57 protein-coding genes, 1 tRNA gene and 1 other annotated feature (1 of these 59 cut by a window edge) are annotated in these 56,478 nt (G+C 52.0%); of the genes, 43 read left to right on the plus strand and 15 right to left on the minus strand.

Annotation, left to right across the window (positions count from 1 at the left end):
* Positions 1–62 precede the first annotated feature (62 nt).
* On the minus strand, positions 63–932 hold the full coding sequence (locus tag DFG60_RS05145) for a YitT family protein (protein ID WP_114570787.1): 870 nt from the start codon (positions 930–932) through the stop codon (positions 63–65).
* 189 nt (positions 933–1,121) lie between these two features.
* Here DFG60_RS05145 and DFG60_RS05150 point away from each other — a divergent pair, with 189 nt between their 5' ends.
* Both DFG60_RS05150 and DFG60_RS05155 read left to right on the plus strand, forming a co-directional pair.
* Positions 1,122–1,727, plus strand: a complete 606-nt coding sequence (locus tag DFG60_RS05150; protein WP_114570670.1) for a hypothetical protein — start codon at positions 1,122–1,124, stop codon at positions 1,725–1,727.
* A 182-nt stretch (positions 1,728–1,909) separates the two neighbouring features.
* Positions 1,910–2,749, plus strand: a complete 840-nt coding sequence (locus DFG60_RS05155; RefSeq protein WP_114570671.1) for a formate/nitrite transporter family protein — start codon at positions 1,910–1,912, stop codon at positions 2,747–2,749.
* Positions 2,750–2,805: 56 nt separating this feature from the next.
* Here the strand turns inward: DFG60_RS05155 and DFG60_RS05160 are convergent, their stop codons facing one another.
* Complete coding sequence (locus tag DFG60_RS05160) at positions 2,806–3,225, minus strand: YkvA family protein (protein WP_114570672.1); 420 nt, start codon at positions 3,223–3,225, stop codon at positions 2,806–2,808.
* Positions 3,226–3,326: 101 nt separating this feature from the next.
* Here DFG60_RS05160 and DFG60_RS05165 point away from each other — a divergent pair, with 101 nt between their 5' ends.
* Complete coding sequence (locus DFG60_RS05165; RefSeq protein ID WP_114570673.1) at positions 3,327–4,550, plus strand: aminopeptidase; 1,224 nt, start codon at positions 3,327–3,329, stop codon at positions 4,548–4,550.
* A 113-nt stretch (positions 4,551–4,663) separates the two neighbouring features.
* Here the strand turns inward: DFG60_RS05165 and murB are convergent, their stop codons facing one another.
* The gene (gene murB, locus DFG60_RS05170) at positions 4,664–5,581 is read right to left on the minus strand and encodes a UDP-N-acetylmuramate dehydrogenase (RefSeq protein WP_114570674.1); all 918 of its coding nucleotides are present in this window, start codon (positions 5,579–5,581) and stop codon (positions 4,664–4,666) included.
* A 258-nt stretch (positions 5,582–5,839) separates the two neighbouring features.
* Between murB and DFG60_RS05175 the strand changes: the two genes are divergently transcribed.
* From DFG60_RS05175 to DFG60_RS05190, 4 genes are all read left to right on the plus strand, one after another.
* A complete protein-coding gene (locus tag DFG60_RS05175) occupies positions 5,840–6,358 on the plus strand; it encodes a GNAT family N-acetyltransferase (protein WP_232818632.1) in 519 nt (172 codons plus the stop codon).
* Positions 6,359–6,391: 33 nt separating this feature from the next.
* The gene (locus DFG60_RS05180; RefSeq protein WP_114570675.1) at positions 6,392–6,844 is read left to right on the plus strand and encodes a GNAT family N-acetyltransferase; all 453 of its coding nucleotides are present in this window, start codon (positions 6,392–6,394) and stop codon (positions 6,842–6,844) included.
* A gap of 80 nt (positions 6,845–6,924) precedes the next feature.
* On the plus strand, positions 6,925–7,281 hold the full coding sequence (locus DFG60_RS05185) for a hypothetical protein (protein ID WP_114570676.1): 357 nt from the start codon (positions 6,925–6,927) through the stop codon (positions 7,279–7,281).
* 151 nt (positions 7,282–7,432) lie between these two features.
* Positions 7,433–8,380, plus strand: coding sequence for a hypothetical protein (locus DFG60_RS05190; protein ID WP_114570677.1), 948 nt, complete (start codon positions 7,433–7,435; stop codon positions 8,378–8,380).
* Here DFG60_RS05190 and DFG60_RS05195 read toward each other — a convergent pair.
* Entirely contained in the window at positions 8,365–9,213 is an 849-nt protein-coding gene (locus tag DFG60_RS05195; protein WP_232818634.1) for a GNAT family protein, read from the minus strand. The two genes, DFG60_RS05190 and DFG60_RS05195, sit on opposite strands and share 16 nt — an antisense overlap.
* Before the next feature lie 120 nt (positions 9,214–9,333).
* On the opposite strand from DFG60_RS05195, the gene DFG60_RS05200 reads away from it, so the two are divergent.
* Positions 9,334–9,609, plus strand: a complete 276-nt coding sequence (locus tag DFG60_RS05200) for a hypothetical protein (protein WP_232818635.1) — start codon at positions 9,334–9,336, stop codon at positions 9,607–9,609.
* A 67-nt stretch (positions 9,610–9,676) separates the two neighbouring features.
* Here the strand turns inward: DFG60_RS05200 and DFG60_RS05205 are convergent, their stop codons facing one another.
* Positions 9,677–10,591, minus strand: coding sequence for a hypothetical protein (locus tag DFG60_RS05205; RefSeq protein WP_114570679.1), 915 nt, complete (start codon positions 10,589–10,591; stop codon positions 9,677–9,679).
* A 141-nt stretch (positions 10,592–10,732) separates the two neighbouring features.
* On the opposite strand from DFG60_RS05205, the gene nfsA reads away from it, so the two are divergent.
* From nfsA to DFG60_RS05230, 5 genes are all read left to right on the plus strand, one after another.
* Complete coding sequence (nfsA, locus tag DFG60_RS05210; protein ID WP_114570680.1) at positions 10,733–11,479, plus strand: oxygen-insensitive NADPH nitroreductase; 747 nt, start codon at positions 10,733–10,735, stop codon at positions 11,477–11,479.
* A gap of 19 nt (positions 11,480–11,498) precedes the next feature.
* A complete protein-coding gene (locus DFG60_RS05215; protein ID WP_114570681.1) occupies positions 11,499–12,674 on the plus strand; it encodes an LCP family protein in 1,176 nt (391 codons plus the stop codon).
* A gap of 198 nt (positions 12,675–12,872) precedes the next feature.
* The gene (locus tag DFG60_RS05220) at positions 12,873–13,583 is read left to right on the plus strand and encodes an NAD(P)H-binding protein (RefSeq protein WP_114570682.1); all 711 of its coding nucleotides are present in this window, start codon (positions 12,873–12,875) and stop codon (positions 13,581–13,583) included.
* Positions 13,584–13,680: 97 nt separating this feature from the next.
* Positions 13,681–14,223 carry a TlpA family protein disulfide reductase gene (locus DFG60_RS05225; protein WP_114570683.1) on the plus strand — a complete coding sequence of 181 codons (543 nt, stop codon included), beginning with the start codon at positions 13,681–13,683 and terminating at the stop codon, positions 14,221–14,223.
* An 11-nt stretch (positions 14,224–14,234) separates the two neighbouring features.
* Positions 14,235–14,687 (plus strand): hypothetical protein, encoded by a 453-nt coding sequence (locus DFG60_RS05230; RefSeq protein ID WP_114570684.1) that lies wholly within the window; start codon positions 14,235–14,237, stop codon positions 14,685–14,687.
* A 36-nt stretch (positions 14,688–14,723) separates the two neighbouring features.
* Here the strand turns inward: DFG60_RS05230 and DFG60_RS05235 are convergent, their stop codons facing one another.
* The gene (locus DFG60_RS05235) at positions 14,724–14,933 is read right to left on the minus strand and encodes a DUF3006 domain-containing protein (RefSeq protein WP_114570685.1); all 210 of its coding nucleotides are present in this window, start codon (positions 14,931–14,933) and stop codon (positions 14,724–14,726) included.
* A 438-nt stretch (positions 14,934–15,371) separates the two neighbouring features.
* Positions 15,372–16,745, minus strand: a complete 1,374-nt coding sequence (gene nhaC, locus DFG60_RS05240) for a Na+/H+ antiporter NhaC (RefSeq protein ID WP_114570686.1) — start codon at positions 16,743–16,745, stop codon at positions 15,372–15,374.
* A 666-nt stretch (positions 16,746–17,411) separates the two neighbouring features.
* Between nhaC and DFG60_RS05245 the strand changes: the two genes are divergently transcribed.
* The 10 genes from DFG60_RS05245 (at position 17,412) to argF (ending at position 29,356) form a co-directional block, all read left to right on the plus strand.
* Complete coding sequence (locus DFG60_RS05245) at positions 17,412–18,242, plus strand: peptidase U32 family protein (protein WP_114570687.1); 831 nt, start codon at positions 17,412–17,414, stop codon at positions 18,240–18,242.
* Positions 18,239–19,411, plus strand: a complete 1,173-nt coding sequence (locus tag DFG60_RS05250) for a peptidase U32 family protein (RefSeq protein WP_114570688.1) — start codon at positions 18,239–18,241, stop codon at positions 19,409–19,411. Before DFG60_RS05245 ends, DFG60_RS05250 begins: the two co-directional genes overlap by 4 nt.
* Before the next feature lie 76 nt (positions 19,412–19,487).
* On the plus strand, positions 19,488–20,066 hold the full coding sequence (locus DFG60_RS05255; protein WP_114570689.1) for a TetR/AcrR family transcriptional regulator: 579 nt from the start codon (positions 19,488–19,490) through the stop codon (positions 20,064–20,066).
* Between the two features lie 131 nt (positions 20,067–20,197).
* A complete protein-coding gene (argC, locus tag DFG60_RS05260) occupies positions 20,198–21,223 on the plus strand; it encodes an N-acetyl-gamma-glutamyl-phosphate reductase (RefSeq protein WP_114570690.1) in 1,026 nt (341 codons plus the stop codon).
* Positions 21,224–21,266: 43 nt separating this feature from the next.
* On the plus strand, positions 21,267–22,457 hold the full coding sequence (argJ, locus tag DFG60_RS05265; protein ID WP_114570790.1) for a bifunctional glutamate N-acetyltransferase/amino-acid acetyltransferase ArgJ: 1,191 nt from the start codon (positions 21,267–21,269) through the stop codon (positions 22,455–22,457).
* Positions 22,454–23,230, plus strand: a complete 777-nt coding sequence (argB, locus tag DFG60_RS05270; RefSeq protein ID WP_114570691.1) for an acetylglutamate kinase — start codon at positions 22,454–22,456, stop codon at positions 23,228–23,230. Before argJ ends, argB begins: the two co-directional genes overlap by 4 nt.
* A complete protein-coding gene (locus DFG60_RS05275) occupies positions 23,196–24,344 on the plus strand; it encodes an acetylornithine transaminase (RefSeq protein WP_114570692.1) in 1,149 nt (382 codons plus the stop codon). Before argB ends, DFG60_RS05275 begins: the two co-directional genes overlap by 35 nt.
* Complete coding sequence (locus DFG60_RS05280) at positions 24,341–25,390, plus strand: carbamoyl phosphate synthase small subunit (protein WP_114570693.1); 1,050 nt, start codon at positions 24,341–24,343, stop codon at positions 25,388–25,390. Before DFG60_RS05275 ends, DFG60_RS05280 begins: the two co-directional genes overlap by 4 nt.
* Positions 25,380–28,427: a carbamoyl-phosphate synthase (glutamine-hydrolyzing) large subunit gene (gene carB / locus DFG60_RS05285; protein ID WP_114570694.1), complete on the plus strand. Its 3,048-nt coding sequence runs from the start codon at positions 25,380–25,382 to the stop codon at positions 28,425–28,427. The genes DFG60_RS05280 and carB overlap by 11 nt, the downstream gene beginning before the upstream one ends.
* Positions 28,424–29,356, plus strand: coding sequence for an ornithine carbamoyltransferase (gene argF, locus DFG60_RS05290; RefSeq protein ID WP_114570695.1), 933 nt, complete (start codon positions 28,424–28,426; stop codon positions 29,354–29,356). The genes carB and argF overlap by 4 nt, the downstream gene beginning before the upstream one ends.
* 61 nt (positions 29,357–29,417) lie before the next feature.
* Here argF and DFG60_RS05295 read toward each other — a convergent pair whose 3' ends face one another.
* Positions 29,418–30,227 (minus strand): MBL fold metallo-hydrolase, encoded by an 810-nt coding sequence (locus tag DFG60_RS05295; protein WP_114570696.1) that lies wholly within the window; start codon positions 30,225–30,227, stop codon positions 29,418–29,420.
* Positions 30,228–30,379: 152 nt separating this feature from the next.
* A tRNA-Gly gene (locus DFG60_RS05300) sits at positions 30,380–30,453 on the minus strand.
* A gap of 195 nt (positions 30,454–30,648) precedes the next feature.
* Between DFG60_RS05300 and DFG60_RS05305 the strand changes: the two genes are divergently transcribed.
* Together DFG60_RS05305 and DFG60_RS05310 are read left to right on the plus strand one after the other, a co-directional pair.
* Complete coding sequence (locus tag DFG60_RS05305; protein ID WP_114570791.1) at positions 30,649–31,161, plus strand: imm11 family protein; 513 nt, start codon at positions 30,649–30,651, stop codon at positions 31,159–31,161.
* Positions 31,158–31,574, plus strand: a complete 417-nt coding sequence (locus DFG60_RS05310) for a hypothetical protein (protein ID WP_114570697.1) — start codon at positions 31,158–31,160, stop codon at positions 31,572–31,574. Before DFG60_RS05305 ends, DFG60_RS05310 begins: the two co-directional genes overlap by 4 nt.
* 40 nt (positions 31,575–31,614) lie before the next feature.
* Here the strand turns inward: DFG60_RS05310 and DFG60_RS05315 are convergent, their stop codons facing one another.
* The 3 genes from DFG60_RS05315 to DFG60_RS05325 are packed head-to-tail and all read right to left on the minus strand — an operon-like array spanning position 31,615 to position 34,698.
* Entirely contained in the window at positions 31,615–32,052 is a 438-nt protein-coding gene (locus DFG60_RS05315) for a DUF523 domain-containing protein (RefSeq protein WP_114570698.1), read from the minus strand.
* Positions 32,049–33,002 carry an alpha/beta fold hydrolase gene (locus DFG60_RS05320; RefSeq protein ID WP_114570699.1) on the minus strand — a complete coding sequence of 318 codons (954 nt, stop codon included), beginning with the start codon at positions 33,000–33,002 and terminating at the stop codon, positions 32,049–32,051. The genes DFG60_RS05315 and DFG60_RS05320 overlap by 4 nt, the downstream gene beginning before the upstream one ends.
* A gap of 19 nt (positions 33,003–33,021) precedes the next feature.
* Positions 33,022–34,698 carry a formate--tetrahydrofolate ligase gene (locus tag DFG60_RS05325; RefSeq protein WP_198661549.1) on the minus strand — a complete coding sequence of 559 codons (1,677 nt, stop codon included), beginning with the start codon at positions 34,696–34,698 and terminating at the stop codon, positions 33,022–33,024.
* Positions 34,699–34,862: 164 nt separating this feature from the next.
* On the opposite strand from DFG60_RS05325, the gene DFG60_RS05330 reads away from it, so the two are divergent.
* The 6 genes from DFG60_RS05330 (at position 34,863) to DFG60_RS05355 (ending at position 39,922) form a co-directional block, all read left to right on the plus strand.
* Entirely contained in the window at positions 34,863–35,753 is an 891-nt protein-coding gene (locus DFG60_RS05330) for a carbohydrate ABC transporter permease (RefSeq protein WP_114570701.1), read from the plus strand.
* Positions 35,750–36,637 (plus strand): carbohydrate ABC transporter permease, encoded by an 888-nt coding sequence (locus tag DFG60_RS05335; RefSeq protein WP_114570702.1) that lies wholly within the window; start codon positions 35,750–35,752, stop codon positions 36,635–36,637. Before DFG60_RS05330 ends, DFG60_RS05335 begins: the two co-directional genes overlap by 4 nt.
* A 269-nt stretch (positions 36,638–36,906) precedes the next feature.
* On the plus strand, positions 36,907–37,452 hold the full coding sequence (locus DFG60_RS05340; protein ID WP_114570703.1) for a GNAT family N-acetyltransferase: 546 nt from the start codon (positions 36,907–36,909) through the stop codon (positions 37,450–37,452).
* 219 nt (positions 37,453–37,671) lie between these two features.
* Positions 37,672–37,926 (plus strand) — a binding site (T-box leader).
* A 62-nt stretch (positions 37,927–37,988) separates the two neighbouring features.
* Positions 37,989–38,963, plus strand: a complete 975-nt coding sequence (gene asnA / locus DFG60_RS05345; protein ID WP_114570792.1) for an aspartate--ammonia ligase — start codon at positions 37,989–37,991, stop codon at positions 38,961–38,963.
* A gap of 136 nt (positions 38,964–39,099) precedes the next feature.
* Positions 39,100–39,321, plus strand: a complete 222-nt coding sequence (locus DFG60_RS05350; RefSeq protein WP_114570704.1) for a hypothetical protein — start codon at positions 39,100–39,102, stop codon at positions 39,319–39,321.
* A 10-nt stretch (positions 39,322–39,331) separates the two neighbouring features.
* Complete coding sequence (locus DFG60_RS05355; RefSeq protein ID WP_114570705.1) at positions 39,332–39,922, plus strand: DedA family protein; 591 nt, start codon at positions 39,332–39,334, stop codon at positions 39,920–39,922.
* 59 nt (positions 39,923–39,981) lie between these two features.
* Here the strand turns inward: DFG60_RS05355 and DFG60_RS05360 are convergent, their stop codons facing one another.
* Positions 39,982–41,451, minus strand: a complete 1,470-nt coding sequence (locus DFG60_RS05360) for a potassium/proton antiporter (protein ID WP_114570706.1) — start codon at positions 41,449–41,451, stop codon at positions 39,982–39,984.
* A 188-nt stretch (positions 41,452–41,639) separates the two neighbouring features.
* Here DFG60_RS05360 and DFG60_RS05365 point away from each other — a divergent pair, with 188 nt between their 5' ends.
* Positions 41,640–42,926, plus strand: a complete 1,287-nt coding sequence (locus DFG60_RS05365; RefSeq protein WP_114570707.1) for an ABC transporter substrate-binding protein — start codon at positions 41,640–41,642, stop codon at positions 42,924–42,926.
* A 63-nt stretch (positions 42,927–42,989) separates the two neighbouring features.
* On the opposite strand, the gene DFG60_RS05370 is transcribed toward DFG60_RS05365, so the two are convergent.
* Complete coding sequence (locus DFG60_RS05370; RefSeq protein WP_114570708.1) at positions 42,990–44,285, minus strand: NCS2 family permease; 1,296 nt, start codon at positions 44,283–44,285, stop codon at positions 42,990–42,992.
* 201 nt (positions 44,286–44,486) lie between these two features.
* Between DFG60_RS05370 and DFG60_RS05375 the strand changes: the two genes are divergently transcribed.
* The 7 genes from DFG60_RS05375 (at position 44,487) to DFG60_RS05405 (ending at position 52,263) form a co-directional block, all read left to right on the plus strand.
* Positions 44,487–46,244 carry a sensor histidine kinase gene (locus tag DFG60_RS05375; protein WP_114570709.1) on the plus strand — a complete coding sequence of 586 codons (1,758 nt, stop codon included), beginning with the start codon at positions 44,487–44,489 and terminating at the stop codon, positions 46,242–46,244.
* The gene (locus tag DFG60_RS05380; protein ID WP_114570710.1) at positions 46,241–46,945 is read left to right on the plus strand and encodes a response regulator transcription factor; all 705 of its coding nucleotides are present in this window, start codon (positions 46,241–46,243) and stop codon (positions 46,943–46,945) included. Before DFG60_RS05375 ends, DFG60_RS05380 begins: the two co-directional genes overlap by 4 nt.
* A 14-nt stretch (positions 46,946–46,959) precedes the next feature.
* Positions 46,960–47,667, plus strand: a complete 708-nt coding sequence (gene deoD, locus DFG60_RS05385; RefSeq protein WP_114570711.1) for a purine-nucleoside phosphorylase — start codon at positions 46,960–46,962, stop codon at positions 47,665–47,667.
* Positions 47,668–47,767: 100 nt separating this feature from the next.
* Complete coding sequence (locus DFG60_RS05390; RefSeq protein WP_114570712.1) at positions 47,768–49,156, plus strand: aldehyde dehydrogenase; 1,389 nt, start codon at positions 47,768–47,770, stop codon at positions 49,154–49,156.
* Positions 49,157–49,177: 21 nt separating this feature from the next.
* Positions 49,178–50,353 (plus strand): CDP-glycerol glycerophosphotransferase family protein, encoded by a 1,176-nt coding sequence (locus tag DFG60_RS05395; protein ID WP_114570713.1) that lies wholly within the window; start codon positions 49,178–49,180, stop codon positions 50,351–50,353.
* 353 nt (positions 50,354–50,706) lie between these two features.
* Positions 50,707–51,096, plus strand: coding sequence for a glycerol-3-phosphate cytidylyltransferase (gene tagD / locus DFG60_RS05400; RefSeq protein ID WP_114570793.1), 390 nt, complete (start codon positions 50,707–50,709; stop codon positions 51,094–51,096).
* Positions 51,097–51,207: 111 nt separating this feature from the next.
* Entirely contained in the window at positions 51,208–52,263 is a 1,056-nt protein-coding gene (locus tag DFG60_RS05405; protein ID WP_232818636.1) for a CDP-glycerol glycerophosphotransferase family protein, read from the plus strand.
* A gap of 230 nt (positions 52,264–52,493) precedes the next feature.
* Here DFG60_RS05405 and DFG60_RS05410 read toward each other — a convergent pair whose 3' ends face one another.
* Entirely contained in the window at positions 52,494–53,648 is a 1,155-nt protein-coding gene (locus tag DFG60_RS05410) for a CDP-glycerol glycerophosphotransferase family protein (protein ID WP_114570715.1), read from the minus strand.
* Between the two features lie 307 nt (positions 53,649–53,955).
* On the opposite strand from DFG60_RS05410, the gene DFG60_RS05415 reads away from it, so the two are divergent.
* The 4 genes from DFG60_RS05415 to DFG60_RS05430 all read left to right on the plus strand — a co-directional run.
* On the plus strand, positions 53,956–54,663 hold the full coding sequence (locus DFG60_RS05415) for a Crp/Fnr family transcriptional regulator (protein WP_114570716.1): 708 nt from the start codon (positions 53,956–53,958) through the stop codon (positions 54,661–54,663).
* A gap of 166 nt (positions 54,664–54,829) precedes the next feature.
* Positions 54,830–54,943, plus strand: coding sequence for a cytochrome C oxidase subunit II (locus DFG60_RS05420; protein WP_114570717.1), 114 nt, complete (start codon positions 54,830–54,832; stop codon positions 54,941–54,943).
* 12 nt (positions 54,944–54,955) lie between these two features.
* On the plus strand, positions 54,956–55,432 hold the full coding sequence (locus DFG60_RS05425; protein WP_114570718.1) for a cytochrome c oxidase subunit II: 477 nt from the start codon (positions 54,956–54,958) through the stop codon (positions 55,430–55,432).
* Positions 55,429–56,478: the 5' portion of a b(o/a)3-type cytochrome-c oxidase subunit 1 gene (locus tag DFG60_RS05430; protein ID WP_114570719.1), read on the plus strand. The gene runs 642 nt beyond the window's last position; the window shows 1,050 of its 1,692 coding nt (coding positions 1–1,050); the start codon lies at positions 55,429–55,431; its stop codon lies beyond the right edge, outside the window. The genes DFG60_RS05425 and DFG60_RS05430 overlap by 4 nt, the downstream gene beginning before the upstream one ends.

Below are 56,478 nucleotides of genomic sequence, written 5' to 3' on the forward strand. Positions count from 1 at the left end.
CTTCTCTATCGGCATATCGAGGCCAAATATGAAGAAAAAGGACGGGAAATGTCCCGTCCTTTTCAAAGAGTATACGAATGTTCCTTATAGTTCCCAAAAACCGTATGAATTTCCGAGAAGGTGACGAACGCTCCCGGTTCAACCGATTTCACGAGTTCCTGAAGCCGGACGATTTCGTTGTTCTGAACGACGACGTAGACCATCTTCTTCGTCCGGTTCGAGAATCCGCCACGTGCGTCAAGAATCGTGACACCGCGCCCCAGTTCTTCCGTTATGGCGGCATTGATTTCATCCGCCTTTTCACAGATGATGAAGCACTGTTTTGAAGCTGAATAGAAGCTGTAGACCGTATGCATCGTTTTCGTTCTGACGAAACTCATGATCAGAGCGTACATGACGTGTTTCAAATCAAACACATACCAGACGAGCACATAGACGATGATGTCCTGCATCAGAAAGATACGCGGAAGTGGCCAATTACGAAAACGGCTGAATAGAAATTTGCCGAGGATGTCGAATCCGCCGGTCGAAGCACCTCCGAAGAAAATGAGTGCCATCGCGAGCCCGGAAACGAGACCAGCGAAAATCGAGGCGACCAGAGGGTCATTCAGCGATTCGGGCGTAACGAATTCCGGGATGACATCGATCAGAAAAGAGGAGGAGACGACGATCAATCCGGACAGGAGCATGAATCGTTTCCCAAGAAAACGAAGACCGAGCAGGAAAAGCGGGATGTTCAAGATCAGTTGGGTTGCCCCGATCGGCGTACCGATCAATTCTTTCGTGATCAACGTGATACCCATGATTCCACCGGAACCGATATCGTTCGGTGAGAGGAGGAGGCTGATGTAGACGGAATAAAGAAGTGTTCCGATGATGAGGAAGCCGATTTTTTCTGTACGTCGTTTCGTGCTGCCTTTTGCAGCGTTCATTGTAGTTGCCATGGTTTTCAGGTGAGCGTAGCCCGTTCCTCCTTTGTCTGTTCTGTCTGAAAGGATACGCTGAAATCGTCGGAAATTCAAGCCCGTCTGCAGGCGGATGGCGGACGTAGAGGAAAGTGGGTTACCATTGAGGTGGAAAAGGGATGAGTTCGGACGAGAGCGGGAAAAGGAGGATGAGGGATGAGACAGACGATATGGATCGCGATCGCACTCGCGGCAGGCATGGCATTTGCGTTCTTATTCCTGACCCTTGATGATTCAACGAGAAAACATGAAAAACGGTATGAAGGGACGACAGTCGTCAGAGCTGTCGGTACACCGCTTTCGAACGAAGCTGCGGTCCAGGAGTTCATCAGAGACTTACCGGAAGGGGAGAGCGTCCGTTCGATCGAGACGGATCTCTCGACGATCGATATCTCCTATGAGGTGAACGGGCAGGAGCGCGTGTCATGGACTGGAGCCGATACTTCGGAAATCAATTTGGAGTCGGCTGAATTCGAGGAAGGACGCTTTGTCGACGTAATCATTCATCATACCCTCGCTCTGTTTCTGACGATACCTGATTTGCAGGAATTGACGATCCGATACGAAGATCCATACACGATCATTACCTATCGGATGGACCGGACGACACTCGAAGAATATTTGCCCCGCTCGATTGAACGAGCGACGTCAAGCTCAAGAAGATGGAATGATGTCGTGGTCGAGGGATTTCTTTTCAATCAGGAAAAAAGAGCGGATTCCATGGAACGATTCAAGGATAATATCGTCATCACGCCTAGGTAGAAAAATCGATTTTTCCTCGGTTCTATACGTTTTCACAGACTAGACACAATGATATCGTTTACAAGGCCATTTCTGAAAAAAATGATGCGAAATCAGTATTGAGATTAAGCTAATATGGCAGTATGATACTAAGTGAACAAGGAATGTGAATGTTTGAACAAGGGGAAAGAGAGGTTTCTACAATGAATGAAGTAGAGGCACTGGAAGGGTTACGTAATAAGGCTGTCAAGTCTACCAAAACAATGAAATACCGGCCGATGGAATACTTGGTCCGGGCTATGCTTGCTGGAGTTTTCATCGGATTTGCTATCATATTCACTTTGAAATCAATCAACGGTCTGTTCTTGAATGAGTCACCGATGACATCTCTAGTCGGCGGATGGACGTTCGGGGTCGCACTCGTTTTGATCGTATATGGCGGGGCAGAACTTTTTACTGGGAACACGATGTATTTCACGACCTCGACGATGCGTGGTTTCACGTCACGCGCTGAGACGCTCAAGGTATGGACGCTCTGCTTCATCGGTAACGGGCTTGGCGGCCTGCTATTCGCACTGTTGCTCGCACAGACAGGAATCATCCAGGAGCTTGGTCAGAACAACTGGTTGTTCGCTGTTTCCGAAACGAAAATCCACCACACGACATGGGAAATCTTTACCCGGGCAATCTTCTGTAACTGGATGGTATGTCTTGCGATCTTCATCCCGAAAAATATGAAGAATGAGTTCGGGCAAATCATCACGATGATGATGCTCGTAGCGGTATTCTTCGCATCAGGATTCGATCACGTCATCGCGAACATGGCACTCTTCTCGCTCGCACTGGTCGTTCCGCATCCTGAGACGATTTCACTCGCTGGTGCGGTTCATAATCTCGTCCCTGCACTCTTCGGGAACATCATCGGTGGTGCAATCTTCATGGGCATGGTCTATACATGGCTCAACAAAGGAAAGCTCGAAGTTGAAGAAGGCGAAGAAAAGAGCACGACGAAAATCGCCTTTCTTAAAAAGCAGAAAGCCTGATCACACTGACTAAGAAAAAACTGCGCTCGATTCCATCAGGAGTCGAGCGCAGTTTTTCATTCAAGATGCTGGAACCGGTCTACGTCTGCTGCAAGCGACTCATAGACCTCTTCGACGATCTGAGCGTCGTCGAACAGACCGAGAACGTTGTCGTCGGGAAGTGCATCGACAGGTGAGGTGAAATAAAGGATAGCTGTCAACAGCAATCGCTCCTGTTCCGGTTGCATGATGAAACGGTCCTGTGAGACGGCCCGCAGCATCTCGAGCAGCTGTTTCAGTTGGAAGTAAAGGACAAGTTCCTCTTCACGCTCGATGTCCGTGATTCCTTCCGAAGCGACGTCTTTAGTCAGACGGGCAAGCCCGAGTTCGCCTTGGACGAGTAAATCGATTTGTGCGCCCCGGTGCCCGACGAGCTCGAGAGCTTGGCGATGAAAATACTTATAGGCTGATCTAGAATCTCCTGGTGTAAAATCCATGATTGTTTACCACTCCTTCTCTCATTAGTTTCGCCTTAATTCTTGCAAAATTGCAACTATTTCGTGAGAATAAAGATAAAGATCTGAAAGGGGACTACATAATGCCAACACAAGAACAACTGAAGAAGTACGCGGAACTGGCCGTACGTACGGGAATAAATCTCCAACCTGGCCAGCAACTCGAAATCAGAGCCGGAATCGATAACGCACCACTCGTGCGTGAGGTCACGAAAGTCGCTTATGAAGCCGGTGCTTCGAACGTCTACGTCCAGTGGTCGGATGATGAGATGACGAAAATTCGTTTTCATCACGCTCCTGATGAGGCGTTCGATAAGTTCCCGGATTGGTTGAGAGAGCGTTTTGATCAGCTTGCGGCTGAAAAGACGGCTTTCCTTTCGATCGTCAGCGAAGATCCGGACTTGCTGAACGGGGTAGACTCCTCACGCATCGCACGTTCAAACAAATCAGCAGGTCTAGCGCTGGCGAACTGGCGGAAATATGTCATGAGTGACAATGTCAGCTGGTGCGTCACTGCAGCACCGTCAGAATCTTGGGCGAAGAAAGTTTTCCCGGGTGCTGAAAACGCGGTAGACCTGCTATGGGATGCTATTTTCAAAGCGACCCGTATCGATCTTACCGATCCTGTATCGGCTTGGGTAGAACACGATAAGAATCTTCGTGAAAAAGCCAGTTTCCTGACGAGCAAAAAATACAAGAAGCTGCATTATTCGGCACCAGGGACGGAAATGACGATTGAGCTTCCTGAGCGTCATCTATGGATCGGCGGCGGCGGTCCGAACACGGACGGTGTTGATTTCATCGCCAACCTTCCGACGGAAGAAGTATTCACGCTGCCGAAGAAGGACGGGGTGAACGGTCACGTCTCGAGCACGAAGCCGCTCAGCTACAGCGGGAACTTGATCGATGAATTCACTCTCTGGTTCGAGAACGGAAAAATCGTCAAGGCCGAGGCGAAGACTGGCCAAAAAGCGCTGGATGAATTGATTTCGCTCGACGAGGGGGCGCGTTACCTCGGAGAAGTGGCACTCGTGCCACACCACTCACCGATCTCGGATTCGGGCATCCTGTTCTACAATACCCTCTTCGACGAAAACGCATCCTGCCACTTGGCAATCGGGCGTGCCTATTCGACTTGTCTTGAGAACGGGCCTAAGCTTTCGGCTGAAGAACTCGCTGAACAAGGGGCAAACGATTCGATGACACACGTCGATTTCATGATTGGTTCTGAAAAGATGAATATCGACGGGGAACTCGAGGATGGCACGCGTGAAGCCGTCATGCGTGACGGAAACTGGGCGATCTGATCACTCTCCGTGCTACGATTTCGTCTGCTCGCTAAAATTGAAGGGGCCGTATTCCAGAACGTGGAATGCAGCCCCTTTTCTTATTCGAAAGATACAGACACGGAGTCCGCATGTTAAACTTCTAATTCTTCACCGATGATCTTCACTTCAGTCTCGAGGAGTACACCGAACTTCTCCTGAACTGTCTCCTGTACGTGACGAATCAGCGAGATATAGTCGCTAGCCGTCGCTTCACCGATGTTGACGATGAAACCGGCATGCTTCATCGAGACCTCAGCATCACCGATCCGCGTCCCTTGAAGACCACTGTCTTGGATGAGTTTACCTGCGAAGTACCCTTCAGGACGCTTGAAGACGCTGCCGCAAGAAGGATATTCGAGTGGCTGTTTCGTCTCACGCTTGTCAGTCAAATCATCCATAACGGATTTGATCGTCTCGTTGTCCCCTTCAGTCAGGCTGAAACGTCCTTCGAGGATGATGTACTCTTTGCTATGGAAACAGCTTGTACGGTATCCGAGCTCAAGCTCGTTTTGCTGAATATTCAACAGTTCGCCCTTGCGCGTCAAGACAGTGGCGCTGTGTAGGCAATCCTTCACCTCGCCGCCATAGGCACCGGCGTTCATGATCAGCGCTCCGCCGACTGTTCCCGGGATTCCACAAGCGAATTCGAGTCCGCTTAGGGAATGCGAGAGGGCGACGCGGGATGCCTCGATGATAGCTGCTCCGCTCTGCGCGACGAGTTCATGCCCTTCGACGTGGATGTCGGTCAACTTCTCGAAAGACAAGACGATTCCCCGAATCCCTCCGTCCCGAACGACGAGATTCGATCCGTTCCCGAGGAGCGTAAGCGGAATGTCGTTCTCGTATGCGTAACGGACGACAAAAGCGGTTTCCTCGTAGGATGAAGGGATGACGAAGAGGTCGGCCTTTCCGCCCATCTTCGTGTACGTGTGGTTTTTCAATGGTTCGTCTATGAAGACGGCTTCGCGTGAGATGCCATCATAAAGTCCGATCACTAGCTGTTCAGTCATGTCTACTCATTCCTTTTCATAAATTACGTCGTGTCGTATGGATAAGCCAATAAGTTATATTCTACATGATTTAGGGATGTTTTGTGCATGCTGTTCCTAAAATACATAGTTACCCGGGAAATTGCAAGGGGCACCGCCTCATGACATTGTTCAGAAATGACCATCTGGAATTTGAAAAGAAAGAGGACGAGAGAGCATGAAATCGTAAAAAAGGGGGAAAATAATAGCAAAAGGCCGTGTTATCAAGGGGGGATGAAAATGATTGAAAGTGAACGTCTCGAGATGGTACGTTTCATTGATGAGGATTTCTTGTTCTATAAGTCACTCGTTCAGAACGAACGAATCATGCGCTACATCAATGGAGGTATACCGCTCGAGGATGATGAAGCAAAAGTGTGGTTCGAGCGCCAATTCGATCGATATGATGATGAACGGCAGACCGGCTTCCTGCTATTGAAGCTTAAGGGGACAGGAGAGCCGATCGGATTTGCAGGACTGATCATGCAGGAAGTGGACGGAATAGAGGAACTCGAGGTCGGGTATTGGTTGAATCCGACGTACTGGAAGGTGGGGTATGCAAGAGAAGCTGCACGGCGCTTGATGCGCGAAGCGTATGATCGAGGGAACGACCGACTGATCTCAATCATTCACCCGGATAACATGCCGTCGCAACGCGTGGCGCGCGTGAACGGGATGAAGTGGGAGAAGGAGACGGTCTTCAAAGGAATCCCCGTATCGATCTACTCCTGCCGGCTATCCATCATCTGCAGAGGTTAAGCGAACATTAATCATAAGAGAGGAAGTCATCGTGTGGAAATCGTTTTGAAAAAATTTTCTGAACTGACTAATTTTGAGTTGTATGAGTTGCTTAAGTTGCGGACCGACGTGTTCGTCGTCGAACAACACTGTCCTTACCCGGAGCTGGACGGAACAGATCTCGACGCGGTCCATGGAATGGCCATCCTTGATGGAGAACTGATTGGCTGTTTCCGTGTGTTGCCGGAAACCATGAAACGACCTGTCGCCATCGGACGTGTCGCCGTCCGGCAAAATCACCGGGCGAAGGGCATTGCTCGCCGTCTGATGGAGGAAGCTGTCTCCTATACGGAGAAGACGGGGGAAGAAGAAGTCTATTTGCAGGCGCAGGCACACTTGGTTGATTTCTATGGATCTTTCGGTTTCAAGGAAGAGTCCGACATCTATCTCGAGGATGGAATTCCTCACGTCGACATGCGTCTTAAAAAATCTGTGACAAAGCGATGAATTACGCACACCCTTCTTCAGCTTCCTGTCCGTCGAGCCGATGATAGAAGGAACGGTCTCGACGGAAGGGAAGTTTGCGTATGAAACGTTTCTTGATGTCCATCATTCTCATCGTGATCGGTATCTTGTCTTTCTCAATCGGAATTTCCTATGCCCAGTTGCAGTCGAAACAAGCCGAATCTGAGCAAGAGATGGTACGCATCCTGAAGGCACGCGGTGTCGAAGAGACGGACGTACTGGAGGTCAGGGCAGCGTTCTCTCTTGCGCACAGAGAAGAAATCGAAGTGCGCTTACGGGAAGAACCATCGGTGACCTACCGTTTCGCCAAACCAGACCAGACGATCCGCTATATTGGCGCGGACGGTGTGAGCTTCAACGAAAACGGCAAGCATGACGCACGATTCAGGACGGACGAAGTGGAATTGACTCAAAAGTGAGTCGTCCGAAATGAGAAGTAAGGACCTTCGAAAAGAACAATGAGCCTCTTTCTTCGTAATGCTTTGCGAAGAGAGAGGCTCATTTTTTCTTCTGTTCCTTCCTTTTTTTCGATACACTAGAAAAAGAGATTTGGACCAGGAGGTCATGAGAATGCTGAAAAGATTTCAGAAGAATGAAGCGGTAGCACCTTTGATGCGTGCGTTCGTCGAGCTGGATGAGGAAGCCTATGGAAACTTTGCCGGACGATTGTCAGACGATGAGAAGCGGGCATTGAACTTGATCGGCCGGGCGATTGAACAGAGATCGCTTGAACATCTTGTGCTTGCGATAAGTACGAACCAGCCAATCGTTCACGTAGAAAAGCTCATCCAAGGATTGGCAGGATGGAAGGAAAATCTGGTTGCGCTTGAGAGGCTCGTTGAAGGCGGACTTGACCTGAATGAAATCGTCGTCCTCGAAGGCTTCCGATCGCCGCTCCGTCAGCCGATGCACGTACCAGTCGGATTATATACAGCTGTTGAAGATCAGTTGTTTGAACAGGCACTCCTAAAGGGATTTGATCTTGGATATGTCACTGAGATTCAGCGGGGGGACCGATTCGGTGAAACCGTTCAGTTGGACGTACTCGACCTGATGTTAATCCTTAACACGGAAAGACCGATCGATTCGCGCATTGTAGGAAAGCTCGCTTCCTGTAAGTCACTCGTCGGATTCACTATGTTGCTTCAGAATGGAACTTCCGCTCTTGCGGAAGCAGTCGCTCAATCGGAAGCCTATCGAGTGGATGAATCATATGAAAAGCACTATCCCCTGTTTTATGCCGGCGTCGGGAGACAGGAGAGCCTGTATCGGACCCTGATGAGGCACGCCGGAAAATCTGTCCGGAAAGAGGAAATCATCAAGGATGCACTGCTCGTCTTCCACAACTATCTGCCTGGCCTCGCCTTGTCTGAAGGGAAGGCATATTTCGATTCCCTGGTCGCTTTCGGAGAAGCTCTTCAAGACGAATTGGCAGTTGACTTCTCGATCGTCGATAAGGAACTGGTGCTTGAGGAATATGGTGAGGTGTTCAGCCGGTTGGTTCAGCGGGAGATCTGAGGGCGAAATGTATACCAACTGGATGTGTGCTGGATGTCAGAGACGAACTGCTGGTCATAGAGTGCGAGTGCGTTCCGGTTAGTTGATAAGCACGAGGTGGAGAAACTTCTGGATTGAAGATGGTGAATTTTGTGGAAGAAGGAATCCAGGATACGTGGACCGTAACCGTGACCTTCGTAAGCGGGGGCGCGTGTGATTTCATCCAGTACGATGGATCCGAACTCCCTGCGCCAAATCAATGTACCGATCGGCAAAGCGCCGTCGTAGACCAGGCAAGGAAATGATTTGAGCTCGCTCATCCGAATGAAGTCGTGTAAGGTCAATTGATAGGACTTGTCGATTTGACGCATCGCGTCATTTCGAAGCGACAAGAAAAGGTGGCGTTCACGGTCGGAGACGCTTTTGAATGTCAAGGTAGGTGGACGATCCTCGACGGTTCCGATAATCCGAAACTCTTCTGAGGTGGAAGTATATCCGATCGAGGCCCAGACGGAGATGAATCCATTGTCGCGCGGCGGTGAAATATGAACGTGGATGGCGTCGGGGTGCAGAGATAGCGCTTTTCGGTGGACGTGAAGTGCCAGTTTTTTGAAGGCTGCCATTTTAGAATAGGATGAATTGAGGAGGTGCACCTCGGTCCTGTTCTCCTTATTGCGACAGGCAAGTCCAATCGTTGCTACTGGAATGTCATTTTCGAGAAGTGTCCAGTGATGCCTGCCGTATTGACAGGCAGGGCCGCTGATTTCGCGCAGGACGGATCGTGTAGGCGGTAATAGCCGGTGTACGAGCTGTTGCTGGTGGGGCGTCAAACGATCATAGGAAACTATGGACAATAGAAACAACTACCTTTCACTTTTAATTGATTCCATTATATGACATTTTAAGTTGTTCGAAACTACTGTTTTTATCGAAGGATGAGAATTGAATTTTAAGAAAAGAAAGAAGGGAAATCGTTGCAAAGACGAATGTGGACATTACTAATAACGTTGGCACTGTTCAGCCCTCTCCTCTTACTGTCCGTTGGCGCGGAAACGACGAACACGAGCCCCGGGACTGGCACGGACGGGACGACCGTCTATGGGAACTACGGGGCCATGGATGAAATCATCGTCGACACCGTCGAACCTACCTTCGACGGATTCGATTCACCGAACGACATGGCATTCCTGTTTGCCGGTATAGCACTTCTCGCGACTCTTGGACTCGGGGTCATCAATACATCTGATTGAACAGGACAAGAAAAGGGCGCCTCTCCCGCGAGAACGACAGCGGGTGAGGCGCCCTTCTTATATTTTCTTAGAAATGGATGTGCTTCTTGCGGCCGACACGTTCGATTCTTTCGTGTTCCTCATGAAGCCCCGCTTCATCGAGCATGTTCAAGTAGTAACGAAACGGCGTGGAGCGGTGCGAGAAGTAAGGGATATATTCTGCGAACAACATTGATTCTGCTTTCTCGAGTTCGCGCAGTTCAATCAGGGCGCGAAGTTCAGCGAAGCGGATATCCTGATAGTCGGCGAGTGCATCCCCATCACGCCGAAGCTGTGGCCGAAGTTTCGACGCATGGTCGTTCAGTCCCTCGACAAAGGCTTCGCGGAGCGGTGCATTCGTGCAGTGCTTGAATACGGCGAGCAACAGGTCACTCCGTTCCGTGTCGACATCGATCGGTACCTTCAGTGCGGTGTAGATGGATCTTTGCATCCACGACTTCGGCTCCTTCTCATCCATTTTGTAGAAACCGACCAATTCGCTGAACATATCAGATTGAGTCACCTTCAGCAATCGGAACGGATCGTTCGTCAGGAAGAGGGGTTCCTCGCCTGCTGCCACTGAGAGCAGGAAGAAAAACTCCTCGAACGCCACGCGTGCTTCATTCTTTTTCGTGGCGTAGAAACGTAGGTGTTTCAGGAGTCGCTTTGCGGAGACATACCAATTCTTCTGTTCACGCAGAGGGACCTCATCATTCACATCAAGAAAAGCATGGTCATAGGCGAGCTGGATGAAGCGTTCCGTCTGCTGGATCGTCTGTTCGACCGTCGGATGTTCTTGTGCACGCTGATGTTCCTTATATTTTGCGAACTGTGTCAGCATCGCATCGAAATCCTTCTCTTCGATCGTCGACTTCGGAAGCTCGCGATACATCTCGACGATGATGTCGCGGAGGGTAGTGTCGCCGTATTGTTCTAGCAGCAGTCTCAATTTTCGAATACGCATAAGAATCCCTCCTTGAAAAAACGCAAACTTCAATACTATAGTCTTCCCGAAATATTCATAAACAGAACGTATCGAGAGAGGAAAGATGACAATCTTCCGTCCAAAACGTTACGATGGATAAAAAACTGGGGTGGGATATGTATGAATGAAACAATCCAGACGATCTTGAATCACAGGAGCATTCGTAAGTTCAAATCGGATCCATTAGACGATGAGACAGTACGTCTCCTCGTCGAGGCTGCGCAGGCTGCCTCGACATCTTCCTATCAGCAAGCTTACGCAATCATCGGAGTCGACGACGCAGCACTGAAGCGGTCGTTGATGGAAGTCGCGAGTCAACAATCTTATGTCGCAGAAAACGGATATTTCTTCGTCTTTTGCATCGACTACCATAAGCATGCTGTCGCTGCTGCTTGGCAAGGGTCGAATCTCGATGCGACGATCGAATCGACGGAAGCGCTCATCGTCGGAACAGTCGACGCGAGCCTTGCGGCGCAAAATCTGGTCGTAGCAGCGGAGTCGCTTGGATATGGTGCGGTCTATATCGGATCGCTTCGAAATGACGCAAAAAAGGTGAGTGAGCTGCTTGCTCTCCCGAATCAGACCGTTCCGCTCTTCGGTGTGGCTATCGGTCTACCGGACCATTCTCCCGGCAAAAAGCCCCGTCTTCCGATGGAGGCGGTCTTTCACCGGAATCGTTATACTGAGGATGATAAGCTGCTCAGATTTCTGCAAGAATACGAAGAAAAAACGGCAGCATATTATACGGAACGCACGGACGGACAACGGAGCGAAGGATGGGTTTCGCAGATCGTTCGGACGATGCTTGAACCGAAACGGAAGTATCTACGCGATTTTTTGAGAGATAGAAAATTTTTGAAGGACTGAAATACGGAGGATAAGAAATATGACTGAATCTCGCAATGGCCGTTCCCGTCTCGAACGGAAGCGGCAGGAAGCAATGACACAGGCAGAACGGGAACAGACTACGCCGCTGGAGGACTGGAGGAGACGTGATGAGATGGGTGCCTCTGGACCTGAGACGCGCCCGTCCGGTGAGCGATTCATTGACCATCAATCGAGCGGGCCAGTAAAACAAAAGAAAACGAAAAAAAGAACCCTTCCATCGCTGCCGAGTTTCAGGTTGAGGAAACGGTCGGCTTCAGTCAAGCAGCGCCCGCGTCAGGCAGAGAAACAGCAGAGCGGGCGCGACTCCGGTAGGCGGGGGACGGAACGTCCGAAACGTAAATGGAGAGGTAAGATGTTCGGGTTGCTGCTCCTTTTGCTCGCCGCGATCGTGCTGTTCACCTCACAGCCGTTTACGTTCATGATGATCGGCAGCGATGCGCGGCCTGGTGAATCGCTCAGGGGATCACGTGCGGATTCGCTGTCGACGATGCAGTTCGTCCCGCTCTCGCGAACGATTCAGCTGACATCGATCCCGAGGGATACGTACACGCCGATTCCATGTGAAGACGGCCAGAAGGATAAGATCACGCATTCTTTCGCCTACGGTGGCGAGGATTGTTCGGAAGGGGCTGCAGAGACGCTTCTCGATACGGAGGTCGACAGCAAGATCGTCATCTCGTTCGATTCATTCATCGGACTGATCGATACGATCGGCGGAATTGACCTCGTTTCGACAGGAACATTCAGCGAACAGGATGCAAGCGGCAAGGCGAATCAGTATTCCTTCCAAAAAGGGAAGGAATACCATATGGATGGTGCGATGGCTCTCGCTTACTCACGTCATCGAAAGACCGACACGGACGGAGCGCGTGCGAACCGCCAATCCGAGATAATCGAAGCGACGGCGAAGGAATTGCTCAAGCCGACCGGCTGGACGAGCATCCCTGCGGCTCACCGCTACATGAAGGAAGAGATGAATCTCGAAATATCGGTCCGACAAATGGCGACGGCTGCGCTTTCGCTTGCACTTCTGTCTGAGCGGGAGCACCTTGAGATCAAGGGTGCGGATGACTACATCGGCGGCGTCTACTATTATGTTCCGAACGAACCGACCCTTAAAGAAGTACGGGCGAATCTCGACACGACCTTTTACGGTACCTTAAAAAATCAGTAATTGGACAAAAGGGGTTTGCACCCTCTTGATAGGTGGAAATTAATATCATGTAGCTCTTCAGGGACTATGCGCCCTGGCGACGTTCGCGGCTGACGGTGCCCGAGCAAGGCTGTCATCCGGGAGGCTTCTGCTTTAAGAATGAAGAAGTGGTGCGCAGTTCACATGAGATGACTATCATATCGAGGAGGGACCTTACTCATGAAAGTATTAGTAGTCGGTGCATCAGGAACGATCGGTTCGCGTGTCGTCAAATCGCTCGCGAAAGAGAACCATGTGACCGTCATCGTGCGATATGAGCATTTGGTAGAACGGTTCGAGAAGATGGGCGTCAAAGCTTTGTTCGTCGACATCGAACACGAACTCGATAAGAAAATCGATGAAGGGGTCGCAGGTCAGGATGCCGTCATATGTGCCGCTACGGCAGGTGTCCATGGCGAGACGACGGAAATCGAATTGCTCGATCGGACAGTCGCACTCAAGACGATTGATGCAGCGAAGAAGGCTAGGGTCCGTCATTTCGTACTTCTGAGCGCCTACGGAGCAGATCGGCCGGAACAATTCAAGAAGGACGTTTATCCATTTTACGCAGCGAAAAATGCCGCTGATGAACAACTTGAACATAGCGGACTTAACTATACGATCATTTGCCCGGTGACGATCACGGATGGTCCGGGACGAGGATTGATCGAAGCGGATGAGGATTTGAAGGATACGGAAGGCGCAACGATTTCAGAAACCGATGTCGCATCCGTGCTGGTCGCGACCGTAGGCAACCGAGATCTGTTCAACCGCCGTCTGGAGGTCAAGGAAGGGAAGACGTCCTTGAACGACGCGCTCGACATGGAGCCGATTTCGATGAGTGGTAAGGGTGACCGGGAAGTGAAACGGCAACTTCCGCGCTTCAATTGATAGAAGACCATGTGAAGGCTGTTCTTCGAGAGGAGGACAGCCTTTTTGCTGTGTCGATCTCTGGTCCCTTTGGTACACTAAGGTTGAGGTGAAGAAATTGAAGAGATGGTTGACGTTGCTTGCGATGGCGCTTGCCCTCACAGGTATTATCTATAAAGGATATTCGGCTGTCCGGCTCGAAAAAGAGCAGGAGGCAAAGATGGAAGCACAAGCGAAAGGCGGTTTGAAGGTCGGGGACAAGGCTCCCGACTTGATGCTCGAACAGAACGGACAAGACGTTCGATTGACAGGACTCTCAAGCAAAGGGATGGTGATCAACTTCTGGGCGAGCTGGTGTCCGCCTTGTGTTGAAGAAATTCCTGAATTGAACGTGTTTTCTGAACGGTCGAATATTCCGGTATACGGTATCAACGTGACGACCTCTGAGCGTCGCGGCAAGGAGGATGTCTCGTCTTTTCTAAAGAAACATCCGGTAGACTACCCGATCTTGTACGACATCGAAGGTGCATCCGAGAAAGCCTATCGCTTGCTGGCGATGCCTGCGACCTATGTCATTGACGGTGATGGAAGAATCGTCGAGGCGCATGTCGGCCCGGTCACGAGTGACATGCTAGAGGAGATGGTCAAGAAAATCGACTGAGGAGGGATTCGATGCGGCTGCGGTGTGTAAACTGCTCATACGAGGAACACTTCGAGACGGGTGCTTCAAAGGAGTGGGGTGAATTTCCGACGATGCTCACTTATGGGATGGCCCAGTATGAGATTGGATTGCCATTCATGTTCGTCCCGCGGTTTCAGGAACCTGCTGTAAGCAGGCAACGGTTGGACGATGAGAACCGGGCACGGCTCATCCATGCTTTTCATGCGAATATCGATACGATTTCCGATCGATGGGTTCCTCATCAATATGAGCTCTATCAATGCCCGACGTGCGACGGACTGACAAGCCGTTTCTGGTGCGCGATTTGGACGGACGAAGGGGCGCTGCAGCCCGAGCATCACTGCAGAAAAGATGGTTCGCTGCTCGTTCAGCGTTCAATCGGAGATTTAAGTCAAATCATCTGTCCTTCCTGTCATGAACGGACATTACGCGCATTCAACTAAAAAATCCGGTCGCATCAGTTTGCGTGACCGGATTTTTTAGCCCATTTGACGGAATGAAAAATTATTGAAAGGTGTTTCGGAAACGGAATTGGCGTCTAATGAGTAATTTGTACCATCAAATAGAATAGCGTCACCAAGACGTGCTTCTGCTGGGAGGTAACGACGCGGTATGAAGCTCGATCCGTTCTCCCAAAGTAAAACGGCGTATTTGCCATCTAATCGTTCAAGTGTACCTCTTTTAATCATATGAACTCCTCCTACAATCACATTGAAGGCATCCTCTGGAAGAAGGTGCGTTTTTTATCTCTGTCTATCCTTTAATTAATAATCTCTCTTATGGTTGGTATATTCCCACATGAAGCACAGCTTACACTTTTTTGTGTGGTAAAACAAAGCCTATTTTAGCGTAAATCCTTAATGATTGATTGAATTGTGTACAAAAGTAGGTAAATCGTGAAGGAAATGTGACAAAAATATGACATAGTCTTTTGTAGCGTATAAGAGAATTGGCTGATGATTCGATAGTCACGATTTACTTCCTTTTTTCACTATCGGTCTCTTTGCAGGGAAATTCAAGTGCAATGTTCCGGAAATCTCGACACGAAATACCTATAAAGCCCGGTCCCTTCATTCCCGAGGATAAGGAATGAAGGAATCGGGCTTTTTGATTCTCATACTGCTGGATCATGCGGCCTGTTTGACTTCCTGTTCCTTCGTCGGACGCGTGTAGGCAAGGATGAAGGTAAAGAGCGGCGACAGGAGCAGGAAGAAGGCGAACGGCGCGTAGGACGTTACCGGAACGCCGAGCGTCGAGGCGAAGAATGCTCCGGATACACCCCAAGGCACAAGTGGATTGATCAGCGTACCGCCGTCCTCAAGCGCACGTGACAGGTAGCGCCGATCGATTCGCCGTTCGGCGAAGATCGACTTGAAGGCCTGTCCCGGAAGCAGAATCGAAAGGTACTGCTCACCGACGACGAAGTTTACTCCGATCGATGATAGGGCGGCGGAGCTGATGATACTTCCATCCCGGTGCAACTTGGAAACTGTCCGTTCGATCAGCACATCGATCACACCGAGCCCCCGAAGGATGCCGCCGAAGGCGAGCGCGAGCATGACGAGTGAGACGGACCACATCATCGATTGAAGACCGCCGCGGTTGACGATCGATGCGACTGTTTCGTTCGACGTCTCAAGCGAAAGTCCGTTTTGAATGACAGACATCCAGTTGCCGATATTCCAGTTCCCTTGTACGATTCCCGTCAACGCTAGGCCGCTCAAGACACCGAGGACCAGCGTCGGGATGACGGCTGTCTTACGGAAAGCGAGAACCATCACGAGCAGAGGCGACAGAAGCGTCCATGGAGAAAGTGAGAACAGGCGAGCTAACTCGTTCTGCGTGCTGACGACAAGTGAGCGATCGACGTCTCCGCTTCCTTGTCCGAAGAGGAAGAAGATGATGAACGTCAAGGTGATGGCGGGAATTGTCGTTCCCATCATGAAACGGATATGACTGAATACGGATAAATTCAAGATGCCTGGCGCAAAGTTAGTCGTGTCCGAAAGCGGCGACATCTTGTCACCGAAACATGCTCCGCTGATGATTGCACCTGCTGCAAGGGCAGGATTGACACCGAGAGCGATCGAGATTCCCATCAGCGCTACACCGACCGTACCGACTGTCGTGAACGAACTGCCCGTGAAAGTCGAGACGAGCATCGCAATTAGCAACGCGCTCGGAGCGAACCATTGTGCAGATAACGTTTCGAGCCCGAAGAAGAGAAGCGTCGGGACAGCACCGCTCATCATCCAAACAGCGATCGTCATGCCGACGAGCAGCATGATCAAAATTGGTTTTATTGCTTCGCGGATGCCTTGGATCATCGATTCCTCAAGGTGTTCGAATGTAATTCCCCGAAGCATCGCGTAAGCTGCGACGACCACAAGGCTTGAAAGGATAGCAAGATGGGGTTCTGCTTTTGCGCCGAACAGGACGGCGAGCAAGATGAGTGCACTGACAATTAGAAGAGATGCGGATTCGCGAAAAGACATACGCATGCTTCCACCTCCGTTTCGTGTGTTTGCTTTTATGCTTGTTTGCTTTTATGCATAAAAGTGTTGATGTGAGACATCATAACGAAAATACATCAGCTCGTCAATCCTAAATCATCTTTCTTTTTATGGAGAACTTTCCTTTTGGGAGGTTCCTCGGAAATGGCTGAATCCTGTCGCGGCTAGAGCTGTCAGCATGTTCAGGCAAAAGAGAGGAAGTGGGTGTGTTATATCCAGGGTATCTCTTTTTGCCTGTCGATTAGCTCATAGGGGGATTTCGCCAGGTGATTCCAGTAAAGTCAAGTCGGTTTGGCTTACTTTTCCTGAAATGTGACGATTTTTCGAAGAAAACGCTTTCTTTTTCTCGTTTTTTCTTGCACAATAAGAAATAAGATATGTCTATAATGTGAACGGGGGAATGAAGCGGTGTTTACAGCAATTCTGTGTGGGGTCATCGCCGTCATGGGAGCAGGAGTGGTCGGGGTCGATCGGCTCGTATCAGGACGCGTCGAAAAAAACTGACGAATAAATCAGCAAGCGGTAACCGGATATTTCCGGGTGCCGCTTTTTTTGTAATCTGAACACTCTGTGACATCTCTTCCGACATGGCGGGCGGTGTGCTACACTGGACGACGGAAATATTGTGAAATATAGCACAAGGAGTGGAGGAAGATGGAAGTTCGATATTCGGTGACTCCGTTTGATGAAAAGCAGGCTCAGCGCCTACTGGAGGCTGGGGCGAGTGATCTCGTACTCGGTATTGAACGTTTGACGCTCAGAAGCCCGGGCTATTTTTCGAGGGAAGAGATGAGAAACATCACTGCTCAGGCACATGGAGCGGAAGCGACAGTGACAGTCAGATGCAACGCTTTGCTCGACGAGGGGGGAGTCGGTCTCTTTCGAAAAGAGTTGTCGTTCCTCGAGGAGATCGGTGTCGACCGGTTGCTTCTGCTCGATGTGGGGGCAATACATATTTGGAGGACATCGGGTTGTCGCATCCCGTTCTATGTCGATGGAGAAACCGTCCTCACCTCAGCTGAGCAGTGTCGTTTCTTTACGCGAATCGGGGCGCAAGGAGCCATCCTGTCACGCGAGCTGACAGAAAAAGAAATCAGCAGGATCAAAGAAGGGTGTGATGCGAACATCATGGTCCAGGCGTTTGGCCATACGTGCCTGCATCACTCCAAACGAAAGCTGCTGACGATCCATGGGACGAAATCGAAGGAAAGAATACGCGAAGCGAAGACGGGCAAGTCCTATCCGGTAGAGGAGAACGCCATGGGGACGCATGTATATTCAGCGGAAGTCCTGCTGCTTGATGACCGTCGGTTCGAAGAACTCGGGATCGAAGAGTTGCTGCTCGACGGAAATGCGATGGACCGGGAGGAATACGAGTATCTCATATGTAAAATATTGCGTCACGAACTGCTCGCTGAAGACCTGCGAACGTCAGGAATGGATTTTGGCACTGGATTCTTCGGTAGAGAGGAGACCGTCCGATGAACATGAAACCGGAACTGCTCGCACCTGCCGGGGATCTCGACAGGTTGAAGGTAGCTATCACTTATGGGGCGGATGCCGTCTTCATCGGAGGGCAACAGTATGGACTGCGCTCGCGCGCCGGCAACTTCACGCGCAGCGAGATGGAGGAGGCGGTCTCCTTTGCGGCCATGCACGGAGCCAAGGTATATGTAGCGGCTAACATGATCGCTCATCCAGGTGATGCGGAAGGGGCTGCCGACTTCTTCCGGATGCTCGAAGAAATCGGTATCTCCGCAGCCATCATTTCCGATCCCGGGCTGATTGAGATCGCCAGGGAATCCGCGCCGGACCTGCCGATTCATCTCTCGACGCAGGCGTCGACGACGAACAGCGAGGCGCTCGCCTTCTGGAAGGAAGAAGGGATCGAGCGAGTCGTGCTCGCAAGGGAAGTCAGCCTACAAGAGATCAAGCAGATGAAGGATAAAGTCGACATCGAACTCGAGACGTTCATCCAAGGAGCGATGTGCATGTCATACTCCGGACGATGCACGTTGTCGAATCATATGGCGGAGCGTGATGCGAACCGCGGTGGCTGCGCCCAGTCCTGCCGCTGGGATTACACGCTTGAGGAGCAAAATCGGAAATTCGTCATGGGAGCAGCAGACATGATGATGCTACGCCACATCCCGGAGCTGATAGAGAGCGGCATCGACAGCTTCAAGATAGAGGGGAGAATGAAGTCCGCCTACTACGTCGCAACGGTCGTGCGCATCTACAGACAAGTGATCGACCGCTTCCTCGAAGAGGGGGAACGATTCCGCTTTGATCCGGCTTGGGAAGCGGAACTGCGGGATGCGATGACGCGTGAGACGTCGACCGGTTTCTACTTCGGGGAACCGGCGATCGCGGATCTGCAACGAAAGCGCCGCGCACGGAAAACGTTCCTCGGACGGGTCGTCGGTACGGACGGAACGGCGGGACGGGTGAGAGTCGAGCCGCGGAATGCTTTTTCCGTCGGCGACGAGGTCCATTGTTTCGGTCCCGCGATGGAAAGCGTGGTACTCTGCGTTCGTTCGATCACGACGCTCGAGGGGGAGCGAATCGAGCGGGCTGCAACCCCGATGCGTCACGTATACGTCGAGCTCGATCATCCTCTCGGGGAAGACTGGTTCTTGACGAGCAAAGGTTAAGGCGAACGCGACCGATTTTCCAACTTTTGTGGTACGATGACCTTATAGAAGTCATAGGGAAAGAGGGGAACTTCGCATGAGCAGTGAAAAGGAGCGCGGGATTCTTGAGGCGGCTAAACAGTCGTTCGCGACCTTCGGATATAAGGCGACGACGATCGATCAAATCACCCGGCTCGCCGGGGTGGGAAAAGGGACGCTGTATCTGTTTTTCAAAAATAAAGAAGAGCTGTTCCAGTCGATCCTCGATCAGGAAATAACTCAGCTGAAGTCGATCGCGAAGGAAGCGCTCGCCGCAGAAGAGTCGCTCGAGCAAAGACTGTACCGCGCCTTGCTGCGGATTTTCGATTATCGTCAGGACCATCAATTTTTGCTCAAGATGACGCAAGAAGTACGTGAGATGGGGACGCCGGCCGCGAAGGAGGCGACACGTCAAATCGAGGATGCGATCGTCTCGTTCATAAAAGGGGAGATCGAGCAAGGAATCAAAAGTGGTGAGATCAAAAACTGTCCGCCTGAATTGACCGCGTTCGTCATGCTCGAGCTATACGTAACACTCGTCTTTCGCTGGGCGGAACAACATGAAGCGCTCGAGCGGGAACAGGTCGCTGAATTCTTCGATCTTTACTTGATGTCAGGATTGAAGCAAACGCAATAACAGGAAGAAAGACTTCTTTTCCTTTTGGAGAAGAGGTCTTTTATTTGTCTTTTATTAATAAAAATACAATTGACAGTATAAATATACATATGTTTTAATCGTCCTATCAATGATTGAAGGGATGTATCGATATGAAATGCGCCATCATCGGAGCGACCGGTTATACATCTTTAGAGCTGACGAGACTAATTAACGGTCACCCAGAACTTGAAATCATTCAGTTGATCAGCGAGTCGAAGGCCGGTGCATCCGCCGGTGAATTATACCCTCATATGAATAATTATGAGTATCCTGTTTTGGATTCCTTCTCTTTGGACCGCATTTCCGAATCGACGCTCCTGTTCCTTGCGACTCCGAGCGGGGTGTCGACAGGCTACTTGGAACAGTTGAACGACTTTCAAGGGAGAGTCGTCGACTTGAGTGGAGATTTGCGAATTGAAAAGCAGTCCTATGAGAAGTGGTATGGGAAAAAGGCAGTCGCACAAGAGATACAGAGACGTGCCGTCTACGGACTCACAGAAGTGGCGCGCAGTGAGATACGGAATGCGAGGCTGATCTCGAATCCGGGCTGCTATGCCACGGCGGTCCTCCTAGGATTGTTACCTTTTTTGAAGAAGGGACTGATCGCCCCTGACCAACTGATCATCTCGGCCGCCTCCGGCATTACAGGGGCTGGAAAGAGTTTGACTGAGAAGACGCACCATGCGCGAGCGAACGAGAATGTCCAGCTCTATAAAATCCACACACACCAGCATATTCCGGAGATCGAGCAGGTGATCAACGAGGAGACGGGACTCGATGTCTCACTTACGTTCTTGACTCACCTCCTCCCGATCAACAGGGGAATAATGGCGACGATGGTCGTCGTGCCGACCGTCTCGATGGCTGAATCGAAGTGGCGCGAAGTTCTGGAAGAGGCCTATGCCGAAGATCCTTTCATCCGTGTTCGCTTGAGCGATCCGGAAATCAAATCAGTCGTCGGCAGCAATTACTGTGATCTCTCCGTCTATCTCGATGAACGGACCGGGCGCTTGACGATCGTCTCCGTCATCGACAACATGCTCAAAGGAGCGGCGGGGCAGGCTGTACAAAATGCGAACCTGATGCTTGGCTTCGATGAGACGGCTGGATTGACACACCAACCAACATATATCTAGAAAGTAGGGATGAATCGTGCTCGAGGTTCAACTGAAGACGCCGATGTCGCTCGTGACTCCAAAAGGGTTCTCGGCGACGGGAATACATGTCGGACTGAAACGAAAGAGAAAGGATCTCGCGCTTTTGCTGTGTGAAACGGAAGCGAGCGCTGCTGCGGTCTATACGACGAACCACTTCCAAGCTGCCCCGATTCAAGTGACGAAGGAGGCGATGGCGGACTCGAACGGCAAATTGCGTGCCGTCCTGATCAACAGCGGGAATGCTAACGCCTGCACGGGGGACGTCGGCCTGGCGCATGCCCGTCGATCGCAGGAGGCGGTCAGCATGAAATGGGATATCCGGCCGGAACAGGTAGCCATTGCTTCGACAGGAGTGATCGGTCAACCGCTCCCGATCGATACGCTCTTGAACGGCATCGGAATGCTCGCTCCTCAGGGAACAGACGACGAAGCAGAATCGTTCGCGGAAGCGATCCTTACGACGGATACCGGTACTAAGACGGCCGGAAGCCAGTATTACCAGAAGCAACACCTGATCTCGGTCGCCGGCGTCGCGAAAGGTTCGGGGATGATCCATCCGAACATGGCGACGATGCTGGGATTCATGACGACCGATGCGACGATCGAACCTGGTCTCCTCCAGTCGATGCTCAGGGAGTGTGTCGACGCCACCTTCAACAGCATCACCGTCGATGGGGACAGTTCGACGAATGACATGGTGCTCGTGCTGGCAAGCGGCGCATCTGGTGCTCCGGAAATCGAGGCGGGATCGGAAGAGGCGAAACAGCTCAAGGAAGCGATGCTCGATGTCTGTGAAGTGCTCGCGAAGGAGATCGCCCGTGACGGCGAAGGCGCGACGAAGTTGATCGAAGTGCACGTCAACGGCGCAATCGATGACATGCTTGCCCGGAAAATCGCAAAGCAGATCGTCGGATCCTCGCTCGTCAAGACGGCGGTTTTCGGAAGAGACGCGAACTGGGGAAGGATCGTCGCTGCGATCGGCGCCGTCGATGAACCGATCGATGTCTCATCCATCATGGTGAAAATTGGTTCTCAAGTCGTCCTGCGCGACAGTCAGCCGGTCTTGTTCGATGAGGAGAAGGCGACGGCCGAACTCGCCCTTGATACGGTCCGGATCGAGGTCGATCTCGGAGCCGGATCAGGCGCGGGACAGGCGTACGGCTGCGACTTGACCTATGACTACGTCAAAATCAACGCGAGTTACCGGACATGAGCCGGCTGAAGGTGGTGAAACTCGGCGGGAGCACGTTCGATGAGCTTGATCCGGCTTTCTTTGAAGAGTGGCGCGGATGGCTCGCAAAAGGGAATGAACTCATCGTCGTCCACGGCGGTGGTCCGGCGCTTTCGGCATATTGCGAAGACGCGAAGATAGACCCGGCCTTCCATCGTGGAATCCGCGTGACGACCGATGAGGTGTTGAAGGGAGCGGAGCGGGTACTTGCCGGTGAGATGCAGACGAGGGTCGTCCGGTCTTTCATCGAGCAGAACCTGCTGGCAGTCGGACTATCCGGCGTCGACGCCGGAATCATGAGAGGGAGGCAGCTTGAGAAGCGGCTGGGCGCTGTCGGAGATGTAGAGGCGGTCGACGGCCGTTTGCTTAGAACGCTGACTTCGAACGGATATATACCTGTCGTCACCTCTCTCCTGTTTGGGACGACAGGGACGCTGAACTGCAACGGAGACGCCTGCGCAGTCGCTCTGGCGGAAGCGCTCGAGGCGGACGTGTTCGAACTGATCACTGATGTACCCGGAGTCCGGATCGGCGACAGCTTCCGAAGCAAAATGACACCTGCAGCGCTCATCGATGGAATCGAAAACGGAGAAATCAATGGCGGGATGATTCCAAAGTGCGAGGCGGCTGTGCAGCTTCTTGCCCGCGGCGCCGAAGAGGTCGTCATTCGTTCCGGAAAAGACGCAGGAGACAGTGGCACGACCGTGAAGGAGGGAAATCATGGAACATCTATTGCCAACATATCAGCGTCGTGAGATGGAGGCTGTGCAAGCATCCGGATCATACGTCTGGGATGCTGAAGGAAAAAAATATCTCGACTTCATGATGGGCATCGCAGTCTGTGGAACTGGTCATCGTCACCCCCATGTCGAGGCGAGCATAGCGGAACAGCTCGGAAAGGTGTGGCATATGTCGAACCTGTTCCGAATCAGCGGCCAGGAGACGGTTGCGGAGCAGCTGATCAGCGGGACGCATTTCAAGGGAGCTTTCTTTTGCAACAGCGGAGCGGAGGCGAACGAAGGTGCTTATAAGCTCGTCAGGAAATGGACGGGACGGAATCGTGTCGTCTCATTCAGCCAATCGTTCCATGGACGAACGTTCGCCATGATGGGGGCGACGGGACAGGAGAAAATCAAGCAAGGATTTGGTCCGATGGTCGAAGGATTCGATCACGTGTCTTACAACAGCTTCGAAGCGCTCGAAGCGATCACTGAACAGACTGCCGCTGTCTGGATCGAGTTGATCCAAGGAGAGGGCGGTGTGATCCTGGCAGATGATACGTGGCTCGACGCGCTGATGGAGCGGGCGCAGCGGGTCGGCGCAAAAATCGTCGTCGACGAGGTCCAGACCGGAATTGGCCGGACTGGCACCCGTTATGCGTATGAAAGCACCCCACTCATTCCTGATGTCGTGACGCTTGCGAAAGGACTCGGAAGCGGCTTTCCAGTCGGGGCGATCTTAGCTGCGCAAGGAGCAGAAGAGGTTTTCACACCTGGGACGCACGGTTCGACGTTCGGAGGAAATCCGCTTGCGATGGCGGCTGCGAAAGCGACGCTTGAATTATTGTTTGATCAGTCGGCGCTCGAACACATCGAGGAAACCGGACGCTATCTGATGGATCGACTGTCGAAGCTGAAAACCCCCTCCATCGTCGATGTGCGTGGTAAGGGGCTGATGGTTGGGATCGAGATGACAGAAGAGGTCGCGCCAGTGATCGATGCGCTCCAGCACGAAGGCTTGCTTGTCGCGCCGGCGGGACCGAATGTCATACGGCTCTTGCCATCCCTGTTCGTGACGAAAGAAGAAATCGCCCAAGCGATCAGAATGATGGAGCATGTGCTCGAACAGAAAGCGGGGGTGAGAGGATGAAAGCGGAAATAAAGCTTGCGGACGGAACCATATATGAGGGAACTTTCGAGACACGACAGTCGGCGGGAGAAGGCGAAATCGTCTTCTATACCGGGATGACTGGTTATCAGGAGGTGTTGACAGACCCTTCTTACAAAGGACAGATCGTCGTCTTCACCTATCCTCTGATCGGTCAATACGGGATTGAAGATAATGCAAGTGAAAGCAAGCAGATACAAGTGTCGGGTATCGTGATGCAGACACTCGTCGAAGAGGACAAAGGCGGGTTCAAAGACTGGCTCGAATCATCTGGCGTCCCGGTCGTTTCGGGTGTCGACACCCGCGCACTCGTTCGCAGCATCCGCCAGGGAGGCGACCAGTGGGCAGTCATCGATTCGAAGGCGGAAGGTAATCCTGAAGGAACTCTTGGCGGTGTCATCTCCCGTGTGACTACGAATAAGATGATCGTCCATGAATCGATGAATAAAAAAGGGACCATCGTCTGCATCGATTACGGCGTCAAGGCATCGATGATCGCAGCGCTTAATGCGCGCGGATTCTCTGTCGTCCAGGTTCCGTACGACACACCGCGTCGCGTCATCGAACAGTTGAATCCTGACGGTCTTTTGTTCTCGAACGGACCAGGAGATCCGGCTCAAATGTCTGCTCATCTCGATGACGTCAAGGAGCTTGCGCTTCGCTATCCGACACTTGGCATCTGCATGGGACATCAGGTCATCGCAACCGCGTTCGGTTGCACGGTCTCGAAGCAGCGTTACGGGCATCGGGGAGCGAATCATCCGGTGCGTCACGTCAAGACGGGCGAAATCTGGCTGACCTCCCAGAACCATGGATACGTCATCGATTCAGAAAGTGTGAACCTGTCACCTCTTGAGGTCCTCTATGAAAATGTCAACGACGGATCGATTGAAGGGTTACGTCATCCGCACGAGCGGATCGTCACGGTCCAGTTCCATCCGGAAGCAAGCCCGGGACCGAAGGAAGCGATGGCTATCTTCGACGTGTTCGAAGGAATGATCAAAAAGGAGGTGCAGCATGTCAGCTGAGAAGAAAGTACTCGTCATCGGATCCGGCCCGATCATCATCGGACAAGCGGCCGAATTCGATTATTCAGGCACCCAGGCGTGCAAGGCGCTGAAAGAGTCAGGTTGTGAGGTCGTGTTGATCAATTCGAATCCGGCGACGATCATGACGGATCCGATGACGGCGGACCACGTCTATATCGAAGCGATGACGCATGAGAAGGTCGCTGCGATCATCGAACGTGAAAAACCGACATATCTCTTGGCGAATGTCGGGGGACAGACAGCGTTGAATCTAGCGCTCGAGCTTGATGCCAGTGGTGTACTCGAAAAGAATGGTGTTGAAATGCTCGGGACGTCACTTGAGACGATCCGGGACGGAGAGGACCGTGAGCGATTCAAACAGAAAATGAAGCAACTGAACGAGCCGCTCCCGATCAGTACGACGGTCGAGACGATCGGGGAGCTTGAGGAGTTTCTTTCGGTCCACGGTGTACCGGTCGTCATCAGACCGGCGTTTACGCTCGGCGGAACAGGCGGAGGAATCGCGCAGACACGAAAAGATGCGATTCGTATGACGAAACTCGGGCTTGCCGCAAGCCCGATCAACCAGTGCCTGATCGAAATGAGCATCGCCGGATACAAGGAAGTCGAATATGAAGTCATGCGGGATGCTTACGGGACGAGCATCATCGTCTGCAATATGGAGAACATCGATCCGGTCGGGGTCCATACCGGCGACTCGGTCGTCTTCGCGCCTGCTCAGACGCTGTCAGACCGGATGAGCCAAATCCTGCGGACGGCATCACGAACGATCGTCTCAGAACTCGGGGTCATCGGCGGCTGCAACATCCAGTTCGCGGTTCATCCGACCGAGGAAGCGTACTACGTGATCGAGGTCAATCCACGGGTCAGCCGTTCTTCGGCGCTCGCCTCGAAGGCGACAGGTTATCCGATCGCGAAAATCGCGACCCGTCTCGCACTTGGTGAACGTCTTGATGAGTGCATCAATCCGGTCACTTCGGAGACGATGGCGAGTTTCGAGCCTGCCCTCGATTATGTGACGGCGAAAGTCCCCTGCTTCCCGTTCGATCTCTTCGACTCAAGCGACCGCACGCTTGGGACACAGATGAAAGCGACGGGGGAGAGCATGGCGATGGGCAAGACACTCGAGGAAGCGCTCCAAAAGGCATGGCGCGGAGCAGGTATCGAGCAGTCGCCGCTCTACCCGGCCTGGATGAAGGAAGCCGCCATTGCCACACTTTTCGAGGAAGTGAACAAACCGACAGACCGTCGTCTGCTCGCGATGCTTGCGCTGCTCGATAGAAAGATGATCGGGGAGGACGAGCTGCAGCGGATGACACGAATCAGTCCACTTTTCGTCAATAGCCTGAAGAAGCTCAGCTCGATCAGCCAAGCGATCACACTGGAGAGCAGTTCCCTCCTGTTTGCGAAGCGGCACGGTTTTACAGACGAGCAAATCGCGATGCTGACAGGGCGTGACGAGCATGAGGTCCGGGCGATAAGAGGAGAATTCGGCATAAAGCCTGTCTATCAGATGATTGATACGTGTGCAGGTGAATTCGAAAGCACGACACCGTACTTCTACGGGACGTGGAGCGGGCGGACTGAAACGGTTCCGAGCAAGAATAAGAAAGTCGCTGTCATCGGGGCGGGACCGATCCGGATCGGCCAGGGAATCGAATTCGACTACTGTTCGGTGCACGCAGTCCGCTCGTTGCAGGCACTCGGATACGAGGCGATCATGATCAATAACAATCCCGAGACCGTGTCGACGGACTTCGAGGTGGCGGACAAGCTCTACGTCGAGCCACTGACGAAGGAAGAGGTCATCCATGTCCTTGAAGCCGAGAACTGCAGCGACGTCCTGATCCAGTTCGGGGGACAGACGGGCATCGCGCTCGCTCATATGCTTGAGGAACGCGGTTTCCGGTTGCTCGGAACGAAAGCTGATGTGGTCGATGAGATGGAGGACCGCGACCGTTTCTACCGCTTCCTCGACCAGCTCGAAATCGCGCGCATAAAAGGCGAAGAGGTCGACTCTGAAACGGCGCTGTATGAATCGATCGCCGAGATCGGTTATCCATGTATCGTTCGGCCGTCCTATGTCATCGGCGGGAAAGGGATGCACATACTGCATGACGCGGATGAATTGGCGACACAGAAAGGGCGGTTCGTCTATCCGCTTCTCGTCGATGCCTATGTTGCCGGGGTAGAGCTCGAAGTCGACTGCGTCTCTGACGGGAACACCGTCTATGTCCCGCTCGTGATGGAACAGGTCGAACAGGCGGGAGTCCATTCGGGCGACTCTACGATGATTCTCCCTCCTGTAAAGGCGTCGCGTGCTGTTCAGGATGAAATCGAGCAGGTCGCGAAACGGATCGGAAAGTCGCTTGATTATCGGGGGGCATTCAACATCCAGTTCGTCCTGAGTGAGGGTAAACTTCACGTGCTTGAAATCAACCCGCGTGCGTCACGGACGTTGCCGATCGTCTCGAAGGTCACGGGCCGTCCCCTGCTCGACTGGTCCGTCAAGGCGGCGCTCGGCATGACGCTCGAGACGATCGTTCCGAAAGAGCGTGAAGAACTTGATTATCATGCCGTCAAGACACCGGTCTTCTCCACCCTCAAGCTCGAAGGTGTCGATCCGAAGACAGGTCCGGTCATGCGTTCGACAGGAGAGACGCTGCAGTGGACGCTTGGGGAGCCGGTGATGGAGCGCTTCGCCTGGGACGCGACGACCGACAGAGCCATGAAGACCCGCAGCCTCATTTTGATGGGAGAAGGTACGGAAGGATGGGGAGGTACGTTCGAGGATGCGAGAAAGTTCGAGAATGGGATGGAGTTCAACGAGACCTTCGCCTTCTTCTCGTGCATCCCTCAGGAAGCCGTCGTTCGTGAAAACGCCTTGAAGGCGGGAGCGCTCGTGATCACGGAAGAGAAGCTTGCGGAATATTTATATGGAGCGCTGAACCAAAGACGGGAGAGCGGCATCCATCCGCTCGCGTATTGGCAAAAAAGGGGGGTGAAGGTGACATGAAGACGCAGACGAAATCCATGCAGCATATGCTGACGCTTGAGGAATTGACGCCGGAAAGCTTGAGCGAGTTGATCCATCTCGCGAAGGATATGAAGAAGAATCCGGAGAAGTACATGAAACAGCTCGATGGAAAAAAAGTCGCCCTCTTGTTCGAGAAGGCATCAACGCGCACACGGATGTCATTCGAGGTCGGGGTCATAGAGCTGGGCGGGTACCCGCTCCACCTTGACGGGAGCACGACGCAGATCGGACGAGGCGAGACACTTGAAGATACGATCCGGGTCATGAGCCGATACGTCGACGCCCTGATGATTCGGACATTCGAACATGCGAAGGTCGAGACGCTCGCGGCGGCAGGCTCGATTCCGATTATCAATGGATTGACGGATGCGCACCATCCGTGCCAAGTATTGGCTGACCTTTTGACGATCGACGAGCATTTCGGGACACGAACAGGCAAGACGCTTTGCTACATCGGGGATGGGAACAACATGGCTCATTCCCTGCTGATCGGGGGGGCGCTGAGCGGGATGAACGTCCGCATCGCTTCCCCAAAAGGTTATGAACCGGACGCATCGATCGTCGAGCGGGCGACAGAGATCGCGAAGGTGACGGGAGGCACTGTCAGTGTCATGAAGAAGCCGTTCGATGCCGCTGCTGGTGCTGACGTATTATATACCGACGTTTTCACGAGCATGGGGCAAGAAGTAGAGGAGGCGGAGCGCAAGCAGGCATTCGAAGGATATCAAGTCGATGCCATCGTGATGGGCAGTGCTGTTCCGGATGCGATCTTCTTGCACTGTCTTCCCGCCCACCGGGGAGAAGAAGTGACGGCCGAAGTCATCGACGGTCCGCAGTCGCTCGTGTTCGATCAGGCAGAAAACCGGCTCCACGCGCAGAAGGCGTTGCTTGCGATGCTGCTTTCTTGAATGATTTAGAGGCCATTCCGTTGATTTTCGGAATGGCCTCTTCGTGCAGATTATTTTAAACTCAATCGAACTGGCGCCGGGAGAGGCGGGCTTCCTCCTCTTTCGCGATCTGGCGTTTGTTCTTTTCATGCAGCCGATTCATGAAGTTCGTTCGCGGCCAGCTCGCATCCCATTCCGGCTCCTTATTCGCCCGGAGCGCAAGGATGTAATTGTATCCGGCATGGAGACGTTCGATCATCTCCGTCCGGACGTCACAAATATGACCGTGTCCGGGAATCATCAGCTGTATCTCGTACTCATAGATGAACGACTCGAGGAGCTCGAGCGTAGTCAAATATTCTCCCGAGTCGTGTTCGATCAACGGGACCTCGACGTCCGATGCGTAATCCCCGCATATGAGCAGGTGCAGTGGCATGACGACGAAGGAGAGATGGCTTGCTTCGTGCCCGGGCGTCAGGAAGAACGTCAGGCGTGTCTTGCCGATTTTCAGCGTCGTATCGGACTCGGAGATGACATGATCGACGACAGGGAAGACAGCAGGCATATCGAGATAATAGGATTCGCAAAATGAGCGGACCTCCCGCAGGGCGTGTTCCTGATCGCTTTCGACGAAAGATTTCGAGGCGATCGTGATCGCATCCCGAAACGCGTAGGCGCCGATGATATGATCGAAGTGAGCATGGGTATAGACGACGTATAGTGGACGGTCGCGCCGAACGATCTCGACGTCACGACGGATCACCGCGATTTCTTCCGGCAGCCAACTCGGGTCGACGACGATCAGGCAATCCGGCGTCTCGATCAACGTCGACGTCGTCTTCATGAGTGTGCTTTCATAAACGGTGACACCATGCATCCTCGCTTGTATCATGGGCTAGCCCTCCCTGTCCTGGATGAAGATCCGTATGGAATTCTATACCCAAATTGCGTCTCTTCGAACGTCGGGACGACAAAAAAGACGGCTCGCATGCAAGCCGCCCTCCCTAGGGAAAAATGGTCGATGACCTATGTTATGTCGGTGATTGGAGCGGGTGAAGGGAATCGAACCCTCGTCATCAGCTTGGAAGGCTGAGGTTTTACCATTAAACTACACCCGCAAGAAGTGCTACATGAAATATAGTAGCATAGCAACTTCTTCTTTTCCATAAGTTTCGGGAAAAAAGACTATTTCTTTTCTGTTACGTGTACAATGAAAATAGCTATCCTGCAAATGCGGGAACGAATGAATTCGAATGGAAGAACAGGGGAGCGAGTGACTAGTGGAGGCGATTCGCATTTGGGAAGAGGAGAAGATGGGTCCTGGATGGGTGGCCGAGTGCCATCAGCGCATCGACCGTTTCTGTTTTCTGACAGGGAGCTTTGTGAGTGCAAGCGAACCGCTCGCCTTTTCGATTCGCCAGGATGTCGATTTTCTGCCGGACGTGTTGCCAAACTCACTTCGAATTCCGCTCGTCTCGCGTCGTGTGAAGCAAGAAATCGAGCGGGAGTCTCCATTCTCTGTTCAGTTCATTCCGGTCCGGCTCGAAGCAACGGATGGTTCTGTCGTATATCACCTGATGAATGTTTTGAGCAGAAGAAGGCTTGAAGAGTTACATAGAACGAATCGCTTTCGTGTGATTGGACGAAAGCGGGCCTATTTCTTGACGGAGCGCCATCTGAGCGGATCTCTCGGGTCACAGCATGTCATGCGGGATGACCGGACGTTGCGCCTCTATGTCTCGCAGCGGCTTGCCGGCGTACTCGAAAGAAGCCGTATCACAGGAATCCGTTTCACTGAAGTGGAACGATTGGAGGGAACGCCATGAAGAACTATACGATTGATGAATGGATCACACTTGAATATCCGCAAACGTTCGAATACCTGGAAGAAGAGACGTTCGTCAGCTTCTACTCTACGGAGGAGAACGCCATCGGGACTCTCCAGTTGTCGATCTATGAATCGGAGGCGGATGAATTAACACCGTTCGAAGCGGCAGAACAGGAAATCGAATCCCTCGTCGAAGAGTTCGGAATCGAATTGCTGACACCTGTCGAGACACGCCGCAACAGCACGAAGGAAGCTCTCTTGTCTGTCGAAGGGCGTGATGAGGAAGGACTTTTGAAGATTTACGCGTTCTCGGACGGGCTGCGTCTCGTCCTCATGACGTACCTGGCTGAGCGGGAGACACTCGAGCTTGAGGATGTCGAACGGATCGTCGGTTCGCTCAAATGGATTTAACATGAAATGCTCCGGCAGCCTCAGCTGTCGGAGCATTTTTTTAGGCGGAATGAATCGTCAGTCCTTCGCGGGAAAAGAGGGCGGTCGTCACACCGACGCCGGTCCTCTTTTCTCCGCTGAAACTGCCGTCATAAATCTCAAGGCTGCCGCATGAGGGACTCTTCTGCTTCAGCCAAACCTCGGTCACACCGGTGCTTTTGAGGATGGCCAGGGCCTCCTGTGCACCTCGAAGGAAGGCATCAGTTACGTCGTCGCCGCTCCGTGTCATGACCCTTGCCTTCCCGTCGAGCACATCGAAGCCGTCACCTCCGACGATTTCCGCCGGTTCACGTGGCGTCGAGAGCCCGCCCATCTGTTCAGGGCAGATCGATATGCCGCCTCCCTGCGTAAACAGGGACTGGGCATCAGGGGCGAGTGCTCCGCGGCCATCATAACGACACTCACATCCGAGCAGGCATGAGCTGAAGGCGCGCTTCATGTTTCTTCCCTCAAGGAATGGCCCTCGAACTTCACCTGCTTATGAAGCCAACCGGCAATCTCGGCGAAGACACGCATCCGGTCTTTTTCCTGGAACAATTCATGGCGCATATTCTCATAGAGCGAGAGCTGGACGGTCTCGACCCGGACGCGGTTGTAGGCATCGAAGAGCTTTTTGATGCCTTGACCGTCGAAGGCGACCTGATCGTCGACACCGGCGAGCAATAAAATTGGCAGGTCACGCGGATGGCGATAGATGTTCGCCAAGCTGTTCACTAGGGCCGTCCCTCTCAGCAATTCATAGAAGAAGCCGAGGGAGACGGTCTGACCGCACAGCTGGTCGCTGTCGTAGCGAAGGACCGACTGTGGGTCGGATGAAAGCCAGGCATTCGGTGAAGCGGCGGGGAAGAACGGAAGGTTATACCGCCCGAACACGAAACGGCTGAACGCCTTTGCGGGGAGCGTGTCGGACCCGCGCTCGATCGTCGAGCGAAGTGTCGCGAGGCTCAGCTTCCCGAGCAGGCCGGCCGAGGAGAGTGGTCCCGTTACGATGATACCGGCGAGTTCATGTCCGAGCGTCTGTCCGAGCCGTCTGGCGATCAGGGAGCCGAAGCTGTGTCCGAGGACGATCAGCGGAAGGGCCGGATACCGTTCCTTGATGTCACTGATCAGCTCCTCGGCGTCGCGCATCAGCGTATCGAATCCTTCGTCCGCCTTCAAATGTCCGAGTGACTTGCGATTGCTTGCCTGTTCACCGAAGCAACGCAGGTCAGGGATGACCGTATGGAAATGATGGGCGTTCAAGAATTCGGCGAATTCCTGATACCGTGCGCCATGCTCCATCATGCCGTGGAAGATGACGACGATCCCTTCAGGCTCGTGCGTCTCCATGAGGCGCATCGATGTCGTCGTGCCGTCTGAAGCTACCCAGTGTGTCTGTTCAAACGTCATGCTGAACACTCCTTCCGAGTCAAAACAGTCCGATGGCCTTCCCGTCTGGCAACACGCCCATCCGGTTAGCGGCTGGTTCTTTTGGCAGACCAGGCATCGTTAACACATTCCCTGTCAAGGCGACTATGAATCCTGCACCGATTGCAGGACGTACTTCTCTGACGGTGATCATGAATCCTTCCGCACGACCGAATTTAGTCGGATCATCGGTCAGCGAGAATGGTGTCTTCGCCATACAAATCGGCAAACCGCCCCACCCGGACTCCTCACATCTTTCGAGTTCACGGAGCGCCTTGTCTTCGAAGTGGACACCTGTCGCCCCGTAGATCAGTGTTGCGATTCGTTCGATTTTCTGCTTGAGTGACATGTCGAGCGGATAGAGTGGGCGGAAGGTGCTTTCCTCCTCCAAGGCATCAATCACCTGATCGACGAGTGCTTCGCCGCCGGCTCCGCCTTGAGCGAAGACATCGGATTCCGCGAAACGGACTGACCGCGCGTCACACCATTCGGCGACCGTGCGCCGCTCATCCGCAGAGTCCGACGCGAAACGGTTCAGCGCGACGACTGCGGGGACGCCGAACAGCTCCATCGATTCGATATGTTTCTCAAGCAGGGCGAGGCCGCTTGTAAGAGCGGTCAGGTTCTCCTCCTCGAGGGCGTTCTTCGGGACACCGCCATGCATCTTCAATGCACGAATTGTCGCGACGACGACCACGGCATCCGGATGCAGGCCTTGACGGGACTTGATGTTGAAGAACTTTTCGGCACCGAGATCAGCTCCAAAACCTGCCTCCGTGACGACGATATCGCTCAATTTGAGGGCCGTCCGTGTCGCGACGAGCGAATTGCAGCCATGGGCGATGTTCGCGAATGGACCACCATGTATCAAGGCAGGTGCACCTTCGAGCGTCTGGACGAGGTTCGGGCGGAATGCTTCCTTCAAGAGCAGGGTCGCAGCTCCCGCCGCCTTCAAGTCGGCGACAGTGACCTTCGTCTTCGCATATGTCTCGGCGACGACGATACGACTGATGCGAGCCTCGAGGTCCTCGAGCGAATCGGCAAGGCAGAGAACAGCCATGATTTCAGAGGCGACGGTGATGTCGAACCCGTCCTGGCGGGGAACGCTGTGGGCGGGACCGCCAAGTCCGATCGTGACGTGGCGCAACGACCTGTCGTTCAGATCGAGAACACGCTTCCAGGTGATGCGCCGTGGGTCGATCCCGAGCTCGTTCCCTTGATGGAGATGATTATCGAGCAGAGCGGAAATCGTATTGTGGGCAGTCGTGATCGCGTGCATGTCTCCTGTGAAGTGGAGGTTTATATCCTCCATCGGAAGGACTTGGCTGTAACCGCCGCCGCATGCTCCACCCTTCATTCCCATCGTCGGACCGAGGGACGGTTCACGAAGACAAATCATCGTCTTCCGTCCCGTGCGGTGAAGCGCCTGTCCGAGCCCGACTGTCACGGTCGATTTTCCCTCACCGGCCGGAGTCGGGTTGATTGCCGTCACGAGGACGAGCTTCCCGTCAGCGCGCGTCTCGAGGCGTTCTTTCAGTCCGTCTGAAAGCTTCGCCTTATATTTCCCGTACGGGTCGTAATCGTCCTCAGTCAAGCCGATTGAGGCGGCGATCGATTTGATTGGCTGTAGAATGGCGCTCTGGGCGATCTCTAAATCTGAACGAATCGTTTTCTCCATGGGGATCCTCCTCCGAGTGGGGCGATGATTTCTTTCTTTTCATAGTAGCCCATCATTCGCGAAGTCGGCAATCAATCGTTCAATATTTTCCACCCTACGTGTCAAATGGTTGCGTTTTCATTTTTCTAGTAATTGTTTACTGTTAGAGGGAAGGAGGGATGGTAATGGCAACTAGTAAAAGCAGAAAATTGAGAAGGGGATTCGAGTTCTGGTCATTCGTCGGACCTGTTTTCCTCGTATTCGCAGTCATCGTCCTCGTCCCGTTTTTCAATGGGGTCATGTATTCATTCACCGACTGGAACGGCGTGACGGGGGAGCTCAACTGGATTGGTGTCGACAACTATGTCCGGCTGTTCACGACGGATGAACAGTTTCAGCAATCGTTCTGGCTGACGACGAAATATACGGTCGTCGCTGTCCTCCTGACGAACATCGTCGGGTTCCTGCTCGCCTTTTTATTGACACAGAATATCCGGACACGGAACTTTCTCCGGACGATCTTCTTCATGCCGAACCTGATTGGCGGTCTCATCCTCGGTTTCATCTGGCAATTCATCTACGTGAAGGGGTTCGCGTCGATCGGTGAACTTACCGGCTGGAGTTTGTTCGAACTGCCTTGGCTAGGAGACGCGCAGACGGCTTTCTGGGGAATCGTCATCGTATCGATCTGGCAAGGTGGAGGCTACATCATGGTCATCTACATCGCGGCACTCCAAAATGTTCCGCAGGAGCTGATCGAAGCAGCAAAGATTGATGGAGCGAACCGTCTTTCAGTACTGAAGAACATCACGCTTCCGTTGATCATGCCTTCTATCACGATCTGTCTCTTCCTGACGATCTCATGGTCTTTCAAACTGTTCGACACGAACTTGTCGTTGACGAACGGCGGACCATTCAAGTCGACAGAGATGCTTGCTCTCAACATCTATAAGGAATCCTTTACGAATAACAATCTGGGTCTCGGTTCGGCGAAGGCGGTCATCTTCTTCGTCATCGTCGCGGCCATCACGGTCACCCAAGTGTACTTGACGAAAAAGCGGGAGGTGGAAGCATGAGTACGGCTCAGCCATTACCGACGCCAGAAGTCGAAAAACCGAAGAAGCAACGACGTCCGCGCGGCAAATATTCATTCCGGCTCGGAACCGTTGAACTCGCGGCCCTCCTGATCGGGATACTCTATATGATTCCGTTCTATTATGTGCTGTCGAATTCGTTCAAGACGCGGGGGGACATCTTTACGAATACGTCCGGTCTGCCTAAGGAGTGGATCACGACCAACTATACGGAAGCGTGGGAGGCGATGAATTTTGGACGCGTCTTCCTGAACTCGGTCATCATCACGATCGGGGCGAATGCGATCATCGTCATCTTCTGTTCGATGGCAGCCTGGAAGCTCGTCCGGACGAAGACGAAGCTGTCTACGATCATCTTCTTCCTGTTCGTCGCGGCGATGATCATTCCGTTTCAGTCGATCATGATTCCGCTGTCGAAACTTTCAGGTCAGCTCGGCCTGCAGAACAGCTACTGGGGATTGATCCTGATGTATCTCGGATTCGGTTCAGGTCTGTCGATCTTCCTGTACCACGGGTTCATGAAGGCGATTCCTGAGGAAATCGAGGAGGCGGCAATCATCGACGGCTGCTCGACTTGGGGTGTATTCTGGCGAATCGTCTTCCCGCTGTTGAAGCCGATCACGGTGACGATCGTCATCCTGAACACGCTCTGGATCTGGAACGACTTCTTGTTACCATCGCTCATGCTAAGGGATATCGATCTTCGGACGATTCCGCTCGCTACGTTCTATTTCTTCGGACAGTACACGAAGCAATGGGATCTCGCGCTCGCCGGTCTCGTACTCGGCATCGTCCCGCTTCTCCTGTTCTTCTTCGCGATGCAGAAGCAGATCATCCAAGGAATCACGAGCGGATCGATCAAGTAAGTCTTGCTCAAGAAAACAAGGGGTCTCGTGTCTGCTCTCGATTCTTCGATTTCGGTGTACGAACATAACGAAGCAGTCCGTCGTGGGCTGCTTTTTTCTCTTCCGACGGCACGATATACGTGAATCAGCGTCCTTCATGGAAGCAAAAGGACCTTCTCTAGCGCGAACGAAGGAGGAGGCGGCTCAATCGAATATTCCGTAAACGTGAGGATAGATAGTCAGTTTGACAATAAAATTCTTGTTCAGAATGGGAAGGTATCGGTGTCGAAATGAATATTGCAGACGAGGTCATAATTTCTCCATTACAGGAGGAAATGATAGCGGACATCCATGAAACAAACGATTCTTTTAAAGTGTTCGGAAAGGTCGTACCCCGTTTGGAATCAGGGAAATGGTCGTTTGAAGAGGAGCTATTTGGTGAAACGGAAGAAATTCGTTTCCCGGCTGATCAGCTTGATTGGAGCCTCTACATAGACCGCGAAGATAAAGCCCTATTTTTAGCGTATAAGAATAGTGATTGCATCGGTCAGATTAGGATCATCAAGGACTCGAATCGCTTCTGTTATATCGAAAATATCGCTGTGAAGAAAGAGTTCAGAGGACGCGGAATCGGGAAGTTGCTCTTGATGAAAGCGGAAGAATGGGCGAAACAAAGAAACCTGATCGGGATGTCTCTGGAGGCTCAGGATGATAATCTTTTGGCGTGCAGGTTTTACGTGAAGCAACGATTCGTCCTCGGTGGAGTCGACACGATGAAGCAGTCATATAATCCAAACATCGAGGCGACTTTGTATTGGTACAAGTTGTTCGATTGAAAGATGCCAGGCATCGGCAAGAGCACGTCCTTTGCGAAACTGTCTCTTAACATAGTTTTTTTCAGTTTTAGTGTTTCAAAACGAAACGCCGTTTTTCGAGGAGAGGCCTGGGAGTTGAGAGCGTCCGCAAATGAATTGTCAGAAAAATTTTCATTGATTTTCAAAAAAGGGTTTCTTTTTCCGGATGTTTCGTTGTAAGATGAGTTCAATTCAATTGTAAAAACGACGTTGAAGGGAAGAGTAGCATCTCGATATGGAAGCAAAGCGAGCTGGGGACGGTGTGAGCCCAGTCTGACATGAGTTGTGAAGAACCTCCCGGAGTTGCTGCCCGAACGCAATTTGCCAGTAGACGCAGCCGGAGTTCTGCCCGTTATCCGCAGGTCGAAGATGAAAGGGAAATCCCTTGAGTCTTTTGAGTGAGCAGCATGCTGCTAACATGGGTGGTACCGCGGAACCGAGTCTTTCGCCCCATATTTGGGGGAGAAGGGCTCTTTTTTATGGCTTCTTCCTCGAACACAATTGAGGAGGAAGAAAAAATGACAACACTCGTATCAATGAAAGACAAACAGCAGGCAATCACGGAAGTTAAGGTTCGTTTTGAAGAGATTTTCGCAGAGAAGCTCGACCTGACACGTGTCCAGGCACCGCTATTCGTCGAGAGCACACTCGGCGTCAACGATCACTTGAACGGGACGGAACGAGTCATCCGCTTCGATGCACTCGACCACGGCACCGAACTCGAAATCGTCCAGTCGCTCGCGAAGTGGAAACGTCAGGCGCTCGGCACGTACGGTTTCCGTAAAGGTGAAGGACTCTATACGCTCATGCATGCCATTCGCCGTGACGAAGTGCTCGACGCGACGCACTCGATCCATGTCGACCAATGGGATTGGGAACGCGTCATCGAGGCGGACGATCGGACGTTATCGCATCTGCAGGAAACGGTCCGCAGCATCTATGAGGCCATTCGCCAAGTAGAGCTCGAGACGGAACTTCGCTTCGGTGTCGAGGCGATCCTCCCGAAAGAAATCCGTTTCATGACGACGCAGGAGCTCGAAGATCTCTATCCGGACCTTTCACCGAAGGAACGGGAGTCGAAAGCGACAGCCGAACACGGCGCTGTCTTCCTGATGCAAATCGGGGACAAGCTCGCTTCCGGTGAAAAACATGACGGACGTGCGGCAGACTACGACGATTGGTCGCTCAACGGAGATATCCTCGTCCATCATCCTCACCTTGGTGCGTTCGAGCTTTCTTCGATGGGCATCAGGGTCGACCGTGAAGCGATGCTCGCGCAAATCGAAAAGACCGGAGAACACGACAAGCTTGCGTTCCCGTTCCACCAAGGGGTGCTGAACGAGACGCTGCCATTGTCGATCGGCGGAGGAATCGGTCAATCTCGTATGGCGATGTTCTTGCTCAAGAAGCATCACATCGGTGAAGTGCAAGCTTCCGTCTGGCCGGAAGAAATGCGCACAGCCTGCGCCCGTGAAGGGATTCATCTGCTTTGATACGATGAAAAATATGGGATGAAGAAAGCGGCGGTCAAACCGTCGCTTTTTTGCGTTCATAAGACCTCAGACTGATGTTATTCGGTTTAGTTCAGCATAAAATGAGGGTATCAACACAAAAGAAAGGGTGAAGAAAATGGCTACAGGACTTTTGATATTGCTTGCGCTTTTCATCGTCTTCCTCTGGTTCAACATCAAAGGTCTACGATTGATGTGGCGCGATTACCGTCAGACCGGTTCGATCGTCGCATTAGGGTTCTTCATCGTCGGCGTGATCGGGATTTTCACAGGCGTGTTCACGACACTCGTCGTCATCGTATACTATTTCGTCAGACCGGGGCTTGTAAACCAAAGATAGAGGTGACAGGATGTTAGAATGGTTATTTGCGGCCGGAGAGTCGAATCTCTGGCTTTTTTTAGGTATCGTCTTACTTGGTCTTGGCACCGAAATCATACCGGCTGAGGTCGCGCTTCCGCTGCTTGGTCTCTACGTATCGAACGGCACGTTGAACTGGGGTGTCGCCTTATTGATCGGCTTTGCCGGAAGTCTGCTTGGTGCGACCGTCTTCTACTTACTGGGACGCTATGCCGGACGTCCGTTGCTCGTCAAATATGGAAGGTGGCTCCTCATAAAGGAGCGTGAGATCGATCAGGGAGAACGCATCGTCGGAAAGTACGGCACGTGGTCAGCGCTGTTCGGGCGATTCCTTCCTGTCATCCGGACGGTCGTCTCCGTCCCTTGCGGCCTGTTCGAACTGTCGTTCAAGCGGTATATACTCGCGTCTGGTGCGGGCCTGCTTCCCGTATCCTTCTTCTATATCTGGCTCGGGGAACGCTTCGGCGTCGAGCGGGCTGAGGGCATGCTGAAGGCGCTTGAACAGGAGATGTGGTGGATTCTCATCATCCTGGTCGGTGGGGCGGCGGCATGGATATATTACCGGCGTCACAGCCGCAAATGAGTCGCATCACGGCGAAGAGCCTGCTTCTTTGGGATTTCCAAGGAAGCAGGCTCTTCGTTTTACGTTGAGGCTCCGGACTTCGTCAAAAACTGTTTCAACTTCTTCACGCAATGTTTCGGAGTCAAAAGGAGCAGCTGGTCGTTTTCGGCAAACACCGTATCGCCGCGCGGTGTCACGATTTTTTCATTGCGAATGATTGCGGTCACGAGAAACTCATCCGGAAGCGAGACGTCGGCAATCGTCTTACCGATGAACGGGTGATGGGCAGGCAACTTCACCTCGATGATTTCTGCGTTCGGCTTACCGATCGACATGAACTCGATCACCGTGTTGAAGACGGACGTCTTCTTCTCGTTCAAGTCGAGTCGCTCGGCGACCCAGGTCAAAGCGGAACCTTGAATCAAGGTCGACAGCAGGACGGTGAAGAAGACGATATTGAAGATCGTATTCGCATTCTCGATGTCTGCCACGAGCGGATAGGTGGCGAGAATGATCGGGACTGCCCCCTTCAAACCGGCAATCGAGATGAAGGTCTTCTCCCTCCAGTCATAATCGAACGGCAGTAAGCTCAGCCAGACGGATACAGGCCTTGCGACGAAGATCAGGATGAGCGCAAGCGCGATCGACGGAAGGATGACATCCGGCGAGATCAGCTGCTGCGGAAAGACGAGGAGCCCGAGGACGATGAACATTCCGATTTGCGCCAGATGCGCCATGCTCAGTGTGAAGCGGATGAGCGTCTGACGGTAGATGAGCTCGTGGTTACTGATATAGATTGCCGTGACATAGACGGCAAGGAATCCGCTTGCATGAATCGTATCGGCCAACCCGAATGAAAGGAAGGCGAACGACATGAGGAAGATCGGATAGAAGCTGGACGATCCAAGGTTGATCCGATTGATGAGTGTAGAAGCGACCCATCCGATCGAAAGTCCAATCACGAGACCGATCGCCATCTCCCAGACAAGTGATAAGACACCGCTCCAAAGAGAGGTGTGTTCCGGGTCTGTTATGAGCGAGAGGCAGAAGACGGTCAGGAAAACAGCCATCGGATCGTTCGTCCCTGATTCGAGCTCAAGCGTCGAACCGATCTTCCTTCTGACCGATTGGCCGCTCAGGACGGAGAAAATCGCAGCGGCATCGGTCGATCCGACGATCGCCCCTAGCAAGAAGGAGTTCGCCCAGTTGAAACCGAGGATATAGTGAGAAGCGACAGCGACAATGCCTGTCGCGACGAACACACCGAACGTAGCAAGCGACAAAGAGGGGGACAATTCCTTGCGGACGTCTTTCCAATCGGTCTGGAGCCCGCCTTCGAACAAGATGATGATCAGGGCGATCGTCCCGAGGAGTTGGGCGAGTTCCGCGTCATCGAAATTAACGAATCCTGTGACGTCACTGCCGGCAAGCATGCCGAGTGAAATGAAGATCAGCAAAGCAGGAATATTGAAGCGGTTCGAGAGACGCGTCGTCCAGACCGCCGTAAACAAAAGTCCGCCGATCAAAAGAATGGTCAATTCGAGTGGCATAGCATCATACCTTTCATGAAAAAATTCTTATTATAATAAGGATACTACAAATCCGACTATTTTCCTCGGGAAATGATTGTTCAATATTTTCCACCTGAAGAGTCAACTTTCTCTCTCTTCATTGGAAGCGTTTTCATATATTGTAAGGGTGTAGCACTCATATCACGAAAAATAAAGGAGGAATCCGAATGCTTAAACGCAAATGGACAGCACTGCTCGCGCTCGTGACGGCGTTGATGATGGTGGTACTCGCGGCATGTGGCGGCGGGACGCTGAACAGTGATGACTCGAATGATGATAATTCGTCAGGCAAGGGCAAAACGCTCAACGTCTTCCAATTCAAGGCGGAAATCGCGAAGGAAATGGAAGCGATGGCGAAGGAATATGAAAAAGAGACTGGCGTGAAGGTCGTCGTCCAAACTGTCGGTGGCGGATCGGATTATGGTGCCGCTCTTAAATCACAGTTCGCTTCAGGCAACGAGCCGGACGTTTTCAACAACGGCGGTTTTACGGAAGCGAAAACTTGGAAAGACAAGCTTGAGGATCTTTCGGGCGAGAAGTGGGTCAGCGATCTGAGCGATCTCTCGAAAGAACCGATGACGATGGATGGAAAGCTTTACGGCATGCCGATGAACCTTGAAGGATACGGTTTCATCTACAACAAGGAACTCTTTGAGAAGGCAGGCATCACGGAAGTTCCTAAGACATTGACTGATTTGACGAAGACCGCTGAGAAGTTGAAGGCAGAAGGCATCACGCCATTCTCTGTCGGATATGCTGAATGGTGGATCCTCGGAATCCACCTGCTCAACATCCCGCTCGCACAGCAGGACGATCCGGAACAATTCATCGCGGATTTGAATGCTGGAAAAGCGAAGTTCGAAGATAACGAGAAATACAAAGAGTTCATGAAACTCTTCGATCTTACGATTAAGTATGGAAACAAAAATCCGTTGACGACGGACTACAACACGCAAGTGTCGCAGTTCGCTGAAGGCAAGACTGCGATCCTCCAACAGGGGAACTGGGCACAGCAGATGATCACAGACGTCAACCCTGACATCCAAATGGGCTTCATGCCGATGCCGATCAATGATGATGCTGAAAAGATGGACCGGCTTCCTGTCGGCGTCCCGAACAACTGGGTCGTCAACAAGAACTCGAAGAACAAGGAAGAAGCGAAGAAGTTCCTCGAGTGGATGGCGACATCTGAAACAGGGAAGGACTACATGGTGAACAAGTTCAAGTTCATCCCGGCGTTCAAGTCGATCGAAGGCAAGGATCTCGGTCCGCTTGCTGACGATATCATCAAGTACTCGAATGAAGGCAAGACGATTTCGTGGAACTGGTTCAAGTACCCGGATGGGGCGACGAACGAATTCGGTGCCATCATGCAAGCGTATGTCGGCAAGCAGAAAACTGCCGACGAAATGTTGCAGGATCTGACGAAGACATGGATGAAGATGAAGAAATAAGAGCGAAACATACACTCTCCAAGATGAAGAAAAGCCAAGCGCGGTATATGCGCTTGGCTTTTTTTAGTGGGCAAAGAAGAACAGTTGAATGAAGAACAGGACACCGAAGAAGTAAATCAATCCATGGACTCTTTTACCTTGGAAAGCCTTCAAAATCGGGTAGAAGATGAAGCCGAAGGCGATTCCCGTCGCGATGCTTCCTGCAAGCGGCATGATCGCGATGACGATGAACGCCGTGAACGCATCGGCGAAATCATCCCAGTCCATCTGCTTCAACGTCTGGAGCATGAATGCACCGACGAGGATCAAGGCAGGTGCCGTGATTGCCGGCACAGAAGAAATCGCTCCGACGAAAGGTCCGAAGAAAGCAGCGACCGCGAACAGAAGACCGACTGTCACTGAAGTCAAACCGGTTCTTCCGCCTGCTGCGACCCCGGATGCGGATTCGATATACGCGGTCGTAGGACTCGTGCCGAACATTGCGCCGATGACCATTGCGGATGAGTCAGAGACGAGCGCTTTGCCACTGTTCTTAAGCGATCCATCTTTCTCGATCAAACCCGCCTGTTCGCCGACGGCAACCATCGTACCGGTCGTGTCGAACATCGTGACGAGGACGAATGAGAGAACTCCACCGAAGAGACCATATTGCAGGACGTCACCGACGGCTGTCAGCGGGTTCCATACGATCAATCCTTCAGGAATTGATGGAACGGAGAGGACATCGCCCGTGAACTTCAATTCGCCTGTGATGAAAGCGAGGATACCTGAGGCCAGAATCGCATAAAGGATTGCGCCTTTTACTTTTCGAACGGTCAGAGCTGCGGCGAGCAGAAGGCCGACGAGCGTGATGGCCGCTTCCTTCGATGTCAGGTCACCCATTTTGATCAATGTCGCTTCATCTGATGTCAGAATGCCGGACATCTTGAGACCGAGGGAGGCGATGAACAATCCGATACCACCCGTGATAGCGAGCTTCAACGTGTTCGGGATCGCCTCGATCAAACGTGTGCGCAGCGGTGTCAGCGACAGGATGAGGAAGATGATGCCGGAGACGAAGACGACAGAGAGCGCGGACGCATAGGAGATTTTCTCTCCGATGACGAGTGTGTAGGTGAAGTAGGCGTTCAAGCCCATGCCGGGCGCGACGGCAATCGGCAAGTTGGCATACAGCCCCATTAACAGGGTGCCGACAAGTGTCGCTAGTACTGTAGCGAAGAATGCTTGCTCTTGCGGGATTCCTGCCTGGGCTAGGATCGCCGGGTTGACGAACAGGATGTAGGCCATCGTGATGAATGTGACGAATCCGCCTTGGATTTCTTGGCGAACGGTCGTGTTATGAGCTGATAATGAAAACATTAATTAGAACCACCTTCATTTGTCATGTTAAAAACGAACATTAATGATAATACTCTAATTTTCATTCGTAATCAATCGTCGGAACCTCGGAATTCCGAATCCTGTAGAGGTCAGGAGCTGAAAATCTCGCTTGAGAACTCCATGTAAGCGTATTCCTGTATGTTATAATCAAAATGGTGAATGGAAAAGGAGGAGAAGCGTTTGAAGAGCATCAGAACCCGTCTGATCGGTCTCGTCGTCCTCGCGATACTGATTCCTACAGCGCTTGCCACGTCCGGATCCTATTTTTATGTGAGGCATCAAAATATCGAAGAAGCAGAACGTTCAAGTTTAAGTACGCTTAGCCGTGGCAGCGTCCAAATCAGCCACTACATGGAGGATATCGGCCGTTTGCCGACGAGCCTCTATGCGAACCGCTCCTTGATGAATGTGATGGAGGCTGGGGTCGGCAGACAAATCGAGGAGGCGGAAGGGACTGTCTCGCGTGCGCTTCTCGGTATGTTCCTTTCGCGGCAGGATATCGAACAACTGCACTTCGTTATTCTCAAAGGTCGGTCGGAATATTCCGTCTATCATATGAAGACCTCGAGTCGCGGCGAGTTCGATTGGTGGAACGAGACGGACTATTTTAACCTCCTGCAGATGGAGGGGCGGGTGCTGATAGAACCGGCGCACGAGATCCGGGCCTACAATAAGCAAACGCTCCTGATCGAGGAGGAGGAGGTCGTCAGCTTCCGCTACCGGATTGACAAGGTGGAGAACGGGACACCACTCGGCTTTCTGTCCGTCGACGTTCCAAGCAGTGTTTTCAAGCAACAGCTTCGCCTGCTTGAATCCTCACCGGACGAAAAGTTGTGGCTCTATGCCCAGGACCGCCTGATCGCAAAGACGACTGCAGAGGATTTCTCAGGCAAGATGAACATGACCGAGGAAAGCGGGAGTTTTCGACTCGGAACCTCTTTCGTCGTCTATGACAAGACACGGATCAATGGTTTGCCAATCACGCTCGTCAAGCAGATTCCGTATGCCTCGATCATCAAGAGCGCGAACGAGACAGCCGTCATCCTCCTGTTGATTGCGCTCGCTTCGCTCGTCCTCATGATCATCGCGGCAAGCATCGTCGCACTGAAGATCACCCAACCGCTCAAAGCATTGACGGCGAGTGTCTGGCGCGTCGAGCAGGGAGATCTGTCCGCACCGTTCGTCGCGACGACGAACGATGAGATCGGTTTGCTTGCAAGGCAGTTCAACCAGATGGTCGAGCGCGTCGATCTTCTGATCAAAAGAGAGTACCGGCTCGCCCTCGAGAACAAAACGAACGAACTGAGGGCGCTCCAATCACAAATGAACCCGCATTTCTTATTCAATGCACTGCAGTCGATCGGTACTACGACGTTGCAAGGTGAAAGGAAGGTCGCTTACCGCTTGATCACAGGCCTCTCTCAGATGATGCGCTATTCGATGAACAATCAGCAGACGATCGTTTCCCTGAAACAGGACATCGACCATCTACAAGCCTACATGCGGCTACAACAGCAGCGATTTCCAAGACAGTTCCGCTACATCGTCGATATTCCATGGAACTTGAATGAAATTCAAATCCCTAAGATGATTCTGCAGCCGCTCGCTGAAAATTATTTCAAGCATGCATTCCGCCAGCAAGACGGCGCGGAGGAGAATTACCTGGCCTTTAAGGTTCGGCATGATGGGGATATGCTGATGATCCAGGTTGAGAACAGCGGGACATTCATCCCTGAGGATGTGATGGAGAGTCTGCGTATCCAGATGACCGAGCCTCGTCTTTTGACCGATGGACGGACGACGGGAATCGGACTGCATAACATCTATGAGCGACTGAGCATCTTTTATTCTGGAGAGGCACGGATGGCCATACAATCACCAGGCAATGGTGGATTTCGTATCGTCATCAGGATTCCGATAAAGGAGGAGATGGGGTGAACTTGTTGATCGTCGATGACGAATGTCATGTAAGGGAAGCCGTCAAGCTGCTCGGAGAATGGGAAAGTCTTGGTGTTCGCAAGACGTTCGAGGCGGAAAACGGTTTTGAGGCGAAGGAGATCCTTGAGGAGCATTCGATCGACTTGCTGATCACGGACGTCCAAATGCCGGGACTTGATGGACTTTCTTTACTTGAATGGACGACGAATCGGCATCCAAAGGTCGTCACGATCGTCCTGACAGGGTATGATGATTATACGTATATGCGACGCGCCATTCAGCATCAGTCTTTCGACTATTTGCTCAAGCCGATCGATCCGGATTTGCTGAATGACGCCTTGAGGCGTGCGGTCGACCAAATCGCTCCTGCTCCCTCTGAAGGAGAGGCGATCGAGCGGATTGCACGTTATATCGAGAAGCATTATGCGGAGGAATTGACGCTGCAGCTGATGAGCGAAAGGTTTTTCTTGAGCCGCGAGTACATATCGAGGCGTTTCAAGCAGCATTTCGCCGTCAATCTATCGGATTATATCCAGACGATTCGCCTGAACAAGGCGAAGGTGATGCTCGAAGAGACGAACGCAAAAATCTATGAAATCGCCCTGGCAGTCGGATATCAAGATGATAAGTATTTCCGGAAAGTGTTCAAAAAGCAGTTCGGCGTCACCCCGAACGAGTTTCGGGAGCTGTTATCCATTTAGAGGAGGAATATGACATGAGTGTACACATCAATGCCAAAGAAGGACAAATCGCAGAAACGGTGCTTTTACCTGGAGATCCGCTCCGCGCGAAATACATCGCCGAAACATTCCTTGAAGACGTAGTTCTCTATAACGAGGTACGTGGTATGTACGGATTCACAGGTACTTACAAAGGCAAGAAGATTTCGGTCCAAGGCACAGGGATGGGCGTTCCGTCGATGTCGATCTACGCAAATGAACTCGTTCAGTCGTACGGTGCGAAAAACCTGATCCGTGTCGGTACGGCTGGCGGAATCACGCCTGACGTCAAGGTGCGTGACGTCGTCATCGCGATGAGCGCTTCGCACGACATGATGCAGAACCGTGCACGCTTCAACGGTCTCGATTACGCGCCGACCGCTACGTTCGACCTGCTCTATAAAGCGTACAACACGGCAAAGGAACATGGCATCGACGCGAAGGTCGGCCAGATCTTCACGACGGACCAATTCTATCAGGATGACTTCCAGCACTTCAAAAAGTGGGCGGATTACGGTTGCCTAGCAATCGAGATGGAGGCTGCAGGTCTTTATACGCTCGCTGCAAAACACAAGGTGAATGCCTTGACGATTTTGACAATCTCGGATCACCTCCTGACAGGGGAAGAGACGACGGCGGAAGAACGTCAAACGACGTTCAACGACATGATGAAGGTCGCGCTCGAGACTGCGATCCAGCTGTAAGATGACGAGACGGGAAGGAGACTTCCCGTCTTTTTATTTGGCTTGGCAGCTATGGTAAGATGAAGAAATGAAGGAAGACCATCTATTAGGAGGAGAGTTCATGGGATCAACGGTGACGAAGCAGGAGATTTCGGATCAACTAAAGACGCAACGCGCATTCTTTGCGACGGGGGCTACGCAAAGTCATGCTTTTCGCTTGAGCATGCTGACATTTTTGCGGCAAGCAATCGAACAACATGAGGAAGAAATCTATGACGCGCTCAAGAAGGACTTGAACAAGAGCAGGCTCGATACGTTCACGACAGAAATCGGTTTCGTCTATGGCGAGATTTCGCGGATGGAGCGGACGATTCGCCGCATGATGACGCCGCGCCGAATCGCTACACCGTTGTTGCACTTCGGATCGAAAAGTCAGTTGATTCATGAACCATATGGTGCTGTGTTGGTCATCGCACCTTGGAACTATCCGTTCCAACTTGCGCTTTCACCGGTCGTTGGTGCCATCGCGGCCGGCAACACGATTACGTTGAAGCCGTCCGAGCTCACACCTAACGTCTCACGTGTAATCGCGTCAATTTTCGAAAAGGCTTTCCATTCCCGATTTGCTGTGGTCGTCGAGGGAGACTCGAAGGTAAGTGAGGCGCTCTTGAAAGAGAAGTTCGATTATATCTTCTTCACGGGATCGACCCGTGTCGGCCAAATCGTCCTGGAAGCTGCTGCGAAACATCTGACTCCGGTCACGCTCGAGCTTGGCGGCAAATCACCGACGATTGTCCACAAGGATGCTAATCTGCGGCTTGCGGCGAAACGGATCGCGTGGGGGAAATGGATCAATGCGGGGCAAACGTGCATCGCGCCGGATTATTTGTTCGTCCACGAATCAGTGCGCGAGGAGTTCCTCGGGATGCTCGAGGAGGAGGCGTTCAAACAGTACGGGAACGGCGTTGGTGTCTCTTCATACGTCCGAATCGTCAATGAGTCCCATTTCGACCGGCTTACCTCCTATCTTGAGGACGGTGAAGTATTGTTCGGGGGAAAAACCGAACGCGAGGCGTTGAAAATCGCTCCGACCGTTCTGACGGATGTCGAAGCGCATTCTGCTGTCATGCAGGAAGAAATTTTCGGGCCCATCCTTCCCGTGCTCGCGTATCGTGAAATCGAGGAAGTCATCGAGTTCGTCAATGAGCGGGATAAGCCGCTTGCGCTCTACCTCTTCACGGAGAACGAAGCCATCGAGAAACAAGTCATGCGCCGTATCTCGTTTGGCGGAGGATGCGTCAATGACACGATCATGCATGTCGCGCAGCATAATCTACCGTTCGGCGGCGTCGGTGCAAGCGGGATGGGCAGTTATCACGGGAAGTACAGTTTCGAGACGTTCAGTCATAAGAAGGGGATCGTCAAGACGACGACGAGTTTCGATTTGCCGTTCCGCTATATGCGTTCGGATGCGAACGGGAAGCTGATGCGCTACCTTTTGAAAGGTTGATGCAAGAAGGAGTCGTTACTTGTGAAAAGAAAGATCAGTCATCTATTGAAAAGTGCAGGGCTTGATCGTGGGCTTCATCTCCTCATGCGTCTGATGACGCTCATGCCTGTCAAAAAGAACCGTGTGCTGTTCGAAAGCTTTCTCGGCAAGCAATACAGCGACAGCCCACGGGCAATCTTCGAAGAGCTGCGTGCTTCGCGACCGGACCTTGAATTGATCTGGAGTCACGACGGGACCGTGCGTTTTCCGGAAGGTACGCAAACCGTGAAGCGTATGACGCTGAGATGGATCTATCTCCTGTCCACTTCGCGAGTGTGGGTATCGAACAGTCGTTTACCGAGCTTCCTCGTCAAGCGAAAAGGAACGACATACCTTCAGACATGGCACGGGACACCGCTTAAGCGGCTCGCTCTTGACATGTTCGATGTGCAGATGGCAAATACGACCACGGAACGCTACAAAAAGGACTTTCAGCGTGAATCCGGGAAATGGGACCTCCTTGTCTCGCCTAACCCATATTCGACCTCGATCTTTCGACGTGCCTTCGGCTTCGATGGAGAAGTAATCGAAGTCGGTTATCCGCGAAACGACTTGTTCTATCATCCGGAAAAACACCCTGCTATACTGGACAAAGTAAAAAGACACTTTCAAATCATTGAGGGGAAGAAGATACTTCTGTATGCCCCGACTTGGCGGGATGACGAATACGCTGACCGAGGGCGGTACTCTTTTCGCCTGCCCTTCGACCTGCAAGCGTTCGAGGAACGGTTCGGGGAAGAGTACGTTCTGCTCGTGCGGATGCACTACCTCGTCGGCGACCAGCTGGATGTCTCAGAATTTCAGTCCGTCCGGAACGCATCCAGCTATCCGGACATCGCAGAACTCTATATCGCATCAGATGCTCTGGTGACGGATTATTCTTCCGTCATGTTTGATTACGCGCATTTGAAGCGGCCGATGCTGTTTTTTGCATACGATCTCGAGAAGTACCGTGATCAGTTGCGAGGCTTCTATTTTGATTTCGAACAAGACGCTCCAGGTCCTCTCCTTCGTACGGAAGAAGAACTGTTTTCAGCGATTGCGCAATTGGGAACAGGAGACTTTGACACGTCGGCTGCACAAAAGTTCCGTGCGACCTTCTGTCATGATGATGGGACGGCTACTGTCCGCATTTGCGATCGGTTGTTCCGGCAATGATTTCAACTAAAGAGGAAATTGAAATATTCGTTTCCGCATTGGCCCAGCACGGCGAATCATTCTTGCCGCGCAAGGTACGACAAGCAAGCGGAAAAGTCATGAAGTACAATCCCTTTGCAGTCCGATGCCTCACTGAATACACTGGGGGCAGAACGTCCGGATTCCGAGATGTCTAGGACAAGCATTGGTCCAGTCAGACGGATCGTAGTGGACGACTGCCAGATAAATCAGCTTTGCATGAGAAATTGAGAATATTAGATAAAGCGACGGCCTGAACGTCGACATCTAAACGAAGGAGGTGGAGGCCGGCTCTTCCGATGGCTGAAGTCATGGGTTTTCGCCGGCTTGAATTAATGAAAAAAGTCATCACATACGGAACATTCGATTTACTGCACTGGGGTCATATCAATTTGTTGAGACGCGCTAAGGAAATGGGCGATTACCTGATTGTGGCCATCTCCACGGACGAGTTCAATCGGTTGAAACACAAGGAAGCTTATCATGCCTACGAACAGCGAAAGCTGATTCTCGAGGCAATTCGTTACGTCGACGAAGTGATTCCGGAAGAAACATGGGATCAAAAAATCGAAGACGTTCAGAAATACGATATCGATACGTTCGTCATGGGCGACGATTGGGCGGGAGAGTTTGATTTCTTGAAACCATATTGTGAGGTCGTCTATCTTGGACGGACTGAGGGAATCTCGACGAGCTTGATCAAGAACGAGCTCGGCGGGAAATAAGAATAGGGATTGATTATGCGAGAACTCGCCGTACGACTTTACCTGTCGATTTTTGGCGCATTTTATCGGCTGTTTCTACTTTTTCCTTTGCGTAACAGGACGTTGTTCTACGTGACCTACGGTGGAAACGCGACCCCAATCAATCGCTTGCTCCAGCAAGTACATCCGGAGATCGAACGCACTCTTGTCTATGATCCTCGTTTTATCAAGAGGCCGGAGGAGTGGGGGGCGAAACGATTTTACAGCTCACGGTTTCGCAATGTACCCGTACTTGCCTACCTGCTTGCGACATCGAATGTCACTTGGTTTGATAATTATGTACCACTTTTGAGTGCCGCCCCTCGACGGAAAAATGCGCGTCGAATCCAGCTTTGGCATGCGGCAGGCGCGCTGAAGGAATTCGGGTTGACCGCGCAGCAGAACAAGGTGCTTCCCTTAGAAGTGAAGAAGCGTTTCCAGAAGGTGTACAAAGGATATGGTGATTTCGTCGTTCCCGGGATGGGATGCGCGAAACTTTTCATGCCCCCGCACGGTCTTAAGGAAAGTGCTTTCGTTCCGCTCGGCGTGCCGCGGACGGACTACTGGTTCGATGAGCAGCACCGCGAAAACGTGGTGGAACGACTCTCGGAACATTTGCCTCCTGACAAGAAGATTCTCCTTTATGCCCCGACATATCGCGAGAATCAAACCGGGCTCGAAGAACAGGCGATTCGTTCTTTAAGGGAAGCGCTTGATCCGGCAGAGTGGACGGTCGTATTGAAATTGCATCCGACAGTCGAACCGTTCGATATAGGTGAAGAAGGGATTTTATTTGCGGAAAAAGGATTTTCTTTGAACGACTACTTGCTCGTAACGGATGTGCTGATCACGGATTATTCCTCCGTTCCATTCGAGGCTTGTCTCCTTGGACTTCCGACCTTCCTCTACGTACCTGATTTGAAGGATTACACCATTTTTCCTGGCATCATTCCAGATTTCCCGGGTCCGCTTCCAGTCCGAGTGACAGGGGAGGCTCAAGAATTGACGGAATGGCTTCGTTCTGAGAAAGTCCTCGAGGAGTGTGGAAGCCGGATGCGGGCTTTCAGCGAGGAGTGGTACGATCTGCCGCCTGGACAGGCGACGAGACGGCTTGTCGAACGCTACTATTCAAACAGTGCGTCGAAATGAACTTGGCCATTTAAGGACGTGCCATCAAGGAGTCGGACGGGTGCGAGGAAGCTGACCGGACGCGTGTCAAATTCCGGATGGAGTCTTGGACGATCGTTTCTGCTCTGTCCGATGCGAAAAGCCGACCGCCCCGATTTTTATCGGGACGGTCGGCTTTGTCTGTTCATTGGATGGGGCGGGAACGGTACTTTCGGGTATGGCCTTCCGTTCGCGGAAGTCCTCCCGGCGTATCATTCACCTTTTAACAGGGCACGAACAGCCCGTGCGCTCGCTTCGCCGTCATCGAGACTGCAGAAGCGCTCGTGGAATGCATCGTAACGTTCTGCGTAGTGTGAGGAGACGTCCTCGATTTTCTCTATGGCATCCGCGATTTCCGAGGTAGTCATCAGCAACGGTCCCGGGACCTCATGCTCGAAGTCGAGATAAAAGCCGCGCAGCTCATCCCGATACCTCGTCAAGTCATATGTGAAGAAAAGAATCGGACGGCGCAGCTGTGCAAAATCGAAGAAGACGGATGAGTAGTCCGTGATCAGGATATCGCTGATCAGATAAAGTTCCGCTATGTCCGGATACTTCGACACATCGTATGCGAAGTCCTCGAGACCGGAAAGGTCAAGGTTCTCAGCTACAAGATAATGCATTCGGAGCAGTACGACATAGTCCTCCCCCACACGACTTTTCAGTTCTCTTAAGTCGAGTTCTAAATCGAACCTGTACTTGCCGGGAACGATGTAAGCATCGTCTCGCCATGTCGGTGCGTAGAGGATGACTTTCTTTTTATGAGGAATCCCGAGATAGGTCCGAATACCGTGGATGACGTCAGGTGAAGTCTTGAAAAAGAGATCATTCCGGGGATAGCCGATTTCAAGCATCTCGCCAGAAAAGCCAAACGCTCTGCGGAAAATCTCTGAAGAATACCGATTAGGCGAGATCAGATAATCCCATTCAGCGGCCTGCCGCACGAATGTTTTTTTATAAGTCTCGGAATCCTGGCCGCCGATAAAGACTTCTTCCATATCAAGACCGAGTCTCTTCAAAGGTGTGCCGTGCCATGTTTGAAGATAGCCCGTCCCGGAACGTTTGATGACGTTTTTTGGCTGACGCGTGTTGAAGACCCAGTATCCTGCCCGTGCCATTAAGCAATGGTAGCGAAACGATCCGCGTTTCACCCATTCGAGCTGTTCAGTCGGCGGTTCGTTGAAAATCCAGACACATCTCATGTCAGGATGATGCTTGCGGATGTAGGAATAAATCGCCTTCGGATTATCAGAATAGCCCCGTCCGAGAAAACTCTCAAAAAGAATCAAGTCTTGCTTGATCGGGAGCAGTCTTACAAAGCGTAAAATGGAGCGTTTCAAAAAGTTCTTGATTGATGATATCAACATGATAAAATCCTTCCTTATATCAAAATATTGATTTTTTTTTTGTGTGGGAAGACGAAAAAGACAGAGTTGCTAGAAAATCTGCTTTCTGATCTGGAGCATGCCCCTTATTTTCGTGAATACAATGATTATATACCATGACTAAAAGGAACGCCGAAAAATCCTTCGTACGGCGGAGAAGAACGAAATGTCTCTGATTTCATGTGAAATATCGAACAATCTTTGACAATCTCTTGAAAAAGCTACTTTTTCTGCAGTGATGTTCTATACTATGGATATAAAGGCAACCAAATAGAGAGGAGCACGTTATATGCATACGTGTGGAACCGCAGAGGCGAACACTTTCCTTCTTTCTCAGGAGACGCGAAACCTGCTCGAGCAATGGATGACGGAAACGAAGTTCCCAAAAGACTCAATCGTCTGTTGGGAAGGAGAACAGTCCGATAAGTTATATTATGTGAAGAAGGGTGCCGTCAAGTTGACGAAGCTGACGAAGAAGGGGACGCCGCTGACGATGTTCCTGTACTTCAAAGGTGATTTGTTCGGTGAGTTCGATCTAGTGGATGACTTTCCAAGTTCTTATAGCGTCGAGACGACAGAGGACAGCGTGATCGGATTGTTGTCGAAGAAGAAGCTGGAAGAGTTGATGGAGAAGGACGGGAAATTCGCCGTTGAAATCATGCGTTGGCAAACATTGATGCGCAAGCAGACCGAGACGAAGTTGCGAGATTTGTTGTTATTCGGAAAACCCGGTGCTCTCGCTTCCACCCTTCTTCGCATCGTGACGATGAGCGGAAAGGTGCTTGGCGATGATGTCATCATCTCGAATCGTCCGTCGGACTCTGAACTCGGACAGCTGATCGGAGCCCCGCGCGAAACGGTCAACCGCATGCTCTCCCAGTGGAAGAAGGAAGGCGTCATCTCGAACACCGCGACGAAGTTGATCATACATGACATGGAATATCTACGGGACCTCTGTCACTGTGAAGGGTGCCCGCTTGGAGTCTGCCGCCTATGAAGCGGCAGCTTTTTTTTGTTCGATTTGTGAACTTTATGTGAGGTTTGTGAACTAAATGGGAAAAACTTCACAATTTATGTGATTTAAATCACAACTTTTGGAGGTGGTGATTTTCTAAAATAGATGTATAGGAACGTCACTTGCCACACGCAAAGGAGTCGAGGACATGGAACCGAGCAACGAACCAAAATTGAATGGCGCATTTGCTTCTGTCTTTATCGTAGCAGCAGTCATCATCGCCATGTGGGGATCCATCTTTCTTTTATTCACATCACGCTAAGGAGTGAAGGTCATGCACATTCATAAACTAGAAAAAGTCTGGCTGATTTTCGGGGTCGCCATGCTCGCGGTCTTCTTGACGATCATCGGCGTCTCAGCATTCGCATCAGGAAATCAGCCACCGTCGGATGCGACGTTGATCGATCCGACTAAAGTCGACCAGACGAAACCGTTCGACAAACCGGGTCTGACGAAGATCGATGACGGCGTATATGAAGCGGTCATGGTATCACAAGCATTCCAGTTCACTCCGGGGGACATGGAAGTTCCTAAAGGAGCGACGATCAACTTCCTCGTCACGTCGAAGGATGTCGTCCACGGATTTCAAATCGTCAAGACCAACGTCAACATGATGGTCGTCCCGGGACATATCAACTCGATGTCTTACACATTCAAGGAAGCAGGCGAATATTTGATCGTCTGCAATGAATATTGCGGCAATGGCCATCATATGATGGCAACTAAAATCAAGGTGGTGGATTCGGAATGAATGCGATTTCGAAGAAATTGAAGCAGTTCGAGATGGAACGCGGTATGCCGGCTGCTGAAATCGGCTTGAAGGAGGCACGTATCGGCTATGCCCATGTCAGCTTCTCGCTCGTTGCGCTTCTGATTGGCGGACTTTGCGGTCTTTTGCAGACGATGGTACGGACCGGGACGATTCCGGAAATCGCCGGTATCGGCTATTATGAACTGCTGACGGCACACGGATTGATGCTTGCGATCGTCTTTACGACCTTATTCATCTATGGACTTCTCTATGCGTTTCTTGCACAATCATTCGGTCGCTTCGAGAGCTTCCCGAGCCGCCTCGCGTGGCTCGGCTTCTGGTTCATGCTGTTAGGCGTCTTGCTCGTCACTTGGATGGTTCTCGCTGGTGAGGCATCCGTCCTTTATACGTTCTATGCGCCATTGAAGGCCCATCCGGTCTTTTACATCGGTCTCGTCATCTTCGTAATCGGGACTTGGATTGGGTCAGCCGCGATGTTCCGTATGTATGCGGATTACAAGCGCGAACACAAGAACGTCCACCCGCCTCTTCAGGCGTACATGAGCATCATGACGGTTTTGCTCTGGGACGTCGCGACACTCGGCGTCGCAGCGACGATCTTGTTCCAGCTTTTGCCGCTGTCGCTCGGGTGGACGGACAAGGTCGGCATCGAGCTGTCTCGGACGCTGTTCTGGTACTTCGGACATCCGCTCGTCTACTTCTGGCTGTTGCCGGCGTATATCGTCTGGTACACCGTCATCCCTAAAATCGTCAAAGGCAAGATTTTTTCGGATGCGCTCGCGCGTATGTCATTTCTTTTATTCCTGTTGTTCTCGTTCCCGGTCGGCTTCCACCATCAGCTGCTCGAGCCCGGCATCTCTGCTTTCTGGAAATATGTGCAGGTCGTCTTGACGTTTCTCGTCATCATCCCGTCGCTCATGACGGCGTTCTCGATGTTCGCGACATTCGAACTCGCGGGAAGACGTCTCGGGGCGAAAGGGTTGTTCGGCTGGGTCAAAAAAATGCCATATCGTGACGTCCGCTTC

Origin of the sequence: Exiguobacterium flavidum (genome assembly GCF_003344535.1) — a bacterium.
GTDB lineage: Bacteria > Bacillota > Bacilli > Exiguobacteriales > Exiguobacteriaceae > Exiguobacterium_A > Exiguobacterium_A flavidum.

What these genes read in the sequence shown, in the direction of transcription:
- DFG60_RS05145 (WP_114570787.1), bottom strand. Translation starts at nt 932, where the DNA reads ATGAACGCTGCAAAAGGCAGCACGAAACGACGTACAGAAAAAATCGGC.
- DFG60_RS05150 (WP_114570670.1), top strand. Translation starts at nt 1,122, where the DNA reads ATGAGACAGACGATATGGATCGCGATCGCACTCGCGGCAGGCATGGCA.
- DFG60_RS05155 (WP_114570671.1), top strand. Translation starts at nt 1,910, where the DNA reads ATGAATGAAGTAGAGGCACTGGAAGGGTTACGTAATAAGGCTGTCAAG.
- DFG60_RS05160 (WP_114570672.1), bottom strand. Translation starts at nt 3,225, where the DNA reads ATGGATTTTACACCAGGAGATTCTAGATCAGCCTATAAGTATTTTCAT.
- DFG60_RS05165 (WP_114570673.1), top strand. Translation starts at nt 3,327, where the DNA reads ATGCCAACACAAGAACAACTGAAGAAGTACGCGGAACTGGCCGTACGT.
- murB (WP_114570674.1), bottom strand. Translation starts at nt 5,581, where the DNA reads ATGACTGAACAGCTAGTGATCGGACTTTATGATGGCATCTCACGCGAA.
- DFG60_RS05175 (WP_232818632.1), top strand. Translation starts at nt 5,840, where the DNA reads ATGATTGAAAGTGAACGTCTCGAGATGGTACGTTTCATTGATGAGGAT.
- DFG60_RS05185 (WP_114570676.1), top strand. Translation starts at nt 6,925, where the DNA reads ATGAAACGTTTCTTGATGTCCATCATTCTCATCGTGATCGGTATCTTG.
- DFG60_RS05190 (WP_114570677.1), top strand. Translation starts at nt 7,433, where the DNA reads ATGCTGAAAAGATTTCAGAAGAATGAAGCGGTAGCACCTTTGATGCGT.
- DFG60_RS05205 (WP_114570679.1), bottom strand. Translation starts at nt 10,591, where the DNA reads ATGCGTATTCGAAAATTGAGACTGCTGCTAGAACAATACGGCGACACT.
- nfsA (WP_114570680.1), top strand. Translation starts at nt 10,733, where the DNA reads ATGAATGAAACAATCCAGACGATCTTGAATCACAGGAGCATTCGTAAG.
- DFG60_RS05215 (WP_114570681.1), top strand. Translation starts at nt 11,499, where the DNA reads ATGACTGAATCTCGCAATGGCCGTTCCCGTCTCGAACGGAAGCGGCAG.
- DFG60_RS05220 (WP_114570682.1), top strand. Translation starts at nt 12,873, where the DNA reads ATGAAAGTATTAGTAGTCGGTGCATCAGGAACGATCGGTTCGCGTGTC.
- DFG60_RS05230 (WP_114570684.1), top strand. Translation starts at nt 14,235, where the DNA reads ATGCGGCTGCGGTGTGTAAACTGCTCATACGAGGAACACTTCGAGACG.
- DFG60_RS05235 (WP_114570685.1), bottom strand. Translation starts at nt 14,933, where the DNA reads ATGATTAAAAGAGGTACACTTGAACGATTAGATGGCAAATACGCCGTT.
- nhaC (WP_114570686.1), bottom strand. Translation starts at nt 16,745, where the DNA reads ATGCGTATGTCTTTTCGCGAATCCGCATCTCTTCTAATTGTCAGTGCA.
- DFG60_RS05245 (WP_114570687.1), top strand. Translation starts at nt 17,412, where the DNA reads ATGGAAGTTCGATATTCGGTGACTCCGTTTGATGAAAAGCAGGCTCAG.
- DFG60_RS05250 (WP_114570688.1), top strand. Translation starts at nt 18,239, where the DNA reads ATGAACATGAAACCGGAACTGCTCGCACCTGCCGGGGATCTCGACAGG.
- DFG60_RS05255 (WP_114570689.1), top strand. Translation starts at nt 19,488, where the DNA reads ATGAGCAGTGAAAAGGAGCGCGGGATTCTTGAGGCGGCTAAACAGTCG.
- argC (WP_114570690.1), top strand. Translation starts at nt 20,198, where the DNA reads ATGAAATGCGCCATCATCGGAGCGACCGGTTATACATCTTTAGAGCTG.
- argJ (WP_114570790.1), top strand. Translation starts at nt 21,267, where the DNA reads ATGTCGCTCGTGACTCCAAAAGGGTTCTCGGCGACGGGAATACATGTC.
- argB (WP_114570691.1), top strand. Translation starts at nt 22,454, where the DNA reads ATGAGCCGGCTGAAGGTGGTGAAACTCGGCGGGAGCACGTTCGATGAG.
- DFG60_RS05275 (WP_114570692.1), top strand. Translation starts at nt 23,196, where the DNA reads ATGGAACATCTATTGCCAACATATCAGCGTCGTGAGATGGAGGCTGTG.
- DFG60_RS05280 (WP_114570693.1), top strand. Translation starts at nt 24,341, where the DNA reads ATGAAAGCGGAAATAAAGCTTGCGGACGGAACCATATATGAGGGAACT.
- carB (WP_114570694.1), top strand. Translation starts at nt 25,380, where the DNA reads ATGTCAGCTGAGAAGAAAGTACTCGTCATCGGATCCGGCCCGATCATC.
- argF (WP_114570695.1), top strand. Translation starts at nt 28,424, where the DNA reads ATGAAGACGCAGACGAAATCCATGCAGCATATGCTGACGCTTGAGGAA.
- DFG60_RS05295 (WP_114570696.1), bottom strand. Translation starts at nt 30,227, where the DNA reads ATGATACAAGCGAGGATGCATGGTGTCACCGTTTATGAAAGCACACTC.
- DFG60_RS05305 (WP_114570791.1), top strand. Translation starts at nt 30,649, where the DNA reads ATGGGTCCTGGATGGGTGGCCGAGTGCCATCAGCGCATCGACCGTTTC.
- DFG60_RS05310 (WP_114570697.1), top strand. Translation starts at nt 31,158, where the DNA reads ATGAAGAACTATACGATTGATGAATGGATCACACTTGAATATCCGCAA.
- DFG60_RS05315 (WP_114570698.1), bottom strand. Translation starts at nt 32,052, where the DNA reads ATGAAGCGCGCCTTCAGCTCATGCCTGCTCGGATGTGAGTGTCGTTAT.
- DFG60_RS05320 (WP_114570699.1), bottom strand. Translation starts at nt 33,002, where the DNA reads ATGACGTTTGAACAGACACACTGGGTAGCTTCAGACGGCACGACGACA.
- DFG60_RS05325 (WP_198661549.1), bottom strand. Translation starts at nt 34,698, where the DNA reads ATGGAGAAAACGATTCGTTCAGATTTAGAGATCGCCCAGAGCGCCATT.
- DFG60_RS05330 (WP_114570701.1), top strand. Translation starts at nt 34,863, where the DNA reads ATGGCAACTAGTAAAAGCAGAAAATTGAGAAGGGGATTCGAGTTCTGG.
- DFG60_RS05335 (WP_114570702.1), top strand. Translation starts at nt 35,750, where the DNA reads ATGAGTACGGCTCAGCCATTACCGACGCCAGAAGTCGAAAAACCGAAG.
- DFG60_RS05340 (WP_114570703.1), top strand. Translation starts at nt 36,907, where the DNA reads ATGAATATTGCAGACGAGGTCATAATTTCTCCATTACAGGAGGAAATG.
- asnA (WP_114570792.1), top strand. Translation starts at nt 37,989, where the DNA reads ATGACAACACTCGTATCAATGAAAGACAAACAGCAGGCAATCACGGAA.
- DFG60_RS05350 (WP_114570704.1), top strand. Translation starts at nt 39,100, where the DNA reads ATGGCTACAGGACTTTTGATATTGCTTGCGCTTTTCATCGTCTTCCTC.
- DFG60_RS05355 (WP_114570705.1), top strand. Translation starts at nt 39,332, where the DNA reads ATGTTAGAATGGTTATTTGCGGCCGGAGAGTCGAATCTCTGGCTTTTT.
- DFG60_RS05360 (WP_114570706.1), bottom strand. Translation starts at nt 41,451, where the DNA reads ATGCCACTCGAATTGACCATTCTTTTGATCGGCGGACTTTTGTTTACG.
- DFG60_RS05365 (WP_114570707.1), top strand. Translation starts at nt 41,640, where the DNA reads ATGCTTAAACGCAAATGGACAGCACTGCTCGCGCTCGTGACGGCGTTG.
- DFG60_RS05370 (WP_114570708.1), bottom strand. Translation starts at nt 44,285, where the DNA reads ATGTTTTCATTATCAGCTCATAACACGACCGTTCGCCAAGAAATCCAA.
- deoD (WP_114570711.1), top strand. Translation starts at nt 46,960, where the DNA reads ATGAGTGTACACATCAATGCCAAAGAAGGACAAATCGCAGAAACGGTG.
- DFG60_RS05390 (WP_114570712.1), top strand. Translation starts at nt 47,768, where the DNA reads ATGGGATCAACGGTGACGAAGCAGGAGATTTCGGATCAACTAAAGACG.
- tagD (WP_114570793.1), top strand. Translation starts at nt 50,707, where the DNA reads ATGAAAAAAGTCATCACATACGGAACATTCGATTTACTGCACTGGGGT.
- DFG60_RS05410 (WP_114570715.1), bottom strand. Translation starts at nt 53,648, where the DNA reads ATGTTGATATCATCAATCAAGAACTTTTTGAAACGCTCCATTTTACGC.
- DFG60_RS05415 (WP_114570716.1), top strand. Translation starts at nt 53,956, where the DNA reads ATGCATACGTGTGGAACCGCAGAGGCGAACACTTTCCTTCTTTCTCAG.
- DFG60_RS05420 (WP_114570717.1), top strand. Translation starts at nt 54,830, where the DNA reads ATGGAACCGAGCAACGAACCAAAATTGAATGGCGCATTTGCTTCTGTC.
- DFG60_RS05425 (WP_114570718.1), top strand. Translation starts at nt 54,956, where the DNA reads ATGCACATTCATAAACTAGAAAAAGTCTGGCTGATTTTCGGGGTCGCC.